Here is a 45,393-nt window from a genome sequence, read left to right on the forward strand (position 1 = left end):
ATGATGGTGGCTGCACTTGGGGCAGACCTGCAGATTGCTCTCCAGGTCGGTGTAATACAAAACTGCTTCACATTCCGGGCACTTGCTCCAAAGCCCCTCGGGTACCGCCGAAGGCTTGTCAGCGCGGTTTTCGCGCTTGATCTTCGGCGGCAGGAGCTTGTTCAACCAGCTCATGCTGACTCCTTGAATCTTGAGTGTCCGGGACATATCCCGGCCACAGGAAGACGGAGGCCTCGCCTCCGTCAGTGTTCTAGCGGATGGCGGCCTTCAGTTCGGCCACCAGATGAGTTAACTGCTCTCTGGCAGTTTCGGGTGTCGCCGCCTCGATTTCCTGCACCAGCCGGCTGCCCACCACCACCGCGTCGGCGGCGGAGGAGATGGCCTTGGCGGTCGCGGCGTCGCGAATCCCAAAGCCCACCCCTATCGGCAACGGCAGTTCTTGTCTGAGGGCAGCAATTTTACGCGCTACGTCATCAATGTCCAGATGTCCGGCGCCGGTCACCCCCTTCAGGGACACATAATAAACGTATCCGCGCGCCAGTTTGGCGATTTCCGCCACACGCGCCGGCGGCGTGGTGGGGGCAATCAGAAATACCGTATCCAGGCCGGCGGCGTCCAGCGCCGCCTGCAATTCTGCCGCTTCTTCCGGCGGACAGTCCACCGTCAGCGCGCCATCCACCCCCGCTTCCTTGGCCCGGCGGGCGAATTCGGCATAGCCCATCGCGCACAGCGGGTTCAGGTAACCCATCAGCACCACCGGCGTGACGGCGTTGGTGCGGCGGAACTCGGCCACCATTTCCAGCACGTGGCGCAAACCCACCTTGTGCTTGAGCGCGCGCTCGGACGCGCGCTGGATCACCGGGCCATCGGCCATCGGGTCGGAAAACGGCACGCCCAGCTCGATGATGTCGGCGCCGCCGTCCACCAGACCGTGCATCAGCGATACCGTCAACCCCGGATGCGGGTCGCCGGCGGTAATAAACGGGATCAGCGCCTTTTTGCCGGCAAGATCGGCGAAACACTTGGCAATACGTGACATACAGCGCCCCCTTACAGCGTGATGCCGGACAGGCCGGCCACGGTATTGATGTCCTTGTCGCCGCGGCCGGACAGATTGACCAGGATCACCTTGTCCTTGCTCATGGTCGGCGCGGTCTTGGCGGCCCAGGCCAGCGCGTGGCTGGATTCCAGCGCGGGGATGATGCCTTCCAGATGGCAGCAGTCGTGGAAAGCCTGCAGCGCCTCCTCGTCGTTGATCGCCACGTATTCGGCGCGGCCGATGTCCTTCAGATGGCTGTGCTCCGGGCCGACGCCCGGGTAATCCAGACCCGCCGACACCGAATGGGTCTCCACCACCTGGCCGTCTTCGTCCTGCATCAGGTAGCTTTTGGCGCCGTGCAGCACGCCCACTTTGGCGCCCGCGGTGATCGGCGCGGCATGGCGGCCGCTATCTATGCCGTGCCCGCCCGCCTCCACGCCCACCATGCGCACGCCGGGAACGTCGATATAGGGATGGAACATGCCTATGGCGTTGGAGCCGCCGCCGACGCAGGCTACCACAAGGTCGGGCTGGCGGCCGATGATTTCCGGCATCTGCATCTTGGATTCCTCGCCGATCACCGACACGAAATCGCGCACCAGCATCGGGTAAGGATGCGGGCCGGCCGCGGTGCCCAGGATGTAGAAGGTGGAGTCGACATTGGTCACCCAGTCGCGCATCGCTTCGTTCAGCGCATCCTTCAGCGTCTTGGAGCCGGACTCCACCGGCACCACGGTGGCGCCCAGCAGCTTCATCCGGAACACATTGGGCGACTGGCGCTTCACGTCTTCCGCGCCCATGTACACCACGCATTCCATGCCGTAGCGCGCCGCCACGGTGGCGGTGGCCACGCCGTGCTGGCCGGCGCCGGTTTCGGCGATCACGCGCTTCTTGCCCATGCGTTTGGCCAGCAGCGCCTGGCCGATGGCGTTGTTGATCTTGTGCGCGCCGGTATGGTTGAGGTCTTCGCGCTTCAGGTAGATCTGCGCGCCGCCCAGCTGCTCGGACCAGCGCTTGGCATGGTAGATCGGGCTGGGGCGGCCGACGTAATGCTTCAATTCGTGATGGAATTCCTGCCAGAACGTCGGATCGGCCTTGACTCGGGCGTATTCCGCCTTCAATTCGTCCAGCGCCACCATTAAGGTTTCCGCGACATAGACGCCACCATAAGGACCGAAATGGCCCTGCGCATCCGGAAAATCATACCGATCCATGTCTTGCTCCTGATATGAATGCCGCCATTCTGGCCGCATCTTTGATTCCTTTGGACGCCTCCACTCCGCTGGAGACATCCACCGCCGCCGGCTTCACCCGGCGCACGGCTTCCACAATATTGCTTTCGTCCAGGCCGCCGGACAGTATCAACGGCAGCGGCAGCGCTTCCGGCAGCAGGGTCCAGTCAAAGGTGGCCCCGGTGCCGCCGTGCGCGCCCTCTACGAAGGCGTCGGTCAACAAGCCGCGCGCGTCCGGATAGCGGCCGGCCCACTCCAGCAAGTCCATGCCGGGCCGTACCCGCACCGCCTTCAGGTAAGGCCGGCGGAAAGAGCGGCAGAACTCGGCCTCTTCCTCGCCATGGAACTGCAGCACATCCACCGCGCACGCGGCCAGCACCTGCTCCACCCACTCGCGCGCCGGATTGACGAACAAGGCCACCACGCTGACGAAGGGCGGCAGAGCGGCGATCACCGCCCGCGCCTGCTCCAGGCTGACATTGCGCGGACTGGGGGGGTAAAACACCAGGCCGACGGCATCCGCGCCCAGCGCCGCCGCCGCCGCGCCATCTTCCGCCCGGGTGATGCCGCATATCTTGATTCTGACCATCGCGCGTTACGCCCTTGTTATGACGATTGAATATTACCGCAAAGCCAATCGTTCCGCCGCAAACTGCGAAGGCAAGGCGAACGGTTCCGGATAGCCCACCCCGGTCAGGTACAGCCCGTCCGGCATGAAGGTGGGCGGGGCGCTGGTGCGGTCGCAGGCCGCCAGCAGCGCCGACATGCCGTCGGCGTCCATCGCGCCCTTGCCGACATACACCAGCGCGCCGACGATATTGCGCACCATATGGTGCAGGAAAGCGTCGGCTTTCAGGTCGAAGCGCAGCAGGCCGCCGTTGTCGTGGATATCCAGCTGCTGCAAATCCTTGACCGGCGATTTGGCCTGGCACTCCGACGCGCGGAAGCTGGAAAAATCATGGCGGCCCAGCAGCCTGCCCGCCGCGGCGCGCATCGCGTCCACATCCAGCGCCTGATGGAACCAGCCTACTTTGCCGGCCAACAGGCAAGGCCGCACCGGGCTGCTCAGCAGGAAATAGCTGTAACTGCGGGAAAAGGCCGAAAAGCGGGCATGGAAGGTTTCATCCACTTCGCGCGCCCACACCACCGCGATTTCCGGCGGCAGCAGCGCATTGACGCCGCGCACCCAGGCGTTCAGCGGCCGGGCGGCCTCGGTATCGAAATGCACCACCTGCATCGCCGCGTGCACGCCCGCATCGGTCCGGCCGGCCGCCACGGTACTTATCGCCTGATTGCCGGCGATCTGGCTCAAAGCCTGATTCAGCCTGTCCTGCACCGTATTGCCATGCGGCTGGGTCTGCCAGCCGGCAAACGCCCGGCCGTCGTATTCAATGCCCAGCGCGATTCTCATGCCCACTCTTTCATTCCATCCCGGCAACCGCCGCGCCTTGCGCGCGGATGCGACAAAACTGCCACTCTACCCTATCCGGCCCGGTTTGCGCCATGTTCCGGGCTGCGCAAAAGCAAATGGCATCGCCTGAATAAGCGATGCCATCTGCCGACTTTCCCCCCGCATGCGCGCGTCTAGCGGCCTTGCTGCGCTTCGCGGATCAGGATTTCGGCGGTTTCCTTGTCGCCCATCTCCATATAAAGCTTGGCCAGCTCCAGCTTCTCCGGATCCGGACGCGGTTCGGCTTCAAGCTCGGGCGCCGCTGGCGCGCCCCGCAGCGGCGCGGGCTCCCGTTCGGCTTCGATCATGGTTTCGGCGACGGCGGGCGCGGCAGTCGGGGGCAAAGGCGTGCGCGCCTCCTCAGGCATGGCGATTTCGGCCGCTGCCGCGGCGGAGGGGACCACAGGCTCCAGTGCGCCCACCGCCGGCATTTCCACCGACTGCGGCGCTTGCGCGGTTTCAAACAAGGGATGGCCCGGCATCGCGGCGCGGCCCAATTCGCACACCCTCATCCACTGGGTGCTGTCCTTGCCGAATATGTCGCGCGAGCGCGCCGCCTCTTCAAGAAACGCCGCCTTGTCCGGCTGCGCCGACAGCACTTCCAGCAGCTTATAGCGCAGATCCTGCCGCGCCGGCTCCTTCTCCAGCCCTTCGCGCAGGATCAGCAAAACCTGATCATCACGGCCATAAGCGAGATACACCTCGGCCTCGGCCATCGGATCGACCGAATCCAGATCGATGCCGTCGCCTTTTTTCAGCGTGCTCATCAGCGAGGTCAGCGGCCCCAGCGTCAGCATAGAGGACGGCACGTCTTTGCCGCCGCCGTACTCGTCCGCGGTCTCCGCCTCCGCTTGCGCCGCGCCCGCCCGCTTTCTGCGCATCAGCAGCAGCGCCACCAGCGCCAGCGCCGCGCCGGCGCCGCCCAAGCGCAATTGCACATCCCTATCGCCCAGCACCGCCAGCGCATCGTCCACCACGCTGCTGGCGGCGGCATGCGGCGCCTTGGCCTGCTCCCGCTTGGATTCGGCTGGCGACATGGCCGGACGCGGCGCCGATGCGGTCACCGCGGTGACGACCACCGCCGGCTTGGGCTTGTCCATCCCGGCCGGCGGCTCGCTCCGGGCCGCGGAGGCCGGCGGCGTCTGAACGGCAGCCGGCGGCGGCACAGCCGGTTTGGCCTGAGGGGGCATCGGCGGCGTCATGGCGGCGGCGGTCTTGTCCTTGTTTTGCTGGATGGTGCGGATTTGCGCTTCCAGCGCGCGCGCGCGCGCCTCGGTCTGCTTCAACGCGCGGTCCTGCATCGCCAGCATGTCGCGCATCCGGCGTTCCGCCGCCAGGGCGGCCGGCGACGACGCGGCCGGTTTGACGGAGGCGACCGATGGCATCGGCTTATGGTCTTCCGCCTTGGCCACGCCGGCCGGCCGGCCGTCGGCCAGCAGTTTCGCCATGCTGCCCGATTTGGCTTCCGCGCCGGCGGCGTCACCCTTCTCCGCCGCATGGCGGGCCGGTTCGCCGCGCAGCGTCCATTGCGCCGGGTAACGCAACTCGGCCCCGGCCAACAAACGGTTGGCGTCGCCGCGGATAAACGCGTCCGGATTATCTTTCAACAGCTTGCCCGCCACGTCCTCGCCGGCGGCATGGCCGCGCATGCGCGCGGCGATCGCCGACAGGCTGTCGCCCTTGCGCACTTGGTAGACGCGGGTTTCCGGCGCGGCGGCGGATGGCGGCTTGGCGTGGTCGGCAGCGGAATCCTGCGCCGTCGGCGCGCCTTCCAGCATCAACGCATAGCGCTTCTCCACCTTGACGCCGGCGGCTCTCACCTCCAGCCGGAACGCCAGCCGCGGCGCCGTGATGGGCAAGCTGGAAGCCAACTGCAGCACATGCCGCCCATCGCTGGAGCGATCCAGCTTGTGCGCGATGGACGCCACCTGCTGCAGTTGCTCCGGCGCCACCTCTCCTTGCGCGGGATCGGCGAAAATGGCCACCTGCACCTGGTCCGTCTTATCGAATACGCCGCCCAGCAGCCGGAGCTCCGCCTGCAAGGGCTCGCCCAAGCGCGAGCTGACCTTGAGTTCGCCCAAACCCGCGCCGTCCAGCCGCGAGCCCTGGTCTGGCGAGGCGACATGGCGCTTGCCATCGTCGCCGCTTGCCGGCGCGGGCTCCTTGCGGCGCGGACCGTCGCGCTTGTAGTCCACTTCAAATTCGCGCACCAACCGCCCATCCGGCCAACGCACCTCCACCGCGAAACGCAGCAAAGGCTCGCTGAAGCTGGCCGGTCCCTTGACCGTCACTTTCTGGATATGCCCGTCGCTGCCGCGAATCAATCCGAACTGCAGCATCGAGGCCGACCCGCTGTAAGGCGACAACAGGGCATAGCGATTTCTATCCGCCAGGTCGGCCTGGGCGAAGTTTTCAATTTCCTCGTTCACCACGGGAATTTCCGCCGAGAACGCCTCGCCGTCGGCGGAAAGCACATGTATCGGCCCCAATCCCGCCCGGACTGCCGATACGCTTCCCAAGCCTGCCAACAGCAAGGCCAAACTCGCCATGCGAAAATTTGCGACCATCGTGGACGTCCCCAACCTATTTGCTTACATGTTTTGCCCCAGGCCCGGCGGATATGCCCGCCATCTCGATCCGCCCTGGCCCCATCTTGAAATCAAACCATTTCAAGACGGCTGACAATGCTGATAATTACCTGCGATTAAACCTCAAGCCGCTGCCGGCTGACAACCCGATGCCGGACCGATTTCCAGCGATCATCTTTATATAAAATAGGCCGGAAACCGCGCATAGCAAATTGTCCCAAACCCGATTCGTCAAATAAAACAAAATGCTAGCCGATTCTTTCACGTATCGAATCCGCCATTGCCCCGCAGGATCGCGGCGCCGCGTCCGCCGCCATGAAAATAATCCGGACAAACAAATGGCCGGGCGTCGTTTCGGAAAACAAACGCCCGGCCATCGGAAGAATCCGGCACACCGGAAAATCAGACGCTGATCTTGTCCAGCAACGCTTTCGCCTCCTCCTTCAACGCGCCCTGAGCTTCGCTCACCAAATCCTGCAATACCTCGCGCGCGCCTTCTCTATCGCCCATGTCCAGATAAACCTTGGCCAGATCCAGTTTGGTCGACAGCGGATCGTCCATCACCGACATGCCCTCCGCCTGGGCGGGAGGCTCTTCGGCCGGGGGCGCTTCGGCGGCCGGCGCTTCGGCCAGCATGTCCTCGTACAACGACTCCAGCCCGCCCCCGCCTTCCGCGGCCGGCTTGGCTTCCTCAGGCGGCGGCGCGTCCAGATTGAAATCGAAATCCAACAGGCTGGCCTCGCCTGCCGGCGCCGGTTCCTCGGCGGCAACGGGCGCGGCTTCCGCCGGCAGCATCGCTTCCAGGTCGAAATCCAGCGTGCCGCCCTGGTCTTCGGCGGCGGGCGCTTGTCCCGCCGGCGTATCGAACAAGGCGGCCAGCGGATCCGCCTCCTCCGCCATCGCCGGCGCGGACTCGGCGGCGGGCGGCGCATCCGGCGCGGCTTCGCCGAACAGCTCCTGATCCAGATCGATGCCGCCGCCAAGGCCCGCGGACAGATCCAGCTCCGCGTCGGGCGCCATCTGGTACAGCGGATTGTCCGGATCGATCGCGCGCCCCAGCGTAACCGTCCTGGCCCACAACCCGCCCTTGCCATCGAAAGCGGCGTTCATTTCCTTGGCCAGGCGCTCGAAAGCGGCTGTGTCCGGACGCGCCGCGTACACCTCCATCAGCTTCATCCTGACTTCATGGCGGGACGGGTCCTTTTGCAGCGCGTCCTTCAAGATTTCCTCGGCCTGCTGGTCGCGGCCATAGGCGATATAAACCTCGGCCTCGGCCACCGGGTCGACTTCGGCCGCGTCGATCGCGCCCGCCGCCTGGGTGAAGTTGCTCATGAAGGAATGGCTGCCGCCCACGGTGCTGGGACCATGCCCGGTGACCGTAGAGCGCGCCAGCGTGGCGCTGGTAGCCGACAGGCTGCCCGCCGCCGCGCGCCTGCGCATGACTACCGCGCCCAGCAGTCCCAGCAAGGCGACCACGCCCACCCCGCCGCCGATCAACGGCAGATGATCCAGCAACTTGTCGAGCAGCGATTTGTTTGGCGGCGGCATCGGCGGCGCCGCGTGCGCAGGGGCTGGCTTCTTGAGCGGATGGGGCGCCGGTTCAGGCTTGGGCATCGGCTTAGGCGCGCTTGCCGCCGGAGCCGCCGCCGGAACGCTGGCGACCGCCATGGGCGCCGACGCCATGACAGGCTTGGCCGGCAGCGGCTGGCCGCCCCGCATCGCCTTCAACTCCTGTTCCAGCGCCGTGATTCTGGCCGACGCCTCTTGCAAGGCCTTTTCGCGGGCGTTGATCTGCTGCTGCAGGTCATTCAGCCGCGCATTGTCGCTCCCGTCGCCCGGCACCAGCTTGAGCACGTCGCCGCCCTTGCCGGCCGGCGCCGCCGACTGGCCACCGGCCGAAGCCGCGGCCGGGGCGGCATCGCCCAGAATGCTGGCGACCTGGGCCGCGCCCAACGCCTTCATCTTGCGCGCCGACGGCACTGTCAGCGACGAGCCCGGTTTCGGATGATTGACATCGCCTTCGGCGAAAGCGTCGGGGTTCGCCTGCACTAGCGCCGCCATGGTCTGCCGCAACGACGCGCCCCAGGGCTTCACCCTCTGCGCCAGCGAACGCAGGGTCGCGCCCGGCCTCACTTTCAGCACTGTGGGTTCGACGACGCGCGGCTTGGCCGGGGCCGCCGCCTGGTAGCGGCCGGCCTGGTCGCTGTCGGCGTAGCTGGGGACATCCTGGACGATGTTCGGGCCGCCGACATTGTAATTGGCCGGATCCAGCAACACCGTGTATTCGCGCACCGAGCGGCCGGACGGCGCCTTGGCCTCCACCACGAAGCGCAGGTAGGGGTCGGTGATCGGCTGGACCGAGCTGACGCGGATCAGCGCGCCGCGCGGATTGGGGCTGAGCGCGAAGCGCAATTGGGACAGCGAGGAGGCGTAATCGACATTCAACGCCTGGAAGGTATCGATGCTGGCCAGCCCCACCCTGACGGCATCCATTTCGCCAGGCTGCACTCCGGTCATTTCGATGTCGGCTTTCAGCAACTCGCCAAGATTGGAGCGGACATGGATCCTGCCCAATCCCGCCCAAGCCGCGGCAGAGCATGCCAAGCCTATCAACAGGACGCCAAGTTTGAGTTTTACCTGATTTCTCACTGTCTACCTTCCGGCATGGTCTCGTTTTATTTTATAGGCACAGACCCGCTGGCGCGCGCATGGGCCATTGCTGCAATCTTAGGCCCTGCCTGGGCGTTTAGCCAGATTTCATGCGGGCTGCAAGCCGGGCGGACCCGGCTGCCCGCTTACATCAGCGCGCTCTGGCCGGCCAGGATTTCGGCGATGCGCACGCAATGGATGGCCGCGCCCGCCTTCACGTTGTCGGCCGACAGCCACATGCTCACCACCTTGCCGTGCGCGCGCAGGCGGCTGACCCAGACCAGCTCGTTGCCGGTGGCTTCCATCGGCGTCACGTAGCCGCCATGCTGATCGCGGCCCACCACTTTCAATCCTGCCGCCTGCAGGCGCTTTTTCACTTGCTCGAGATCAAACTCCTTATGCAGTTCGACTTGAACCGCCCAGGAATGGCCAAAGAACACCGGCACGCGCGCGCAGGTCACCTCCAGAGATTCCGGCGCCAGCCCCAGCAGGCGCGCGGTCTCGTCGCGCACCGAGCGCTCTTCTTCCGAATCGCCGTTCTCGTCCAGCTCGCCGATCTGCGGCAGCACGTTGAAAGCGATGCGCTTATCGTAGGCCTTGACCTCGGCGTCGCGGTGCGAGAACAACGCGGTGGTCTGGTCGGCCATTTCCTCCATCGCCGCCTGGCCGCTGCCGGACACCGCCTGGTAGGTGGCGATGCTGGCGCGCTGGACGCCCAGCGGCAGCAAGGCTGCCAGCGCCAGCGCCAGCGGCGTGGTGGTGCAATTGGGCACGGCCACCAGCGGTGCGCGGCCCAGGTCCTCCAGTTCGGCGGCGTTGATCGCCGGCGCCACCAGCGGCACGCCGGCGTCGGCGCGGAAGGCGGAACTGAAGTCCACCACCGCGGCGCCGGCATCGCGCGCCTGCGGCGCGTATTCGCGGGAAACGGCGCTGCCGGCGGCGAAGATGGCCATGCCGACATTCTCGAAGTTGAATTCGTCCACCATGTGCACGTCCAGCTCCAGGTTGCCGAAGGAGACGGTGCTGCCGTCCTGCTCGGCGACATCCACCGCGAACACGCGGGCAGCCGGGAAGTTGCGCTCGGCCAGCAGTTCCAGAATGGCCTGGCCCACCAGGCTGGTGGCGCCCACTACGGCAAGCTGAAGGGATGTCGACATGATTGGTTTCCTATTCATTACTGCGCCGGACGGACAACTCCGCCGGCGAATCCATGCGAAAAGGGCACCTAAGTGCCCTTATGTTCTTGAGACGGCCGGCAAGCGCCGGCCTCAGGCTGACGCCTATTCTACCCGTCAGCGCTCGATCAGGATACGCAGCATGCGGCGCAGCGGTTCGGCGGCGCCCCACAGCAGCTGATCGCCGACGGTGAACGCCGATAGATACTCGCCGCCCATCGCCATCTTGCGCAGGCGTCCCACCGGGGTGCGCAGCGTGCCGGTGACCGCGGCCGGGGTCAGATCGCGCATCGACGCCTCGCGGGTGTTCGGCACCACGCGGGCCCACGGATTGGCCGCGGCCAGCATCGCCTCGATCTCGTCCAGCGGCACGTCTTGCTTCAATTTGATGGTCAACGCCTGGCTGTGGCAGCGCATCGCGCCCACCCGCACGCACAAGCCGTCCACCGGCACCGGATTCGCGCCGCGCCCCAGGATCTTGTTGGTTTCCGCGCCGCCCTTCCATTCTTCCTTGGACTGGCCATTGCCCAGATCCTTGTCTATCCACGGAATCAGGCTGCCGGCCAGCGGCACGCCGAAATTCTGGCTGGGGAAGCCGTCGCCGCGCAGGAAATCTGACACCTTGCGGTCGATGTCCAGGATGGCGGAGGCCGGGTCGGCCAGCAGATCGCCCACCTGGCCATGGATGGCGCCCATGCCGGTCAGCAGTTCGCGCATGTTCTTGGCGCCGGCCCCGGAAGCCGCCTGGTAGGTCATCGACGTGGCCCACTCCACCAGATCATTCTGGAACAAGCCGCCCAGCGCCATCAGCATCAGCGAAACGGTGCAGTTGCCGCCGATATAGTCTTTCACGCCGCTGGCCAAACCCTGCTCAATCACGTTCTGGTTGACCGGATCGAGAATGATGATGGCGTTGTCCTGCATGCGCAGCGAGGACGCCGCGTCTATCCAATAGCCCTTCCAGCCGGCTTCGCGCAGCTTGCCATAGACTTCGGAGGTGTAGTCGCCGCCCTGGCAGGTGACGATGGCGTCCATCGCCTTCAATTCGTCGATATTGCCGGCATCCTTCAAGGCCGGCACCTCGCGACCGATATCCGGCGCTTTGCCCCCCACATTGGACGTGGTGAAGAACACCGGTTCATCGATGGCGGCGAAGTCGTTTTCCTCGCGCATGCGCTGCATCAGCACCGAACCGACCATGCCGCGCCAACCTACAAAGCCTACTCTCACTGGAAATCTCCCGAGTCTGTCCTAAGTCCGAATCGTGGCCGCGCCGACGGCACGGTTAATTTTTTATTACCTCATTGTGCAGCGCGCAATCGTGCCAGGCAATGGGGTAAATCGTTTTTATTGAGAATGTAATGAGAAGAACAGATTTGAATGACATCAACACTGACCGGACGACTCGCGTTCGCCATTCTTACAGGCTCGCCCAGCCCCGAAACGCGGCAGCCCGAGTGGAGCCGGCCACCGCGCAGACTGACAGCATAAGAAAGTTGACTATGTAAATGACTGTTTCATAACTCATTGCAAGCGCGCATATGCCGAATAATTCATCGCCTCGGGCGCGCCGCAGCAGTCCCTCGCCATCGCGACATGTCATCGGAGAAGCACGGCAATGTCTGACTACGATCTGATCATCATCGGCGGGGGCCTGATCGGGCTATCCACCGCCTACAACGCCGTCAGCCCCTATGGCGGCCATCCGGTTCTGCAAGGCAACAAGGTGCTGGTGCTGGAGCAAAGCACCTTCTTCAACCAGTTCTGCAGTTCGGCCGGCGCATCGCGCCAATTCCGCTTCCAATACAGCGAAACGTACATGACCCAGCTGGTGATGGCTGCGGTTCCGGAGTGGGAGCTGCCGCAAAGCCAGACTGTCACCCAGCCGATTCCTTGCGTCGGCAGCCTGTGGTTTGGCGACCCGAACACCCCCACCACCGAAGGCGGCATCGCCCCGGCGATCGAAACCATGCAGGCCATGGGAGTGCCCTTCCAGTCGCTGACCCGCGCGGAGGTGGAAGAGTGGTACGGCTTCCGCGACCTGCCCGCCAACTACAGCGGTTTTTTCCAGAGAGACGGCGGCGTCATCAATCTGCCGGCCACGCTGCGGGCGATGTACAACCTGGCGCATGACCAGGGGGTGCAGCTGAAGGAAGAACAGAAAGTCATCGATATCGAATCCAGCGGCGGGCAGATCACCGTCACCACCGATGCCGGCGCGTATCGCGGCAAAAAACTGGTCATCACCGCCGGAGCCTTCACCAACGAAGTGATCGCGCCGCTGGGCATCCAGCTGAATCTGACCATCTGGAACATGGTATCCGCCTATTTCCGCAAGACGCGGGCCGACATCGACTACCCCACCTGGTTCGCCTTCCAGCAACCCACAGCCGCCAACGCCAATCTGTACTACGGCTTTCCGGAAACCTCCTGGTCGCATCCCGGCTATATCCGGGTGGCGCCGGACTACCCGTACCAGATCATCAGCGATCCAAGGGAACGCCGCCCTCCCACGCCGCAAGACTACGCCGGCACTTGCGAATGGGTGGCCCAGCACATGAGCGGTCTGTCGCCGGAGCCGGAATACGCATCGGCCTGCATGGTGGCGCTCGCCGACGACGGCAAGGAATTCATTCTGGACACCCTGCCCGGCCACCCCAACATCGTGCTCTACACCGCGGGCTGGGCCGCGAAACTGGTGCCGCTGCTGGGCAAGATCTGCGTGCAGCTGGCGATCAACGGCGCCACCGACTACGACATCAGTCCGTTCAGCATCGGCCGTCCCGGCCTTGTCCGCTAAACACCAGAGGAGCGCTGCAAAATGATCACATTGAATGACATTCCCCACAGCACCGGCAGCCAGGCCGACCTGGCAGTCGATGTCGCCGTGGTCGGCGCGGGCGTGGGCGGCTTGTACACCGGCTACCGTCTGCTAGGCGGCGAGTACAAGCCGGGCGGCAGCCGGCCCACCAGCGTGCATGTGTTCGACCTGGCCGACCGGCTGGGCGGCAGGCTGCTGTCAATCAAGCTGCCGGGCATGAACGTGATTGGAGAGCTGGGCGGCATGCGCTACATGCGCTCGCAGGAAATGGTGACCGCCCTGATCGAAGACGTCTTCAAGCTGCCCAACCAGGAATTTCCCATGGGCGAACCGGACGATCTTTACTTCTACCTGCGCTGCCAGCGCTTCAAGGCCAACGCCTGGACCAGCGCTCAGGCGCAAGGGGAGAAATTCCACGTCCGCTATACCTTCAAACTGGGCGAAGAAGGCTATAGCCCGGACCAGTTGTTCAACAAGATAGTCTACGACGTGCTGATGGCCGACCCCTGGTTCGTCGCCGAATTCGGCGACAAGGTCAAAAAGATCGACCAATACACCTACACGTTCCAGCTCACCAGCCGCGAATGGAACATCGTCAAGCCAGCCCTGACATACGTTTTCCCCGACAGCCCCTTCCGCGGCATGAAGGTCAACGATATCGGCTTCTGGAACCTGATCAAGGACCAGGTAGGCCAGGACGCCTACAGCTTCCTGGCCGATGGCGGCGGCTACTATTCCAACACCATCAACTGGAACGCCGCCGAAGCCTTCCCCTATATGGTGGGTGACTTTTCCAGCGCCGACTCCAGCTACCGCACCATCAGCGACGGCTATGATCAGATCGCCTACGCGCTGGCGCAGTCCTTCACCGACATGTCAGGCGCCAAGCTGTGGCTGGGCAACCGCCTGGAAACCTTCAGCCGCGCGCAGGACGGCAGCGGCTACCGCTACCTGCTGACCTTCTGGAATGCCGCTGGCCAATACCGCTGGACCGTCAAGGCCAATAACATCGTGCTGGCGATGCCGCGTCGTTCGCTGGAGCTGCTCGACCAGCAGAATTTTTTCTTCAACCGCGAAGGCGCGCAGCAGCTGCAGAAGAACATCGCCTCCGTCATCATGGAGCCTTCGTTCAAACTGCTGATGGGCTTTGAGGAGCCATGGTGGACAGAAGACTTCGGCGCGGAGTCCGGCCATTCCATCACCGACCTGCCGATGCGCCAGTGCTACTACTTCGGCACCGATCCGGCCAACAACCATTCGCTGTTCCTGTCCAGCTACAACGACATGCGCACCGTGCCGTTCTGGCAGGTGCTGATGCAAGGCCGCGACAAACTGCCCCGCTACCTGGGCCACACCACCCGGCTGGTCCGCCAGGAGCATCTGGAAGCGCTGGCCAAAGAGCCAGGCGAGCCAGCGCCCATCGCGATGGTGGAAGAAGCGATGAACCAGGTGCGCGAACTCCACGGCAAGGGCAACGAGATTCCGCCGCCCTATGTCGCCCGCCTGCAGGACTGGACCCAAGACCCGTACGGCGGCGGCTACCACGCCTGGTGCGCCGACGTGTCGGTGCAGAACATCATGCCCTATATGCGTCGGCCCGATCACGGCGAGAACATCCACATCACCGGCGAGGCCTATTCCGACGACCAAGGCTGGGTGGAAGGCGCGCTTTGCGTGACCGAGCTGATGCTGCAGGAGTGGTTCGACATGGCCTGGCCGGCCTGGCTGAACCGAGACTACTACCTGGGCTGGTGAAGCGCGGCCGCCTCCGCCTAGCCGGACGCGGCGGCGTCATCTTTCGGGAAAGGACGCGGCCGGGCCAAGACATGCTTGCGCCAGGCCGCGGCCTCGCGTCAATTCGCGGCTTGAATCAACACGCGCGTTTGCCCGGCATTGTCCCGACCATAGTCGTCGCTGACATAGGCATCATCGTCGACGCGGTGGACGATCAGCGGCTCGTGAAAGCGCAATGCCTCTGATCGACATGCGGCCTCGTCTCAAAAAACAGCGCGCACCCTCAGGATGCGCGCCGTTGCACTTTCTTCCCCGACTCAAACCAGGGACGCGTCCTTACATCGCCGCCACCACCGCGTCGCCCATGCCGGAGCAGCTGACCTTCTCGCAACCGGCCTCGTAGATGTCGCCAGTGCGGTAACCCTGGGCCAACACCTTCTTCACTGCGGTTTCCACGCGCTGCGCGGCGGTCTCCTGGCCGAAGCTGTAGCGCAGCATCATGGCGGCGGACAGGATGGTGGCCAGCGGATTGGCCAGGTTCTGCCCGGCGATGTCCGGCGCCGAGCCGTGGCTGGGCTCGTACAGGCCCTTGTTGTTCTGATCCAGCGACGCCGACGGCAGCATGCCGATGGAGCCGGTCAGCATCGAGGCCTCGTCGGACAGGATGTCGCCGAAGATATTGCCGGTGACCATCACGTCGAATTGCTTCGGGTTGCGCACCAGCTGCATCGCGGCGTTGTCGACATACATGTGCGACAGCTCCACCTGCGGATACTCGCGCGCCACGTCTATCATGATCTCCTTCCAGAACTCGGTGGTCTCCAGCACATTGGCCTTGTCCACCGAACACAGCTTCTTGCCCCGCTTCATCGCGATGCCGAAGGCGACATGGGCGATGCGGCGCACTTCGCTCTCGCTGTAGCGCATGGTGTTGTAAGCCTCGCGCTCGCCCAGCTCGTTGACGGCGATGCCGCGCGGCTGGCCGAAGTAGATGTCGCCGGTCAGTTCGCGCACGATCATGATGTCCAGCCCCGCCACCACCTCGGGCTTCAGCGTGGACGCGTTGGCCAGCTCCGGATACAGGATGGCCGGGCGCAGGTTGGCGAACAGGCCCAGATCCTTGCGGATGGCCAACAGGCCGCGTTCCGGCCGCAGCGGACGCTCCAGCTTGTCGTATTGCGGGCCGCCCACCGCGCCCAAAAGCACCGCGTCGGCCTCGCGCGCCAGTTTCTGCGTGGCTTCCGGATACGGCGCGCCGTACTGGTCGTAAGCGGCGCCGCCCAAGGGCGCGTGCTCGGTTTCGATCTTCAGCCCGTCGCGGCGCAATACGTCCAGCACGCGCTCGGCCTGCGCGATGATTTCCGGCCCGATGCCGTCACCCGGCAGAATGGCGATTTTCATGGTTTCTTCCTTATTTCCGTTTGTCTTCTTCGCGCCAGGTCAAACGTTCCACCAGCGCCTTTTCGCAACACTTGAACACGATGTAGGCCGCCATCGCGGCGTAGCCGGACAGCAGCAGCTCTCCCAACTGGCGCAGCGCGCCATCCATTGCCGCCTGCCAGCCCGCGTCCAGCCATAATTTCAAATTCAGCTGCAGCAGCAGGGCCAGGTTGATGGTGCCCACGCCGAACAGCAAAAAACTCAGGCCCAGCAGCAGGAAAGCCGCCAGCGGATGGCGATGCAGCCAGGCCATCCCTCCCCGTCGCGCTGCGGCTTCCTTCCCGCCGCCATCTTCACTGCTGACGGGTTTCATCGGCGCTTGCCAGTCCGCTCTTTTCCACAATGCCGGTCGGCAGCCCATCCAGGCTCGACACATTCCGGCTGCGCCAGTAGTCTTGCACCCCCGCCTCGCCTTTGGTCCGGGCCCAGTCGTTCAACTGCTCCCGCTCGCCCTGGTATTGGTAGTAAGGAACCGACATGCCGCAAGAGGACTGCGCCAGCCCCACGTCCAGCAAAAAGATCTGCCGCGCACCGGGCAAGGGTTCGAACAGGCCGTAATAATCGGCCCATTCCGGGTCGCCCTGATGAATCGCCCGCGCCTGCCCATACAGGCGCAAAATCAGCGGCTTGCCTTCGAACGCGCAGAACATCAAAGTCATGCGCGGGCTGTGTTCGACATGGCAGGCCGTCTCGTTGCCGCTGCCGGTGACGTTCAGCCAGGCCACTTGATTCGGCCCCAGCACCCGCAGCGAATCCATTCCCTTGGGCGACATGTTGACGCGCCCATCCTGCATGGCGGTAGCGACGAAAAACAGTTTCTGCCCGGCAATAAACTCGCGATGCGAATCCTTAAGCTCCAGATAACGCTGTCCCATCTCGCTACCTCCTATGCGTTGAACAATCCTCTCAGGCGAACAACCAGGGCTGCTCGGCGCGGCGCTTGGCTTCGAAAGCCTTGATTTCGTCCGCGTGCCGCAAGGTCAGGCCGATTTCGTCCAGCCCGCCCAACAGGCAGTGCTTGCGGTGCTCGGTGATGTCGAACGGGAAGGCCTGGCCGGACGGGGTGGACACGGTTTGCGCCGCCAGGTCCACCGTCAGGCTGTAGCCCGGCGCCGCCTCGCACTCGCGGAACAGCTGGTCGACGGTGCCGGCGTCCAGCACGATGGGCAACAGGCCGTTCTTGTAGCAGTTGTTGAAGAAGATGTCGGCAAAGCTGGGCGCGATCACCACCCGAAAACCCTGGTCATCCAGCGCCCATGGCGCGTGCTCGCGGCTGGAGCCGCAGCCGAAGTTTTCCCGCGCCAACAGCACCTGCGCGCCCTGATAGCGCGGCTGGTTCAGCACGAAGTCCGGATTGAGCGGCCGCTTGCTGTTGTCCATGCCGGGTTCGCCATGGTCGAGGTAGCGCCATTCGTCGAACAGATTGGGACCAAAGCCCGACCGCTTGATCGACTTCAGGAACTGCTTGGGAATGATGGCGTCGGTATCGACGTTGGCGCGGTCCAGCGGACAGGCCAGGCCCTGCAAAGTGGTGAATGCTTTCATTTTCTACGCTCCGTTGCGCGGCAGCGGCGGTTTACTCGGCGGTGCGCTTGATCGCCTCGCCGCCTTTTTCCACCGCGTTGCCGATTGCCTGGCCCGCCTTCTGCAGGCCGTGGCCCACCGCCTGGCCGCCTTCCTTGGCGTCGGTCTTGATGCCCTGCACGGTGTTGCACGCCGCCAGCAGCAAGGCCAGGCCGATCCAGACAATCTCTTTTTTCATGATGCGAAACTCCATTCGATAAACAGCCAGGCTGTCGGATAAGTAAACAGGGTGGGATTCTACCCAAGCCGGCATCGCCGGTCTGCCCCATCCTTAGGACACGACGCCTGGCGTTTTGCTCCCGGCGGGCCGGGACAAAACGCTGCTTATCGGACGGACCACTGGCGCACGTCGACGAAATGCCCCGCCACCGCCGCCGCCGCCGCCATCGCCGGGCTCACCAGATGGGTGCGCCCGCCCTGGCCCTGCCGGCCTTCGAAATTGCGGTTGGAAGTGGAGGCGCAGCGCTCGCCCGGCAGCAGGCGGTCGGCGTTCATCGCCAGGCACATCGAGCAACCCGGCTCGCGCCATTCGAAGCCGGCGGCGGCGAACACCTTATCCAAGCCCTCGGCTTCGGCCTGCGCCTTCACCAGGCCGGATCCCGGCACCACCAGCACCTGCTTGACGTTGGCGGCCTTGCTGCGGCCCTTGGCCACCGCGGCGGCCTCGCGCAGGTCCTCGATGCGGCTGTTGGTACAGGAGCCGATGAACACCACGTCCACCGGAATCTGATCAATCGGGGTGTCGGCCTGCAAGCCCATATAGGCCAGCGCGCGCTCGATGCCGGCTTTCTTCACCGGGTCGCTCTCGCGGGCCGGGTTCGGCACCTTGCCCCCCACCTCCACCACCATTTCCGGCGAAGTGCCCCAGGTCACTTGCGGCTGGATAGCCGCGCCGTCCAGCTCCACCACCGCGTCGAAATGCGCGCCGGCGTCGGAATGCAGGGTGCGCCAGTAGGCCACCGCCGGTTCCCACTGTTCACCCTTGGGCGCGTACGGCCGGCCTTTGACGTATTCGATGGTCTTGTCGTCCACCGCCACCAGGCCGGAGCGCGCGCCGCCCTCGATCGCCATATTGCACAGCGTCATGCGGCCTTCCATGCTCAGGCCGCGGATCGCCTCGCCGCCGAACTCTATCGCGTAGCCGGTGCCGCCGGCGGTGCCGATCTTGCCGATGATCGCCAGCGCCACGTCCTTGGCGGTGACGCCCGCGCCCAGCTTGCCGTCCACCCGCACCAGCATGTTCTTGGACTTCTTGGCGACCAGGCACTGCGTGGCCATCACGTGCTCCACCTCGGAAGTGCCGATGCCGTGCGCCAGCGCGCCGAAAGCGCCGTGAGTGGAGGTGTGGCTGTCGCCGCACACCACGGTCATCCCCGGCAGCGTGGCGCCTTGCTCCGGCCCCATCACGTGGACGATGCCCTGGCCCTTGTCCTTGAACGGGAAGTAGGCCAGCGCGCCAAAGGCCTGGATGTTGGCGTCCAGAGTTTCCACCTGCTGGCGCGAGATCGGGTCCTGGATGCCCTGATCCCAATGGTCGGTCGGGGTATTGTGATCGGCGGTGGAAACCACCGAATCCACCCGCCACAGCTGGCGGCCAGCCAGTTTCAGGCCTTCGAAGGCCTGCGGGCTGGTCACTTCGTGCACCAGGTGGCGGTCGATATACAGCAGCGCGGTGCCGTCGGCCTCCTGGCGCACCAGGTGGCTGTTCCACAGTTTGTCGTACAAGGTTTGCGCGGTCATATGGCGTGTCCTCGGGTCGTCGTTGCAGACATCTTTGACCAGCTTTGATCCTGTTACAAGATAAGCCGTTATACTGGTATAAAAACCAACAGGATCAGACTATGGAATCCCCGTCCGCCACCCCGCTCGGCGCCTTCCTGCGCGCCCACCGCGAACGGCTGACGCCGCAGCAGGCCGGCCTGCCGACGGGAACGCGCCGCCGCGCCAAGGGCCTGCGCCGCGAAGAGGTGGCGCAATTGGCCGGCATCAGCCCCACCTGGCTGACCTGGCTGGAGCAAGGGCGCACCGAGTCGGTATCAGCCCATACCCTCACCCGGCTGGCGGCCGCATTGCAGCTGTCCGGCGCGGAAACCGACTATCTGTTTGATCTGGCCGGGCTGAAAAACCCCAAGGACAAGCGCGCCGAAGACAATCCGCAGGCGCGGGACATTCTGGCCGAAATGCTGCCGCACATCGCCATCCCGGCTTATGTGTTGGACCGCCACTGGCGGGCGGCGGCCTGGAACCCCGCGGCCGCGGAGCTGTTTTGCGGCTGGCTGGGCAAGCCGGAGGCCAGCCGCAGCCAGCTCGACTTCATTTTCCTGGCGCCCGAAGCGCGGACCTTCCTCGACAACTGGCCGGAGAGGGCGCGGCGCATCGTGGCGGAATTGCGGGCCGACCTGGGCCAGCAGCTGGATGACGCGGAAACCGCGGACATGCTGGAGCGGCTGCGCCGCGACAGCGCGGAGTTCGACCGCCTATGGCAACAGCAGGATGTATTGGAGCGCGAAGGCGGCGAGCGCGCCTTCCATCACCCCACGCTGGGCCAGCTCAACAAGCGGCAGATCACGCTCAGGCCGGCCAACGCGCCGGAGTTCAAGCTGGTGATGCTGCTATGACTCGGCTGGCGGCCCCAGATGCTCCTGCAGCAGCCGCCAGCCCTGCCCATCCTTGATCAGCGCGCAGCTGCCGCGGCCTCGCCCCTCCGCGGGCTGCCCATCGACCAGCCCGCGCCAGGAAAACGCATAGACGCAGGCGGCGAAATTCTCTCCCGCATGAGTCCAGTGCAGATCCGCGATGCGGTAATCCTCGCCGCGTATCCAGTCAAAAGTTTGACGGATGGCCTCGCACACGGCCGCCTTGCCCTTGAAGGTGCCATCGGAAAACACGAAGCAAGCGTCTTCATGCAGCCACGGCGCCACCTGGCGCCAGTCATGCGTCGCCAAAGCCTGCTGGTAGCTGTCCAGCGCCTGCTGCGGCGTCATGGCCATCGTCATTGGCATGCCTGTCGCTTGGGCCTGAGCCAGCGCAGGCAGACGAAAACGCCGGCCAGCGCCGCGCCGGCGGACATGGCGAAGGTGGGCAGCACGCCGCCGTGCGGCCACACCAGCCCGCCCACCAGCCCGCCGCCGCTGCCGCCCAGGCCGAACGAGGCGATGATGTACAGCCCTTGCGCGCGGCCATGGTGCTGCTCGTCGAACATGCGATTGATCAGGCCTATCGCCGACGCGTGGTGCAAGGCATAGGTGAGCGCGTGCAGCGCTTGCGCCGCCGCAGCCAAGGCCGGCAGCGACAGGCCGGCGGCGATCAGGCCGAAGCGCAGCACCGCCGCCAGCAGCGATGCCAGCATCAAAGCCTCCAGGCTGAAGCGGCGCATGATGCGCGGCATCAGCATGAACACGCCCACCTCGAACACCACCCCCAGCGCCCACAGCACGCCGACCGCGGCCTTGTCATAGCCAAACTGCTTCAGGCCCAAAGAATAGAAAGTGTAATACGGGCCATGGGCGAAGGCCTGCAGGAAACAGCAGGCGAACAGCGCGATCACCGCCGGCTTTTTCAGCGTGTCCCAGATCGGCCCGGCTGGCTTGCCGCGGCTGGCCAGCTTCACCTCCGGCACCTTGAGCGCCGTCAGCGCCACGCCTATCAGCAAGGCGGAGACAATCCACGGCGTCGCCGCGATGCCCAGCCAGTCCAGCAGATAGCCGCCGGTCAGCGCCAAACAGACGAAGCCTATCGACCCCCACACCCGCACCCGGCTGTAGCGGCCGGGCTGCGCCCGCGTCAGGTAGGCGGTGCTGGCCTCCACCAGCGGCAGCGCCGCCGCCCAAAAGAAATGCGACACCGCCATGCTGACGAAAATCCACCAGAAGCCGTTGTGCAGCCCCACCAGGCAAAAGCTGGCGGCGGACAGGATGGAAGTGGTGACGATGATGTTGCGGCGTTGTCCGCTCTTGTCGGCCAGCCAGCCCCAGAAGCCCGGGGCGATGATGCGCGCCAGCGTGGATAGCGCCATCAGCACCGAAATCTGCAGCGCGCTGAACGACAGCGACTCCAGATACAGGCCCCAGAACGGGCTGAACATGCCCTGGAAGGTGAAATAGGTGAAGTAGAACCCGGCGAACGGCAACAACGACTGCATTGATTGTCTTTCTATTCGAATCAGCCCGGCACCAGGCCGGGCTGGCGCCGCGGCGGCGGCTAAAACGACGACTTGAAGCGGGAGATGTCGCGCCGCGCTTTCTTGGTGGGGCGGCCGTCGCCATGCGGAAAGCTGGCATGCTCGGCCTTCAGCAGCAGCATGCGCGCTTCGCGGGCAGCCACCGACTCCGCATCTTCGCGGTACATCAACACCGCCTCCTTCGCCGGCCGGCGCTGGGTGGCGAGCTGCAGCACTTCCACGTTGTACTCCAGCTGGTTGATCCGCAAAAACAGCCGGTCGCCTTCCTTAACTACACGCGACGCCTTGACCCGGTCGCCGTTCACCAGCACCCGGCCCAGCTCCAGCGCCTCGTGCGCCAGCTGGCGCGTCTTGAAGAAGCGCGCCGCCCACAGCCATTTGTCCAGGCGGACCTTGCCGTCGTCCTGCTCTTCCGGCCGCGCCATCACGCCACCTTCCAGTGCGCGGACACCTGGCCGTGCAGGCTGAGATCCAGCTCGTCGCCGGAGCGGATGCGCGCCACGCCTTCCGGCGTGCCGGTGTAGATCAGGTCGCCTGCGCTCAGGCCATACGTGCGCGACAGGTAGCTGATCTGCTGCGCCACAGTGAACAGCATCATGCCGGTGTCGCCCGCCTGACGCAGCTGGCCGTTCACCCGCAGTTCGAATTGCAGCCGCTGCGGATCGGCCACCCGCTCCGCCGGCACCAGCGCCGACAAGCAGGCCGCGCCGCGAAAGCCCTTTGCCTTGGTCCACGGGTGGCCCTTGCTCTTGGCCGCGCTTTGCGCGTCGCGGGCGGTCAGGTCCAGCCCGACGCCGTAGCCGGCGACATGGCTCAGCGCCTGTTCGGGCGCGATGTCGCCGCCGCCCTTGCCTATCAGCACCACCAGTTCGCACTCGTGATGCACGTCGTCGGAATATTCCGGCAAATGAATGGGAGAGGATTCGTCCAGCAAGGCCGAAGTCGGTTTGAGGAACACCAGCGGCTCGCTTTCCACCGGGTTTCCCAATTCGGCCGCGTGGGCGGCGTAATTGCGGCCGATGCAAAAGATGTTTTCAACGCGGATGGTATGTAAAGCCAGTTTTACACTCGCCATTGCAATTCCTCATAACTAATCCGGTCAATTATCCCACAAGCGATGCGAAAGCCATAATGCGGCGCGATTTGGCCGCCGCCATTTTTTGCGCATTGCAGCAACAGTCACCGGCATTTGCCAGCCCTTGCCGCCGGGAGGGCGTGAAAATGTCATGCAACCCTGTTACAGTCTGCAGGTACATTCGCTTGACCATGCATTCCAAACAGATTGATTCAGACAGGCTTCGATAACGCTATATCAGTACGTATCAGGAGATTCATCTTGTCCCAGAATAATACCGCTACGCTGGAAGATTTCTTCACCGGCCTCTCCGAAGCCAACCAGCAATGGATGCAGCAGTTCGTCAATTCCCTGTCGCTGGGCGCGAGCCCGGACAGCGCCGCCCACCCGCTGGCCGGCGCCTGGTCGCAGCTGATGAATCAGACCAATCAGCTGTTCAGCCTGCAGTCCGCCCTGTACCAGCAACAGCTGAACCTGTGGTCGCAGTTTCTGGGCAAGGCGGCGGACACCGCGCCGGAGGCCAAGGCCGGCGACCGCCGCTTCGCCTCGCCGGAATGGAACGAACACCCGTTCTACAGCTTTCTCAAGCAAAGCTACCTGCTGACCTCCAAGTGGATGACCGAGCTGGTCGACCAGACCCAGATCGACGAAAACGCCAAGGACAAGCTGGCCTTCGCCACCCGCCAGTACCTGGACGCGATGGCGCCCAGCAACTTCATGCTGACCAACCCCGACGTGGTCAAGCGCGCCATCGAAACCAAGGGCGAAAGCCTGGTGGAAGGCATGAAGAACATGATGGAGGACATCCAGAAGGGCCACATCTCGATGTCCGACGAGAGCAAGTTCGAGATCGGCGAAAACCTGGTGATCACCCCCGGCCAGGTCGTGTTCCGCAATGAGCTGATCGAGCTGATCCAGTACACCCCCACCACCGAAAAAGTCTACGAGAAGCCACTGCTGTTCATCCCGCCCTGCATCAACAAGTTCTACCTGATGGACCTGCAGCCGGACAACTCCATGGTGCGCCACTTCGTCGCCCAGGGCTACCGCGTCTTCCTGGTGAGCTGGCGCTCGGCCGTGGCCGAGATGAAGCATTTCACCTGGGAAACCTATGTCGAGAAAGGCGTGATCGCCGCGGCGGAAGCGGTGCGCAAAATCACCAAGCAGCCGACGATGAACGCGCTGGGCTTCTGCGTCGGCGGCGTCATCCTCAGCACCGCGCTGTGCGTGATGCAGGCCAAGGGGCTCGACTACATCGACTCCGCCACCTTCATGACCTCGCTGATCGACCACGCCGAGCCGGGCGAGATCGCGTACTACATCGATGAAAGCCTGGTGGCCAGCCGCGAGGCCAAGCTGGCCGCCGGCGGCATCATCAGCGGCAAGGAAATCGGCCGCACCTTCGCCTCGCTGCGCGCCAACGACCTGGTGTGGAACTACGTGGTCAACAACTACCTGCTGGGCAAGACGCCCACGCCGTTCGACCTCTTGTACTGGAACAACGACGCGGTGGACCTGCCGCTGCCGATGCACACTTTCATGCTGCGCCAGTTCTATCTGAACAACGCGCTGGTGAAGCCGGGCGCCATCACCCTGTGCGGCGTGCCGATCGACATCTCGAAAATCAATATCCCGGTCTACATGTTCGCCGCGCGCGAAGACCACATCGTGCTGTGGAGCTCGGCCTACTCCGGCCTGAAATACCTGAGCGGCGCGCCGAGCCGCCGCTTCGTGCTGGGCGCGTCCGGCCACATCGCCGGCTCGATCAACCCTGTCACCAAGGACAAACGCAACTACTGGGTCAACGAACAATTGCCCATCAGCTCCGACGAATGGCTGGAAGGCGCGCAAAGCCAGCCGGGCAGTTGGTGGAAAGATTGGGATGCCTGGCTGGCGCCGCAGTCCGGCAAGCAAGTCGCCGCGCCCAAGGCTCTGGGCAACAAGGAATTGCCGCCGCTCTTGGCCGCGCCGGGCAGCTATGTGCTGGCCAAGGCGATGCCGAGCGTGACCGCCAGCCTGCAATAAACGCCCGCAACCGGATCATCGGTCCCTATCAGGACACATGGCCCGCCGCCACGGCGGGCCCCAAGCCAAGGAGAAAGACATGGAAGTCGCAATCGTAGCAGCGCAACGCACCGCGGTCGGCAGTTTCGGCGGCTCGCTGGCCAAGATCCCGGCCCCGGAACTGGGCGCAACCGTGATCAAAGCGCTGCTGGAGAAAACCGGCGTCAAACCGGAAGACGTCAGCGAAGTGATCCTGGGCCAGGTGCTGACCGCCGGCAGCGGCCAGAACCCGGCGCGCCAGGCGCTGATCAAGGCCGGCCTGCCGGTCACCACCCCGGCCACCACGCTGAACGTGGTATGCGGCTCCGGCCTGCGCGCCGTGCACCTGGCGGCCCAGGCCATCCTGGCCGGCGACGCCGAAATCGTCATCGCCGGCGGCCAGGAAAGCATGTCGCTGTCGCCGCACATCCTGCCGGGCTCCCGCGACGGTTTCCGCATGGGCAACGCCCAGCTGGTGGACACCATGGTCAACGACGGCCTGACCGACGCCTACAACGCCTACCATATGGGCATCACCGCCGAGAACGTGGCCGCCAAGTACGGCATCGGCCGCGAAGAGCAGGACGCCTTCGCGCTGCAATCGCAGCAGCGCGCCGCCGCCGCGCAGAAAGCCGGCAAGTTCCAGAACGAGATCGTCCCGGTGCTGGTGCCGCAGCGCAAGGGCGACCCGCTGGCCTTCGACGCCGACGAGTTCATCAAGCATGACGCCAGCGCGGAAGGCCTGGCCAAGCTGCGCGCCGCCTTCAAGAAAGACGGCACCGTCACCGCCGGCAACGCCTCCGGCATCAACGACGGCGCCGCGGCCGTGCTCTTGATGTCCACCCAAAAGGCCGACCAGCTGGGCCTGAAGCCGCTGGCCATCGTCAAGGGCTACGCGCTGACCGGCTGCGAACCGGAAATCATGGGCATCGGCCCGGTATCTGCCACCCGCAAGGCGCTGGCCAAGGCGGGCTGGACCGTCGAGCAACTGGACCTGGTGGAAGCCAACGAAGCCTTCGCCGCCCAGGCGCTGGGCGTGGCCAAAGAGCTGGGCTGGGGTTCGGACAAGGTCAACGTCAACGGCGGCGCCATCGCGCTGGGCCACCCGATCGGCGCCTCCGGCTGCCGCGTGCTGGTGACCCTGCTGCACGAAATGCAGCGCCGCGGCGCCAAGAAGGGCCTGGCCACGCTGTGCATAGGCGGCGGCATGGGCGTGGCGCTGGCGGTAGAGCGTCCGTAAGCCGCTCAGTCGCGCCAAAAAAACCGCCTGGCAACCCAGGCGGTTTTATTTTTCCCGGGCTGCGCTCAGGACAGGAACACTTCCGCCGCGCCTAGCAGAGGCTGGGCCTTGTCCTTGGCCGACAGGTTAAGCTCTCCCGCCGCGGGCCAGTCGATGCCGAGCGACGCGTCGGACCACAAGATGCCGCGGTCGTATTGCGGCATGTAGTAGTTGGTGGCCTTGTACACGAACTCCGCCTCGTCGCTAAGCGTCAGGAAACCGTGGGCGAAGCCTTCGGGAATCCAGAACTGCCGCTTGTTCTCGGCGCTCAGCACCACGCCCACCCACTGGCCGAAGGTGGGAGAGGACTTGCGGATGTCCACCGCCACGTCGTAAACCTCGCCCGCCACCACCCGCACCAGCTTGCCTTGGGCGTAAGGCGGCAATTGATAATGCAGGCCGCGCAGCACGCCCTTGGCGGACTTGCTGTGGTTGTCCTGCACGAAATCCACCGCGCGGCCTATGCCTTCCTCAAACCGCTTCAGATTGAAGCTTTCGAAAAAAAAGCCCCGCTCATCGCCGAAGACCGTCGGCTCGATGATTTTCACATCCGGAATGCTCGTATCGATTACTTTCATCGGCCCCTGGCCTCGCAAATGACTGGCGACGGTCCCCGCTCCGCGGGCGAAACCTTCGCGCTGGGATTCAAGAATTTTTCGCGCCTATCATGGCCAGCAGGTACTGGCCGTAGCCATTCTTTTTCAGCGGCGTGGCCAGGCGCACGATCTGTTCGTCGTCTATCCAGCCCGAACGGTAGGCGATCTCCTCCAGACAGGCCACTTTCAGGCCCTGCCGCCGCTCGATGGTGGCGATGTACTGGCTGGCATCCAGCAAGGATTCGTGCGTTCCGGTATCCAGCCAGGCGTAGCCGCGGCCCATGGTTTGCACGTTCAGCAAGCCTTGCTGCAGGTAAACATTGTTGACGTCGGTGATTTCCAATTCGCCGCGCGCCGAGGGCTGGATGGACTTGGCGATCTCCACCACCTGCGAATCGTAAAAATACAGGCCGGTCACCGCATAATTCGACTTGGGCAGCGCAGGCTTTTCCTCGATGGAACGCGCCACGCCGGCGGCGTCGAACTCCACCACCCCGTAGCGCTCCGGGTCCTGCACATGGTAGGCGAACACCGACGCGCCCGCGGTCTGGCTGCTGGCCTCGGTCAGCAATTTGGCGAAATCATGGCCGTAGAAGATGTTGTCGCCCAGCACCAGCGCCGACGGCGCGCCCGCCAGGAACGCCTCGCCGATGATGAAGGCCTGCGCCAGGCCATCCGGACTGGGCTGCACCTCATATTGCAGATTGAGCCCCCAGCGGCTGCCGTCGCCCAGCAGCAATTGGAAGCGCGGCGTGTCCTGCGGCGTCGAGATGATGAGGATGTCGCGGATGCCGGCCAGCATCAGGGTGGACAAGGGATAGTAGATCATCGGCTTGTCGTAGATAGGCAGCAATTGCTTGCTGACCGCCAGGGTGGCCGGATACAGGCGGGTGCCGGAACCGCCTGCCAGAATGATGCCTTTACGTGCTTGGGTCATTGTTCGAATGATGTCCTGTCATGCCGCGAGATAGATTCAATCACACAAGCCCACCCCTCAAAGGCAGGGCCCGCGCCCCCATTCCAAGATCAGACGGCCCCTTCGGCTTGCGACAACGCGTAAAGCTGATCGACCACGCCATCCACGCCATCCTCCCACCTGGGCAGCCCCAGGGAGAAGGCGCGCATCAGTTTGCCGCAATCCAACCGGGAATTAGCCGGCCGTTTGGCCGGCAACGGGTATTGGTCGCTGCCTATCGCCTGGATAGCGTCCGCCGTCAGCCGCAGCGGGAATCCCCGCTCCCCGGCCCGGCGGATCACGCGCTGGGCATAGCCGTGCCAGCTGGTTTCGCCCTGCGCCGCCAGGTGGTAAGTGCCATCCGCGAAATTTTCGGGCCGCGCATGATAACGGGCAATCAGCTGCGCCGTCACGTCGGCGATCAAGGCGGCGCAGGTCGGCGCGCCGAACTGGTCGCCCACCACCTTCAGCGCATCGCGCTCTTGCGCCAGCCGCAGCATGGTTTTCAGAAAGTTGCCGCCATGCGCGCCGAACACCCACGAGGTGCGCAGGATCAAATGGCGCGCCCCGGCGGCGCGCACCGCCTGCTCTCCAGCCAATTTGCTGGCGCCGTACACCGACTGCGGGCCGGTTTCGTCGTCTTCGCGGTACGGCGCCGGCTTGTCCCCGGCAAACACGTAGTCGGTAGAATAATGGATCAGCAGCGCGCCATTGGCGGCGGCCCAGCGCGCCAGCACCCCAGGCGCGGCGGCATTGACGGCGAAGGCGGCATCCCGATCGGTTTCCGCCTTGTCCACCGCGGTATAGGCGGCGGGATTGACGATGATATCGGGCTTGGCGGCGTCCAGGACGGCGAGAATGGCGGCCTCGTCGGCCAGATCCATCCGCGCGCGACCGCAGGCCGTCACCTCGCCAAGCGGAGCCAGCGCCCGGCGCAATTCAAATCCCACCTGGCCATCCGCCCCAGTCAGCAACACGCGCGTCATGCTTGAGCCTCGTATTGCTTGGCCAACCATTCGCGATAAGCGCCGCTGCTTACGTTTGCCACCCAGTCCTGATTATCCAGATACCAGCGCACAGTTTTACGGATGCCGGTCTCAAACGTCTCCGCCGGTTTCCAGCCCAGCTCCTTTTCCAGTTTGCGCGCATCGATCGCGTAGCGGCGGTCATGGCCGGGACGATCCTGCACATGGCTGATCTGATCGGCATAGGAGCCGCCGCCGACTTTGGGCCGCATTTCATCCAGGATCGCGCAGATGGTCCGCACCACGTCGATATTGGGTTTTTCGTTCCAGCCGCCGACATTGTAGGTTTCGCCGGGCCTGCCGGCCTCCAGCACCCGGCGGATCGCGCTGCAATGGTCTTTCACGTACAGCCAGTCCCGCACCTGCAAGCCATCGCCATAGATCGGCAGCGCCTTGCCCGCCAACGCATTGAGGATGACCAGCGGGATCAGTTTTTCGGGGAAATGATAGGGGCCGTAATTATTGCTGCAATTGGTGGTCAGCACCGGCAAGCCATACGTATGGTGCCAGGCGCGCACCAGGTGGTCGCTGGCGGCCTTGCTCGCCGAATACGGGCTGTTGGGTTCGTAGCGCCGGGTTTCCGCAAACGGCGGCTCCTGTTCGGACAACGTGCCATAGACTTCGTCGGTGGAGACGTGCAAGAAGCGGAAGGCCTTGGCGGCAGCTTCCGGCAGGCCGTTCCAGTAGCCGCGCACGCTCTCCAGCAGATTGAAAGTGCCGACCACATTGGTATGGATGAAATCGCCAGGGCCATGGATGGAACGATCGACATGGCTTTCCGCGGCGAAATTGATCACCGCGCGCGGCTGATGCTCGCTCAGCAACCGGTCCACCAACGCCCGATCGCCGATATCGCCGTGCGCAAACACATGCCGGCGGTCATGCTTCAGCGATGCCAGAGTTTCGAGATTGCCCGCGTAGGTCAGCGCATCCAGATTGACAACCTGCTCATCGCTGCCGGCCAACCAGTCGAGAACAAAGTTGGCGCCGATGAAGCCCGCGCCGCCCGTCACAATAATTGTCATTATGGCATTCCGTTTTTAATCAAGTTTCCAGGCCCGCGATTGCCCGCGAACCGCATTATCCATGCAAGCGCGCCGCTTGACTCCGCCCAGTCGGGGAATGGCCGGCGCCCGACGAGCCTCGTCGAATGCGCGGTTTGGCGCGCGCGCCCCAAGTATGCCATTTCCTGACGACGCCGTGAGGCCTTGCGTAAGGAACAAGGCGCTCAAGCCGTGTCAACAGGCGCATCGCCCAGCAGGAAACGGGGGCCATCGCCCAAACGGGCCGCGTGGTCGGCGGGATTATTCAATTTGCACTTTCGCAGCGATAGGCAGCCGCAGCCTATGCAACTGTCCAATTGATCACGCAATTGGCACAACGTATCGATGCGGGCTTGCAGCATAGGCCGCCAGGCCGAGGACAAACGCGCCCAGTCTTCCGCGGTGGGCGTCCGCTGCCGCGGCAGCCCCGCCAGCGCCTCGCCGATGTCCTGCAGGCTCAAACCCAGCGTCTGGGCAATGCGGATGAAGGAGACCCGACGCAGGACATCCTTGTGGAAACGCCTGGGCTGCCCCGCCTCTCCCACACTTTGAATCAAGCCTTTCGCCTCGTAAAAGCGCAAGGCGCTGGCCGCCACGCCCGAACGTTTCGCCAGCGCGCCTATCCCTATCCAATTCGCAGACATGCCCGCTCCTTGACTTAAAGTTAACTTTAACTTTTATGCTGAATGCGCATCATACCACTCAAGAATCGATCGGACATGGCCCACACTTTGATTGTCTATTTCTCAGCCGAAGGCAGCACCCACCAACTGGCATGCGCGATACGCGACGGCGCCGCGGCATACGGCGGCGCCAGCCTGCTGCGGCTGGAGCCGCGGCACATCGTCGACGGCCGCTACGCGCCGCCCGCGATGGCCGCATCGGCCGAATCGCTGCGGCGAGCGGATGCCGTCATCTTCGGCAGCCCCACCTATATGGGCGGCCCCGCCGCTCAGTTCAAGGCGTTCGCCGACGCTGGCAGCGCATATTGGCGCGGCCAGCCCTGGACCGACAAGGTCGCGGCCGGCTTCACCATCGGCAGCAGCCTGAACGGCGACCAACAAGGCACGCTGTCCTATTTCGCAACGCTGGCCGCCCAACACGGCATGCTATGGTGTGGCTTGGACCTTCCCGGCGGCAAACATATAGACGATCTCAACCGCCTGGGCTGCCAACTGGGCCTGTGCGCCCACTCCGCGGATGGTTCGCTGCACCCCGCCGACCTGGCCACCGCCCGCCATCTTGGCGCGCGGGCGGCCCGCGTCGCCGATCGCCTCCGCCGCAACGCCTTGCTTGAAGAGAACGCGCCATGACGCCTGCCATCCAACGGATAGACCACATCCATGTCCATGTGAGCGACCGCGAGCAGGCGGAAGCCTGGTATCGACGCGTGCTCGGTTTCGAGCGCATTCCGGAACTGGCGTTCTGGGACGCCGACGGCGGCCCGCTCACCCTGGCCAACCGCGAGCGCACAGTGAAGATCGCGCTGTTCGAGCGCGGCGGCGCCGGCAAACAGCCCGCCGTGGCGCTTGAGGTCGAAGCCGACGCCTTCCAGGCCTGGCGCCGCCACTTGAAGCAGGCGCTGGGTCATGCGCCGGAGCTGGCCGACCACGCCGTTTCCTGGTCGATCTACTTTGCCGACCCCGATGGCAACGGCTACGAAATCACCTGCAACGACTACGCCGCGCTGGCGCAAAGATTGCGGGCCTGCCCCTGACATCCGGCCGGCCGCGCATGAAAAAACCTCCCGCCGCATGGACCAGGAGGTTTGTTTCTCATGCCGGCCATGAACCGGACGATTCGGCTCGACAGAGAGCCAGAGGAAAAGCGGCGCTTATCGCGCTTCAAGCCAGGCGGCAACGCCAGCCGGACGGGCCGGACGCGCCCCGGCTAGTGGGGAACAATGATGGGGGTGCCATCCGGCGCGTGCTTTTTCTGATGCTTGGCCGCGCGTTTCTCCTTCGGCGACATCAGGGGTTGTTTCTTGGCTTCCTTGGTGCTGTGTCTTGATTTGCTCATGATCCGCTCCAATTGGTGAGCATCGGGAACGCCCGATACCAGCCACAGTATAGTCCGATTGCCGATGGATGGCGGGACGCATTCCAGCATCCGCGCGGCATGGCCGTTGACGGAAATCAAACAGCGCTCAAAACGCAAAACCTCCCAAACCGACAAAATGCCTTTATCATTATCCGCGCAAATCGATGAACCGCCGCCGCCCCTCCGTCAAGGCGGCATGTCTAGCCCTGGAGCCGCCAGCATGAAACATTTCCTGTCCCACTTCGTCCACCTGTGCAATCTCGCCGGCCGCCCCGGGCTGCGCCGTCTGAAACCGCGCTGATCCGGCGCCGGATTCGCCCCGGCCGCGCCGATGGACTGGACATGGCAGCCATGAGCCATTCTCATCCACTTGCGCGGCCTTTCCATTGCTAACAGAATGCATGCAATCTTTCTTCCGGAGCTGGCATGAACACCCTCGCAACCCCGCAGCTGGACACCGTTCCGCAACGCATCGCCTCCTTGCGCGCCGCCATGCGCAACGCCGGCGTCGACGCCTGCCTGGTGCCCTCGTCCGACCCCCATCTTTCTGAATACCTGCCCAAGCGCTGGCAGGCGCGCCGCTGGCTGTCGGGCTTCACTGGTTCGATGGGCACGCTGATCGTCACCGCCGACTTAGCCGGGGTCTGGGCCGACGGCCGCTACTGGGTGCAGGCGGAACAGGAGCTGGCCGGCAGCGGCGTGCAACTGATGAAGATAGACACGGCCGCCAGCAGCCAGCATCTGCAATGGCTGGCCGACACGCTGCAAGCCGGCCAGACGCTGGCGGTGGACGGCGACGTGCTGGGCCTGGCCGCCGCCAAGGCGCTGCAAGCCGCGCTGGCGCCGCGCGGCATCCAGCTGCGCACCGATATCGACCTGATCGACGCCGTCGATCCGCAGCGCGCGCCGCTGCCGGACGCCGCCGTCTACCAGCATGAGGCCGCCTTCGCGCCGCAAAGCCGCGCCGACAAGCTGGCCCGCGTCCGCGAAGCCATGCGCCAGGCCGGCGCCGAGCGCCACTTCATTTCCACGCTGGACGACATCGCCTGGCTGTTCAACCTGCGCGGCGCCGACGTCAATTACAACCCGGTGTTCATCAGCCACGCGCTGATCGAAGCCGACCGCGCCACGCTGTTCGTCGCGCCGGGCAAGGTAGACGCAGCCCTCGCCGCCCAGTTGGCGGCCGACGGCGTCCGCGTCGCCGATTACGCCGCAGCCAAACCAGCGCTCGCCGCGCTGGCCGGCGGCGCGCTGCTGATCGACCCCCGCCGCGTCACGCTGGGCCTGCGCCAGGCGGTGGCGGACGGCGTCAAGGTGATCGAGGCGATCAACCCCAGCACGCTGATGAAATCGCAGAAAACCGCCGCCGAAGCCGCCCATGTGCGCAAAGCCATGGAGCAGGACGGCGCCGCGCTGTGCGAGTTCTTCGCCTGGTTCGAAGCCAACGTCAACCAGAGCCGCATCACCGAGCTGACCATAGACGAAGAGATCACCGCCGCGCGCGCGCGCCGGCCCGGCTTCGTTTCGCCCAGCTTCGGCACCATCGCCGGCTTCAACGCCAATGGCGCGCTGCCGCACTACCACGCCACCCCGGAAGCGCACAGCGAGATCAAAGGCGACGGCCTGCTGCTGATCGACTCCGGAGGCCAGTACCTGGGCGGCACCACCGACATCACCCGCGTAGTGGCAGTCGGCGCGCCGTCCGCCGCGCAGAAGCGCGACTTCACCCTGGTGCTGAAGGGCACGATGGCGCTGTCGATGGCCCACTTCCCGCGCGGCACGCTGTCGCCGATGCTGGACGCGCTGGCGCGCGCGCCGCTGTGGCAGCACGATATCGACTTCGGCCACGGCACCGGCCACGGCGTCGGCTATTTCCTCAATGTGCACGAAGGCCCTCAGAGCATTTCGCGCGCGGTGCCGGAGCCGCATATGGCGATGTGGGAAGGCATGATCACCTCGATCGAGCCGGGCGTGTACCGCGATGGCCAGTGGGGCGTGCGCATCGAAAACCTGGTGCTGAACGTGGCGTCGGAAAAGAACCAGTTCGGCGACTTCCTGAAATTCGAAACGCTGACGCTGTGCCCGATAGACCGCCGCTGCATCGAGCGCTCGCTGCTGACCCAGCCGGAAATCGACTGGCTGAACGGCTACCACGCCGAAGTGCGCGCGCGGCTGCTGCCGCTGGTGGACGGCGCGGCGCGCGACTGGCTGCTGGCCAACACCGAAGCGCTGTAAACTGCGGGTTGACCCGCGCAGGCCATGCCCCCCGTGGGCATGGCCTGTTTTGTTTTCCAGAAAGCCCCTATGCCGTTTGACCGACTCAACGACCTGCGCCTGTTTCTCGACGCTGCCCAGCTGGGCAGCTTTTCCGCCGCCGGCCGCAAGCACGGCCTGTCTCCGGCCGCCGCCAGCGCCTGCATCCAGCGGATGGAAGCCGCGCTGAACGTCCGGCTGTTCCAGCGCACCACCCGGCAGCTGAAACTGACCGAAGCCGGCGACACCTACCGCGCCTATTGCCGGCAGGCGCTGGAGCTGCTGGAAGAAGGGGAAAGCCGGCTGCAGCAGGAACAGCAGGCGCTGAGCGGCGCGATCCGGCTGTCGGCGCCGTCCGACCTGGGCCGCAATCGGCTGCTGGATTGCCTGGACCGCTTCGGCGCGGAACATCCGGGCGTGTATTTTTCGCTGTCGCTCGACGACACCCCGGTAGACCTGATAGGCGAAGACGTGGACCTGGCGATACGCTACGGCAAGCCGGCCGACAGCAGCCTGGTGGCGCGCGAGCTGGCCGCCAGCCGCCGCGTGGTCTGCGCCGCGCCAGGCCTGCTCGCGCGACTGGGCGCGCCGGCCCATCCGCGGCAACTGGCTGGCCTCCCCACCCTCACCCTCGCCACCGGGCACGGGCCGATGAACGAATGGCGCTACCGCGAGCGCGGCGAAGCCCGCTCCCTGCGGCTGGAGCGCGCGCGCCAGAGCAACGATGGCGAGGTCATCCGCCGCTGGGCGGTGCAAGGCCACGGCTTCGCCTACAAGTCGCAGCTGGACATCGAGCCGGACCTGCGCGCCGGCCGGCTGGCGACTGTGCTGGACGACTACTTCACCGAACAGGCGCCGCTGCACCTGCTCTACCCAGGCCAGCGGCTGCAGCCGGCGCGCATCCGCCGGCTGATAGACCATCTGCTGGAAACATTTGCCGGCACCACGCAAAAATGACAAAATCATTTACATGACGCCATCGTTTCTCGCTACGGGCAATCTGCTGCCGCTGCTGCAGCAGATGGAACAGACCTTGCACCAGCCCGCCGCCCGCGCCGACGCCGCGCTGCTGGAACGCTGGCTGGACGACGACTTCCGCGAAATCGGCCGCTCCGGCCGCCAATACGACAAAGCCGCCATCATCGCCGCGCTGCTGCGCGAAAATCCCGATGCCTCCGCCGCGACCCACTCGTCCGATTACCGGCTGACCCTGCTGGCCGAAGACATCGCATTGCTCACCTACCACTCGGCCCATGCCGGGCCGGACGGCGCGCTGAGCGGGCACGCGCTGCGCAGTTCGATCTGGAAACGGGTGAACGGCGCCTGGCGGCTGGCCTTCCATCAGGGCACCCCGGCGCCCTCAAGTTATTGACACTCGAAGCACCCGTGCCAACCACCTTAGCCGCCTCTCTCCTCAATACGCTTTTCATGACCGTCTGGATCGCCATGGCGATCGGCGGCCTCGCCTTCTCCGCGCTATGCCGCGACGCGAGACTGAAAAGAAAAGTCTCGCGGATCGTGATGATCGCCGCGCCATTGCTGTTCTGCCTGTTCGCTTGGCATCAGGGCGCGCAAGCGAGCGAATTCGCCATCTTCCTCCCGTTTCTGGCGCTGATCACCTTCCTCAATCTGCGCAACACCCGCTTCTGCGACGCCTGCGGCGCCACCCAACACAACCGCGGCTTCTCCCGTCCGCGCCATTGCTCGCAATGCGGCGCCTCCTTGCCCTGAGCGCCGCGGCCGGGCTTCACGACATTTCCACCGGCAGGCCGGCCGCCTTCCAGTCGGGAAAACCATCCGCCAAACGCCTCGCGGCCAGCCCGCCTGCCCGCAAGGCCGCCACCGCCTGGACGGAAAGCGCGCAAAACGGCCCGCGGCAATAGGCGATGACTTCCAGCCCGGCCGGCAGTTCGGCCAAGCGCTGCGGCAGCATCTCCAGCGGGATGTTCAGCGCGCCGGGCAGATGGCCTTGCGCGTATTCGTCGGCCGGCCGCACGTCCAGCAGCAGCGCGTCGCCATCGCGCAGCCTCTCCAGCAACGCCTCGCGCGATACTGCCTCCGCGCCATCCGCTCCGGCGGACAAGCGGCCCATTTCGCGGCGCCGATGTTCCGCGCACTGCCGCAAGGCATCCAGCAGATTGACCACCGGGCCGTCGCCCAGCCGGTAAAGCACATGCTTGCCATCGCGCCGCGACGCCACCAGGCCTGCCCGCTTCAGCTGCTGCAAGTGCTGCGAAGCATTGGCCACCGTCAATCCCGCCAGTTGCGCCAGCCGCTCCACCGGCCGCTCGCCCTGGGCTGCATGCTCCAGCAGCAGCAGGCGGTGGGCATTGCCGACCGTGCGCGCCAGCTCGGCGAATTCATCGAACATCCGGCCCTGGATATCGCCATCGCTCATTGACATCACTCCATTGGAATATCATCATTCAATTTTTCAATTGAATGTTATCCAATTTTCCCCTACCCCGCCATCAAACCGCCTCAAGGAGCTCATCTCATGGATATCGGACTGGAATCGCTGCGTTGGGCCGTGCCGATCGGCATCGGCGCCACTTTGCTGATGGATGGCTGGGCCTGGCTGCAAAACCGCCTGCTGGCCACGCCCTCGCTAGACTACGCGCTGGTCGGCCGCTGGATTGGCCATCTGGCACGCGGCAAGCTCAGCCATCCCAGCATCGCCAAGGCGGCGCCGATACGCGGCGAAGCCTGGCTGGGCTGGAGCGCGCACTACCTGATAGGCATCCTCTTCGCCGCGCTGCTGCTGGCCGTTGCCGGCCCGGAGTGGGCGCGCCGCCCCACCCTGGCGCCCGCCTTGCTGACCGGCGCGCTGACGCTGGCCGCCCCCTTCCTCATCCTGCAGCCAGGCATGGGCGCCGGGCTGGCCGCCCGCAACACGCCGCAGCCGAATGCCGCCCGTCTGCGCAGCCTGTCGGCCCACATGTCCTTCGGCATCGGCCTGTACGCGTCGGCCGGCATGCTCTGCGCGCTGGCGCCGTTTTGAGACTTCTGGCGGTCGACGAATCGGTAGTCCGGGCGGCGTCTTTCGCCGCCCTGTCAACCAGATCCGCCCTCTTGGATTAAACAGTGTACTAGGCGGGCGCAAACTGAATAAAATGCATGCCAATCGTCGATTCCGAGCAGACTGCTTCTCAATACAGCCAGGACAGAACAAGAATGAAAAACATGTTTTTGCTGGGACTGAGCCTAGCCTCAGCCCCAATCGCCAGCCTCGCCGCCGCGCAAGCCGAACCGCAAACCGCCGAACAGCAGGTTGACCGCTACGGCAGCCAGATATTCCGCGACAGCCGGGCCGTCGGCATGGTGATGGTGGTGGTCGACAAGAAACAAACCCTGCAGCGCTTCTACGGCCAGACCCGTCCCGGCAGCCGCCAGAAACCCGATGCCGATTCGCTGCTGCGCATCGCCAGCATCAGCAAAACCATGACCGGTGAAGTGCTGTCGTCATTGGCGCTGGAAAACCGCGTCAAGCTGGACGACCCGCTGCAAAAATACGCTCCCCAAGGCATGGCGCTGCCGCAAGCCGGCCAATCCATCACCCTGCTCAACCTGGCCACCCATACCAGCGGCTTTCCGCGCGAGATGCCGGGCAGCAAGCCGCAGGACACGCCGGTATTCGTCTGGCCCGACCAGCAGCAGCGCTGGAGCTGGCTGAGCGCCAGCAAGGCCCGCTTCGCCGCCGGCGAGAAAGCGCAGTATTCCAATCTGGCGTTCGATTTCCTGGCCGACGCGCTGGCCGTGGCCACCGGCCGGCCTTACGCGGCGCTGCTGCGCGACAAGATCACCGCGCCGCTGGGCATGAAGGACACCACGCTGAACCCGACCGCCGCCCAATGCGCGCGGCTGCTGGAAGGCTTCGGCGCCAGCCCCTGCGTCAACACCACCGCGGCCAGCGGCAGCGGCGGCATCTACTCCACCCCGCGCGACATGCAACGCTGGCTGCAAGACCTGGTCTACCCGCAGGACGCCGCGCGCAAGCAACTGCGCGACCAGATGTTCCGCATGTACTTCAAACGCGACGACCTGCGCAGCTTGCGCGGCATGGATGTGGCGGGCCAGGCTGACGAACTGGGCCTGGGCTGGATCCGGATGCAGGAAAAGCCGGACGCGCCGGAAATCATCCAGAAGACGGCGGGCGGCGGCGGCTTCATCGGCTACGTCGCCATCGCGCCCAAGCATGACGTGGCGGTATGGGTGGCGCTCACCCGCAGCGGCGGCACCCACTACCACAATATGAGCGGCGGCGCGAACAAGCTGGTGGCGGAATTAAGCGGCTACCAGCCCGCCGCGCTGGTTGCGCCCAAGCCGGTCGCCGCCCGCAAAACCGCAGCTCACAAGGCGGTGGTTAGCAAGCCGGCCGCCCGCAAAACCGCTGCCCACGCAAAACCGGCCGCGCGCAAGGCGGCGGCCGGCAAAAAGACTCACAAGAAACACAAACCGGCCAATAGCTAGAACGCCGGCACTCCAGAGGCCCGCTGCGCGAAGCGGGCGATCTCGTCCTTGCGCATGAAGCGAACGCCGTCATGCCCCTGCGCGTAGCGGATGAAGTCCTCCAGCACCTTGACCCGCGCCGGGCTGCCGGAAATGCGGTCATGCGTGCTGATCGACATCATCCGGCGACGCTGGCCGGCCTCGCGGTACAGCAGGTCGAATTCGGCCTTCAGGTCCGCCAGGTAGGCCTCGTTGCTCAGCGCCGGCGAATCGTAGCGGACGATGTCGTTGTTGCGCAGCGTGTACGGCACCACCACGAAGGGCTTGCCGTTCACCGGCACCGTGAACGGCTCGTCGCGGCTGACGTTGTCGATGTGATAAACGAAGCCCAGTTCCTGCAGGATGCCCAGCGTATTGGGCGTGCCGCGCAGCCAGAAGGCGTTGAAGCCTGTCGGACGGGTGCCGGTGGCGCGTTCGATGCTGGCGATGCTGGCGCGATAGGCGTCGCGCTCCTGCTGCGGCGTCATCGAATACTGCGGCTCCCAGGTCTGGCCATGGCCGGCGGCCTCGTGGCCTCGCGCCACGATCTCCTTTGCCAGCTGCGGATTGCGGTCCACCGCCTGTCCCACCATGTGCGAAGTCACCTTCACCCCGGTGCGGTCCCACAGGTCCAGCAGGCGCGGGATGCCCTCCTTCACGCCGTAGTCGTACCAGCTTTGCATCGGCAAATCGGCGTATTTCGGGTCCAGCGGCGGGAACGGCCCGCTGGCGCCGCGCTCCGGCTGCGCGCCGGCTTCGAACTGCATGGAAATGGAAATCACCAGTCTGGCGTCTCCGGGCCAGAAACCCGTTTTGCCGCTTTCAAGTTGCGTCATGTTCTTGCTCGCTCCATTTGCCGCCAGCGCGTCGCCGTGCGCCAGCAACAGGCCGACGCTGCCGGCCGACGCGCTGGCCAGGAACTGGCGGCGGTTGATTGAAAAATCGTTGCTCATCGCCGGCTCCGCCTATAGCAAGCCGCCGCCGTCCACATCCAGCACCGCGCCGGTGAGAAAGGCGTTGCCCATCGCGAACAGATAGGCCTGAGCCAGATCCTGCGGCCGCCCCACCCTCCCCAGCGGCAGGCCCGCGCCGATGCGCGCCATCGCCGCCTGGCGGCTTTCCGCGCCGTCCGGCCCCCACAGCTCGGTGTCCACCACGCCGGGGCTCACCACGTTGACGCGGCGCGGCGCCAGTTCCTTGGCCAGATTCTTCGCCGCCGCCTCTAGCGCGGCGTTGACCGTGCTTTTCAGCAAGCCGCCGGCGCCGTATTTGCGCGACAGCAGCCCAGAGGTGAAGGTCACCGAGGCATCGGCCGCCAGGTAGGGCAGCGCCTGGCGCACCGCCAGCACGGCGCCGAACAGCTTCACATTGAAAGTCCGCTCGAAATCCGCCCACTCCACCGCCGCCAGCGTGGGCGACCCCACCCGCGCGCCGGCGGTCAGCACCAGGTGGTCGATGCGGCCGATTTCGGCGAAGGCCGCGTCCAGGCTGGCGCTGTCGGTGACATCAGCCCGCAGCGACTGCCATGGGCCGCTGACCGTCGGCGAACGCCCCAGCACATACACCTGGGCGCCGGCGTCGGCCGCCTCCTGCGCCACCGCCCGGCCTATGCCGGAGCCGCCGCCCACCACCACCACACTGCGTTGCCGCAGAAAATCCGCGTTCAGGCTCATGGCTTCACCACTCCCAGTTGCTTGAGCAGGGTCAGGTTGTCTTCCAGATGCCAGTTTTCCGCGATGCGGCCGTTCTTCACCCGGTACAGGTCGAAGGCCTGGAAATCCACCGCCTGTCCGGCCCCTTGCGCGTCGCCGAACTTGCCGGTGAAGTGCCCGGTGAAATGCAGACGCAGCGATACCCGGTCGCCGGCCAGGATCATGTCTGTGACCTCAACCTTCAAATCCGGCACCGCCGCGCGGAAAGCGTTCGACGCCTGCAGGGGGCCGGCCACGCCCTGGCGGCGTCCGGCGGGCAAGGTGCGGTCGATGAAGTCGGGGTCCAGCGCCAGCTCGGCATAGCTCGGATCGCCGGTGTTCCAGAACGCCGCATAGCGCATGGCGGCCAGCTTCACCGCCGCCGCGGCGCCGCCGTTGCGTTCGGAAAACACCCGCTGCGGCTGCGGCAAGGCCTCGCCGGCGGCCGCGTGGCCAGCCAGCAGCGCCAGCAGGCCTGCGGTCAGAATATGGGGCAAACGGTTCATAGCGATTCCTCGTGTCAGACAGCGCCGGCCAATCGCCGGCACTTGGGAATCGATTATTGAACCATCAGTTTGAATTGATAATTGGTGTGGAAATTAAAGGATTTTATTGCCAAATTTTAAAATGCCGAGCAAACGCGCCGCCGGCCAGCCGGGGAGTGGCTGAGGAAGAACGGCCGCGACGCCGGCAAAGAAGCGAGCAAACCGGCCAGGACCGGTACGGCAGCCATGAAAAAGCGGCCCACAGGCCGCCTTAATTATCGCCCGCGCGCCAAGCGCGGCTCACTGGCTGCGCGCCGCTCAGGCCCGCACGTCCACGTTATTGCCCAGATGCGCCGGATTGGACGCCTGGATCTGCGCCGACGACTCGGCCGCGCCCTGCAGCAGGGTCATCGCGGTTTGCGAATCGGCCTGCATCGCCTTTTTCAGCACCAGCGCCTGCGCATTGGTGCTGACGTTCGCGCTCACTTGACTTACTGCGTCCATAACCCCACCTCCCGGATAGTATGCGTCACTGCCTGCAGTTTAGCCGCAAGCCGGCCTCTCGGCATAGCAAAACTGCTAGAATGTGCGCCACCCCCCACCTTTTGACGACAGGAAACACACATCATGAGCGCAACCCGTCACAACCCTCTGCTGATTCTCGGCTCCGGCCCGGCCGGCTACACCGCCGCCGTCTACGCCGCGCGCGCCAATCTGAAGCCGGTCCTGATCACCGGCATGGCCCAGGGCGGCCAGCTGATGACCACCACCGACGTGGACAACTGGCCGGCCGACGCCGAGGGTGTGCAGGGTCCGGAACTGATGCAGCGCTTCCAGCAGCACGCCGAACGCTTCGGCACCGAAATCCTGTTCGACCACATCCACACCACCCACCTGAGCGAGAAGCCGATCCGCCTGGTCGGCGACGCCGGCGAATACACCTGCGACGCGCTGATCATCGCCACCGGCGCTTCCGCCCAGTACCTAGGCCTGCCGTCGGAAGAGGCCTTCTCCGGCAAGGGCGTGTCCGCCTGCGCCACCTGCGACGGCTTCTTCTACCGCAACCAGGACGTGGCGGTGGTAGGCGGCGGCAACACCGCCGTGGAAGAAGCGCTGTACCTGGCCAACATCGCCAAGCACGTCACCCTGATCCATCGCCGCGACACCTTCCGCGCCGAAAAGATCCTGGTCGACAAGCTGATGAGCCGCGTCGCCGAAGGCAAGATCAGCCTGAAGCTGAACGCCACCCTCGACGAAGTGCTGGGCGACAACACCGGCGTGACCGGCGTGCGCGTCAAGCTGAACGACGGCGGCAGCGAAGAGCTGGCGCTGACCGGCGTCTTCATCGCCATCGGCCACAAGCCCAACACCGACATCTTCAAGGGCCAGCTGGAGATGGACGCCACCGGCTACCTGATCACCAAGGGCGGACGCGACGGCAACGCCACCCTGACCAGCATCGACGGCGTATTCGCCGCCGGCGACGTGCAGGACCATATCTACCGCCAGGCCGTGACCAGCGCCGCCTCCGGCTGCCAGGCCGCCCTGGATGCCGAGCGCTACCTCGACAGCCTGAAGTAAGCCGCCGTGAAGACCTTCAAGGACTCTTTGAAGGGTCTTCGCCAGACGCTGCGCCAGGCCGCCCCTCCCCCGGCGGCCCCGGCGCGGCCCGCAGCGCCCGAAGAGCCGGATTTCAAGCAACTGTTCCGCGACGTCAAGCCGCTGAAGCCCGACGGCCGCCATCATCCCAAACCCGCGAAACCCAGTCCGCGCCCGCGCAAGCCCAGCCAGGGCCCCGCGCTGCACGCCGCCGCCTGCCAGGAAATCCTGCAGCACCAGATAGGCTGGTTCGAGCCGGCGGCCCAACTGCACCAATACGCCCGTCCCGGCATGCCGGCCGCCACCCTCAAGCGGCTGCGCCAGGGCTATTGGCCGCAGGCCGCCCAGCTCGACCTGCACGGACTCGACCGCTACCAGGCGCAGGACGCGCTGGCGTTGTTCCTGCACCGCGCCCGACAGCGCGGCCAATGCGTGCGGGTGATACATGGCAAGGGCTTCGGCTCGCAAGGCGCGCCGGTGCTGAAAAAAATGGTGCGCAGCTGGCTGCAGCACCATCCGGACGTGCTGGCGTTTTGCGAGGCGGAAAGCGGCATGGGCGGCAGCGGCTCGCTGCTGGTGCTGCTGCGCCGGCCCAGCCATGCGGACGGCCATGGCGACGATTGAAGGATGACGTGACAATCCCAACTGGAATCCGCTAAGCTCAAAGCACGGCGGACCCCTGCACACCACCAGGAGTTATGCATGACAGGCACACCCTGCCCCGACTTCACCCTGCCCGGCACCGCCGGCGCCGAGTTTCAGCTTGCCTCCAGCGACAAACCGCTGGTGATCTACTTCTACCCCAAGGACAACACCCCAGGCTGCACCAACGAGAGCATGGATTTCCGCGACCTGCACGGCGAGTTCGCCGCCGCCGGCGCGCAGATCGTCGGCATCTCGCGCGACAGCCTGAAGTCCCACCATAACTTCAAGGCCAAGCTGGAACTGCCGTTCGAACTGCTGTCGGATGCGGAAGAAACCGCCTGCAGCCTGTTCGGCGTCATCAAAATGAAAAACATGTACGGCAAACAAGTAAGAGGCATCGAGCGCAGCACCTTCGTGATAGACGCCCATGGCAATGTGGCGCGCGAATGGCGCGGCGTGAAGGTGCCCGGCCACGCTTCGGAGGTGCTGGCCTTCGTCAAGACGCTGTAAACGGTTGTACCCGCCCGGCCAGCCGGCCGGGCAACAACATGAACAAGGGGACCACATCATGGCCGGCCGCAAAAAGACCACCGCGTGCAAGCTGTTTGTTTTGGACACCAACGTCCTGTTGCACGACCCCACCTGTCTGTACCGCTTCGAAGAACACGATGTGTTCATCCCCATCATCACGTTGGAAGAGCTCGACACCCACAAGAAGGGCATGTCCGAAGTGGCGCGCAACGCCCGCCAGGCCAGCCGCTTCCTCGACGACATCATCAGCGGCCAGGAGCTGAAGATCACCGAAGGCATCCCGCTCAAGCACGCCAGCCGCGACGCCGCCAGCGGCAGGCTGATCCTGCAGACCCAGGCCATCAACGGCACCCTGCCCTCGTCGCTGCCCATGGGCAAGGCCGACAACCAGATCCTCGGCATCGTGATGGCGCTGAAGAGCCACTACCAGGGCCGCTCCGTCATCCTGGTGTCCAAGGACATCAATATGCGCATCAAGGCCCGCGCGCTGGGCCTGGAGGCGGAAGACTACTTCAACGACAAGGTGCTGGAAGACACCGACGTGCTGTACACCGGCACCCGCGAGATCGACCAGAACTTCTGGGAACGCAACAGCAAGGACATCAAGTCGTGGCAGGACCACGGCCGCAGCTACTACCAGCTGTCCGGATCGGACTGCGCCAACCTCTACGTCAACCAGCTGCTGTGGCAGGAAGGCGAAAAGCCGTTCCAGGCGCGGGTGATCAAGGTGGAAGGCAAGACCGCGGTGCTGGAAACGCTGAAGGACTACAGCCACAACAAGAACAACGTCTGGGGCATCACCGCCCGCAACCGCGAGCAGAACTTCGCGCTCAACATGCTGATGGACCCCAATGTCGACTTCGTCACGCTGCTGGGCCAGGCCGGCACCGGCAAGACACTGTTGACGCTGGCGGCCGGCTTGGCGATGACGCTGGAGCAGAAGATCTACAGCGAAATCATCATGACCCGCGTCACCGTGCCGGTGGGAGAGGACATCGGCTTTCTGCCCGGCACCGAGGAAGAAAAGATGGCGCCGTGGATGGGCGCGCTGGAAGACAACCTCGACGTGCTGAACAAGAGCGACGACGACGGCGGCGACTGGGGCCGCGCGGCGACGCGCGACCTGATCCGCAGCCGCATCAAGGTGAAAAGCCTCAACTTCATGCGCGGCCGCACCTTCCTCAACAAGTACCTGATCATCGACGAGGCGCAGAACCTGACGCCGAAGCAGATGAAGACGCTGATCACCCGCGCCGGCCCTGGCACCAAGGTGGTGTGCCTGGGCAACGTCAGCCAGATCGACACCCCTTACCTGACCGAGGGCAGTTCCGGCCTGACCTATGTGGTGGACCGCTTCAAGGGCTGGGACCACTCCGCCCACATCACGCTGCAGCGCGGCGAGCGCTCGCGGCTGGCCGACCACGCCGGCGAAGTCCTGTAAACCCTCCGATTCCGGAAAAAGCCCCCGCTTGGGGGCTTTTCCATTGCCGCGCCTGTAACCGCGGCCATTCGCCGGAAAAGCCCCCGAACATGAAAAAGCCCCGCAGGCGCGGCCGGCGGGGCTGACGTTCACCTCACGACAAGCTTATTTCCAGCCGGATGCCGCCAAGGTCGGCGCTTCGGACGCATAGTCGGCCGACAGCGACATCTGGCCCGCCGCCGGCGGGTTGAACGCCGCCATCGCGCCGACCAGCGCCTGCGCCTGCGAAGCCATCGGCACCCCAGCTGCCGCATTCATCGCCATCTGGTCCAG

47 protein-coding genes (1 of these 47 cut by a window edge) are annotated in these 45,393 nt (G+C 65.0%); 17 read left to right on the forward strand and 30 right to left on the reverse strand.

All coding sequences use genetic code 11. From position 1 onward, the window contains the following. The 9 genes from accD to asd all read right to left on the reverse strand — a co-directional run. A protein-coding gene (gene accD / locus MY55_RS13250; protein WP_043579102.1) for an acetyl-CoA carboxylase, carboxyltransferase subunit beta crosses the window boundary here: on the reverse strand, positions 1-174 show its start. 696 nt of this gene lie to the left of the window's left edge; the window shows 174 of its 870 coding nt (coding positions 1-174); its start codon is at positions 172-174; its stop codon lies beyond the left edge, outside the window. A 76-nt stretch (positions 175-250) separates the two neighbouring features. Further along, positions 251-1,039, reverse strand: a complete 789-nt coding sequence (gene trpA / locus MY55_RS13255; RefSeq protein WP_047236593.1) for a tryptophan synthase subunit alpha — start codon at positions 1,037-1,039, stop codon at positions 251-253. An 11-nt stretch (positions 1,040-1,050) separates the two neighbouring features. Continuing rightward, positions 1,051-2,253: a tryptophan synthase subunit beta gene (gene trpB / locus MY55_RS13260; RefSeq protein ID WP_043579099.1), complete on the reverse strand. Its 1,203-nt coding sequence runs from the start codon at positions 2,251-2,253 to the stop codon at positions 1,051-1,053. Further along, positions 2,240-2,860 carry a phosphoribosylanthranilate isomerase gene (locus tag MY55_RS13265; RefSeq protein WP_043579097.1) on the reverse strand — a complete coding sequence of 207 codons (621 nt, stop codon included), beginning with the start codon at positions 2,858-2,860 and terminating at the stop codon, positions 2,240-2,242. Before MY55_RS13265 ends, trpB begins: the two co-directional genes overlap by 14 nt. 33 nt (positions 2,861-2,893) lie before the next feature. Beyond that, positions 2,894-3,682: a tRNA pseudouridine(38-40) synthase TruA gene (truA, locus tag MY55_RS13270; protein WP_065202491.1), complete on the reverse strand. Its 789-nt coding sequence runs from the start codon at positions 3,680-3,682 to the stop codon at positions 2,894-2,896. Positions 3,683-3,855: 173 nt separating this feature from the next. Beyond that, a complete protein-coding gene (locus tag MY55_RS13275) occupies positions 3,856-6,288 on the reverse strand; it encodes a FimV/HubP-related protein (RefSeq protein ID WP_482764014.1) in 2,433 nt (810 codons plus the stop codon). 423 nt (positions 6,289-6,711) lie between these two features. After that, on the reverse strand, positions 6,712-8,883 hold the full coding sequence (locus MY55_RS13280) for a motility hub landmark protein FimV (protein WP_244270684.1): 2,172 nt from the start codon (positions 8,881-8,883) through the stop codon (positions 6,712-6,714). Positions 8,884-9,104: 221 nt separating this feature from the next. Beyond that, positions 9,105-10,115, reverse strand: a complete 1,011-nt coding sequence (locus MY55_RS13285; protein ID WP_065202494.1) for an aspartate-semialdehyde dehydrogenase — start codon at positions 10,113-10,115, stop codon at positions 9,105-9,107. A gap of 135 nt (positions 10,116-10,250) precedes the next feature. Beyond that, positions 10,251-11,363: an aspartate-semialdehyde dehydrogenase gene (gene asd, locus MY55_RS13290; RefSeq protein ID WP_047236588.1), complete on the reverse strand. Its 1,113-nt coding sequence runs from the start codon at positions 11,361-11,363 to the stop codon at positions 10,251-10,253. Between the two features lie 388 nt (positions 11,364-11,751). On the opposite strand from asd, the gene MY55_RS13295 reads away from it, so the two are divergent. Next, entirely contained in the window at positions 11,752-12,933 is a 1,182-nt protein-coding gene (locus MY55_RS13295; RefSeq protein WP_047236587.1) for an FAD-dependent oxidoreductase, read from the forward strand. A gap of 21 nt (positions 12,934-12,954) precedes the next feature. Continuing rightward, the gene (locus MY55_RS13300) at positions 12,955-14,709 is read left to right on the forward strand and encodes a flavin monoamine oxidase family protein (protein WP_099049649.1); all 1,755 of its coding nucleotides are present in this window, start codon (positions 12,955-12,957) and stop codon (positions 14,707-14,709) included. Between the two features lie 315 nt (positions 14,710-15,024). Here the strand turns inward: MY55_RS13300 and leuB are convergent, their stop codons facing one another. The 6 genes from leuB to leuC all read right to left on the reverse strand — a co-directional run bounded on the left by leuB (position 15,025) and on the right by leuC (position 19,452). Further along, entirely contained in the window at positions 15,025-16,089 is a 1,065-nt protein-coding gene (gene leuB, locus MY55_RS13305) for a 3-isopropylmalate dehydrogenase (protein WP_047236586.1), read from the reverse strand. 10 nt (positions 16,090-16,099) lie between these two features. Then, complete coding sequence (locus MY55_RS13310) at positions 16,100-16,381, reverse strand: hypothetical protein (protein ID WP_065202495.1); 282 nt, start codon at positions 16,379-16,381, stop codon at positions 16,100-16,102. 40 nt (positions 16,382-16,421) lie between these two features. After that, positions 16,422-17,003: a pyridoxamine 5'-phosphate oxidase family protein gene (locus MY55_RS13315; protein WP_043579087.1), complete on the reverse strand. Its 582-nt coding sequence runs from the start codon at positions 17,001-17,003 to the stop codon at positions 16,422-16,424. Positions 17,004-17,034: 31 nt separating this feature from the next. After that, positions 17,035-17,673: a 3-isopropylmalate dehydratase small subunit gene (leuD, locus tag MY55_RS13320; RefSeq protein WP_043579086.1), complete on the reverse strand. Its 639-nt coding sequence runs from the start codon at positions 17,671-17,673 to the stop codon at positions 17,035-17,037. Positions 17,674-17,704: 31 nt separating this feature from the next. After that, positions 17,705-17,890, reverse strand: a complete 186-nt coding sequence (locus tag MY55_RS13325; protein WP_052878044.1) for a lipoprotein — start codon at positions 17,888-17,890, stop codon at positions 17,705-17,707. A gap of 146 nt (positions 17,891-18,036) precedes the next feature. After that, a complete protein-coding gene (gene leuC, locus MY55_RS13330) occupies positions 18,037-19,452 on the reverse strand; it encodes a 3-isopropylmalate dehydratase large subunit (protein ID WP_043579084.1) in 1,416 nt (471 codons plus the stop codon). 101 nt (positions 19,453-19,553) lie between these two features. On the opposite strand from leuC, the gene MY55_RS13335 reads away from it, so the two are divergent. Beyond that, positions 19,554-20,330, forward strand: coding sequence for a helix-turn-helix transcriptional regulator (locus MY55_RS13335; RefSeq protein ID WP_043579081.1), 777 nt, complete (start codon positions 19,554-19,556; stop codon positions 20,328-20,330). On the opposite strand, the gene MY55_RS13340 is transcribed toward MY55_RS13335, so the two are convergent. Genes MY55_RS13340 through MY55_RS13355 form a run of 4 tightly spaced genes read right to left on the reverse strand, consistent with a single transcriptional unit; the run spans position 20,325 to position 22,967 of the window. Then, positions 20,325-20,708, reverse strand: a complete 384-nt coding sequence (locus MY55_RS13340; RefSeq protein WP_157889307.1) for a nuclear transport factor 2 family protein — start codon at positions 20,706-20,708, stop codon at positions 20,325-20,327. The two genes, MY55_RS13335 and MY55_RS13340, sit on opposite strands and share 6 nt — an antisense overlap. Further along, the gene (locus MY55_RS13345) at positions 20,705-21,853 is read right to left on the reverse strand and encodes an MFS transporter (protein ID WP_043579080.1); all 1,149 of its coding nucleotides are present in this window, start codon (positions 21,851-21,853) and stop codon (positions 20,705-20,707) included. The genes MY55_RS13340 and MY55_RS13345 overlap by 4 nt, the downstream gene beginning before the upstream one ends. Before the next feature lie 59 nt (positions 21,854-21,912). Continuing rightward, a complete protein-coding gene (locus MY55_RS13350) occupies positions 21,913-22,317 on the reverse strand; it encodes an RNA-binding S4 domain-containing protein (protein WP_043579079.1) in 405 nt (134 codons plus the stop codon). After that, positions 22,317-22,967: a fumarylacetoacetate hydrolase family protein gene (locus tag MY55_RS13355; protein WP_043579078.1), complete on the reverse strand. Its 651-nt coding sequence runs from the start codon at positions 22,965-22,967 to the stop codon at positions 22,317-22,319. The genes MY55_RS13350 and MY55_RS13355 overlap by 1 nt, the downstream gene beginning before the upstream one ends. A 330-nt stretch (positions 22,968-23,297) precedes the next feature. Here MY55_RS13355 and MY55_RS13360 point away from each other — a divergent pair, with 330 nt between their 5' ends. Beyond that, complete coding sequence (locus tag MY55_RS13360; RefSeq protein ID WP_099049651.1) at positions 23,298-24,992, forward strand: PHA/PHB synthase family protein; 1,695 nt, start codon at positions 23,298-23,300, stop codon at positions 24,990-24,992. 79 nt (positions 24,993-25,071) lie between these two features. Continuing rightward, positions 25,072-26,250 (forward strand): acetyl-CoA C-acetyltransferase, encoded by a 1,179-nt coding sequence (locus MY55_RS13365; protein WP_065202496.1) that lies wholly within the window; start codon positions 25,072-25,074, stop codon positions 26,248-26,250. 65 nt (positions 26,251-26,315) lie between these two features. Here the strand turns inward: MY55_RS13365 and rfbC are convergent, their stop codons facing one another. The 5 genes from rfbC to soxR form a co-directional block, all read right to left on the reverse strand. Beyond that, on the reverse strand, positions 26,316-26,867 hold the full coding sequence (gene rfbC / locus MY55_RS13370) for a dTDP-4-dehydrorhamnose 3,5-epimerase (protein WP_047236582.1): 552 nt from the start codon (positions 26,865-26,867) through the stop codon (positions 26,316-26,318). 67 nt (positions 26,868-26,934) lie between these two features. Next, a complete protein-coding gene (gene rfbA / locus MY55_RS13375; RefSeq protein WP_043579069.1) occupies positions 26,935-27,822 on the reverse strand; it encodes a glucose-1-phosphate thymidylyltransferase RfbA in 888 nt (295 codons plus the stop codon). Between the two features lie 89 nt (positions 27,823-27,911). After that, complete coding sequence (gene rfbD / locus MY55_RS13380) at positions 27,912-28,826, reverse strand: dTDP-4-dehydrorhamnose reductase (RefSeq protein ID WP_047236581.1); 915 nt, start codon at positions 28,824-28,826, stop codon at positions 27,912-27,914. Next, on the reverse strand, positions 28,823-29,890 hold the full coding sequence (rfbB, locus tag MY55_RS13385; protein WP_043579064.1) for a dTDP-glucose 4,6-dehydratase: 1,068 nt from the start codon (positions 29,888-29,890) through the stop codon (positions 28,823-28,825). Before rfbB ends, rfbD begins: the two co-directional genes overlap by 4 nt. 203 nt (positions 29,891-30,093) lie before the next feature. Then, entirely contained in the window at positions 30,094-30,552 is a 459-nt protein-coding gene (gene soxR, locus MY55_RS13390) for a redox-sensitive transcriptional activator SoxR (protein ID WP_043579059.1), read from the reverse strand. Between the two features lie 75 nt (positions 30,553-30,627). Between soxR and MY55_RS13395 the strand changes: the two genes are divergently transcribed. Continuing rightward, positions 30,628-31,221 (forward strand): flavodoxin family protein, encoded by a 594-nt coding sequence (locus MY55_RS13395; protein WP_043579056.1) that lies wholly within the window; start codon positions 30,628-30,630, stop codon positions 31,219-31,221. After that, positions 31,218-31,625, forward strand: coding sequence for a VOC family protein (locus MY55_RS13400; RefSeq protein WP_043579054.1), 408 nt, complete (start codon positions 31,218-31,220; stop codon positions 31,623-31,625). The genes MY55_RS13395 and MY55_RS13400 overlap by 4 nt, the downstream gene beginning before the upstream one ends. 173 nt (positions 31,626-31,798) lie before the next feature. Here MY55_RS13400 and MY55_RS24460 read toward each other — a convergent pair whose 3' ends face one another. After that, positions 31,799-31,927: a hypothetical protein gene (locus tag MY55_RS24460; protein ID WP_255361899.1), complete on the reverse strand. Its 129-nt coding sequence runs from the start codon at positions 31,925-31,927 to the stop codon at positions 31,799-31,801. Positions 31,928-32,398: 471 nt separating this feature from the next. On the opposite strand from MY55_RS24460, the gene MY55_RS13410 reads away from it, so the two are divergent. From MY55_RS13410 to MY55_RS13425, 4 genes are all read left to right on the forward strand, one after another. Further along, positions 32,399-34,183: an aminopeptidase P family protein gene (locus MY55_RS13410; RefSeq protein ID WP_208856044.1), complete on the forward strand. Its 1,785-nt coding sequence runs from the start codon at positions 32,399-32,401 to the stop codon at positions 34,181-34,183. Between the two features lie 69 nt (positions 34,184-34,252). After that, positions 34,253-35,158, forward strand: coding sequence for a LysR family transcriptional regulator (locus MY55_RS13415; protein ID WP_047238136.1), 906 nt, complete (start codon positions 34,253-34,255; stop codon positions 35,156-35,158). A 13-nt stretch (positions 35,159-35,171) separates the two neighbouring features. Next, positions 35,172-35,573: a nuclear transport factor 2 family protein gene (locus MY55_RS13420; RefSeq protein ID WP_065202498.1), complete on the forward strand. Its 402-nt coding sequence runs from the start codon at positions 35,172-35,174 to the stop codon at positions 35,571-35,573. Between the two features lie 56 nt (positions 35,574-35,629). After that, positions 35,630-35,932 (forward strand): hypothetical protein, encoded by a 303-nt coding sequence (locus MY55_RS13425; protein ID WP_065202499.1) that lies wholly within the window; start codon positions 35,630-35,632, stop codon positions 35,930-35,932. 16 nt (positions 35,933-35,948) lie between these two features. Here the strand turns inward: MY55_RS13425 and MY55_RS13430 are convergent, their stop codons facing one another. After that, the gene (locus tag MY55_RS13430; protein ID WP_065202500.1) at positions 35,949-36,599 is read right to left on the reverse strand and encodes an ArsR/SmtB family transcription factor; all 651 of its coding nucleotides are present in this window, start codon (positions 36,597-36,599) and stop codon (positions 35,949-35,951) included. A 99-nt stretch (positions 36,600-36,698) separates the two neighbouring features. Here MY55_RS13430 and MY55_RS13435 point away from each other — a divergent pair, with 99 nt between their 5' ends. Beyond that, entirely contained in the window at positions 36,699-37,202 is a 504-nt protein-coding gene (locus MY55_RS13435) for a DUF2938 domain-containing protein (RefSeq protein WP_065202501.1), read from the forward strand. 173 nt (positions 37,203-37,375) lie between these two features. Beyond that, positions 37,376-38,671, forward strand: coding sequence for a D-alanyl-D-alanine-carboxypeptidase/endopeptidase AmpH (gene ampH, locus MY55_RS13440; RefSeq protein WP_065202502.1), 1,296 nt, complete (start codon positions 37,376-37,378; stop codon positions 38,669-38,671). On the opposite strand, the gene MY55_RS13445 is transcribed toward ampH, so the two are convergent. The 4 genes from MY55_RS13445 to MY55_RS13460 form a co-directional block, all read right to left on the reverse strand. After that, entirely contained in the window at positions 38,668-39,642 is a 975-nt protein-coding gene (locus tag MY55_RS13445) for a polysaccharide deacetylase family protein (protein ID WP_043579037.1), read from the reverse strand. The two genes, ampH and MY55_RS13445, sit on opposite strands and share 4 nt — an antisense overlap. 12 nt (positions 39,643-39,654) lie before the next feature. Further along, on the reverse strand, positions 39,655-40,362 hold the full coding sequence (locus MY55_RS13450; RefSeq protein ID WP_047243908.1) for an SDR family oxidoreductase: 708 nt from the start codon (positions 40,360-40,362) through the stop codon (positions 39,655-39,657). Beyond that, entirely contained in the window at positions 40,359-40,886 is a 528-nt protein-coding gene (locus MY55_RS13455) for an ester cyclase (protein ID WP_043579032.1), read from the reverse strand. The genes MY55_RS13450 and MY55_RS13455 overlap by 4 nt, the downstream gene beginning before the upstream one ends. Before the next feature lie 297 nt (positions 40,887-41,183). Beyond that, complete coding sequence (locus MY55_RS13460; RefSeq protein WP_043579030.1) at positions 41,184-41,369, reverse strand: putative motility protein; 186 nt, start codon at positions 41,367-41,369, stop codon at positions 41,184-41,186. A 123-nt stretch (positions 41,370-41,492) separates the two neighbouring features. Here MY55_RS13460 and trxB point away from each other — a divergent pair, with 123 nt between their 5' ends. The 4 genes from trxB (at position 41,493) to MY55_RS13480 (ending at position 45,081) form a co-directional block, all read left to right on the forward strand. Further along, positions 41,493-42,446, forward strand: a complete 954-nt coding sequence (gene trxB, locus MY55_RS13465; protein WP_043579028.1) for a thioredoxin-disulfide reductase — start codon at positions 41,493-41,495, stop codon at positions 42,444-42,446. A gap of 6 nt (positions 42,447-42,452) precedes the next feature. Continuing rightward, positions 42,453-43,088, forward strand: coding sequence for a Smr/MutS family protein (locus tag MY55_RS13470; RefSeq protein ID WP_043579026.1), 636 nt, complete (start codon positions 42,453-42,455; stop codon positions 43,086-43,088). A gap of 78 nt (positions 43,089-43,166) precedes the next feature. Further along, a complete protein-coding gene (locus MY55_RS13475) occupies positions 43,167-43,619 on the forward strand; it encodes a peroxiredoxin (protein WP_047238142.1) in 453 nt (150 codons plus the stop codon). A 58-nt stretch (positions 43,620-43,677) separates the two neighbouring features. After that, complete coding sequence (locus tag MY55_RS13480; RefSeq protein WP_043579021.1) at positions 43,678-45,081, forward strand: PhoH family protein; 1,404 nt, start codon at positions 43,678-43,680, stop codon at positions 45,079-45,081. The last annotated feature ends 312 nt before the right edge of the window (positions 45,082-45,393 follow it).

The organism is Chromobacterium subtsugae (assembly GCF_001676875.1).
Lineage (GTDB): Bacteria > Pseudomonadota > Gammaproteobacteria > Burkholderiales > Chromobacteriaceae > Chromobacterium > Chromobacterium subtsugae.

What these genes read in the sequence shown, in the direction of transcription:
- MY55_RS13475 (WP_047238142.1), top strand. Translation starts at nt 43,167, where the DNA reads ATGACAGGCACACCCTGCCCCGACTTCACCCTGCCCGGCACCGCCGGC.
- MY55_RS13480 (WP_043579021.1), top strand. Translation starts at nt 43,678, where the DNA reads ATGGCCGGCCGCAAAAAGACCACCGCGTGCAAGCTGTTTGTTTTGGAC.
- rfbA (WP_043579069.1), bottom strand. Translation starts at nt 27,822, where the DNA reads ATGACCCAAGCACGTAAAGGCATCATTCTGGCAGGCGGTTCCGGCACC.
- MY55_RS13355 (WP_043579078.1), bottom strand. Translation starts at nt 22,967, where the DNA reads ATGGCGAGTGTAAAACTGGCTTTACATACCATCCGCGTTGAAAACATC.
- rfbD (WP_047236581.1), bottom strand. Translation starts at nt 28,826, where the DNA reads ATGACGCGCGTGTTGCTGACTGGGGCGGATGGCCAGGTGGGATTTGAA.
- MY55_RS13430 (WP_065202500.1), bottom strand. Translation starts at nt 36,599, where the DNA reads ATGAGCGATGGCGATATCCAGGGCCGGATGTTCGATGAATTCGCCGAG.
- rfbC (WP_047236582.1), bottom strand. Translation starts at nt 26,867, where the DNA reads ATGAAAGTAATCGATACGAGCATTCCGGATGTGAAAATCATCGAGCCG.
- MY55_RS13435 (WP_065202501.1), top strand. Translation starts at nt 36,699, where the DNA reads ATGGATATCGGACTGGAATCGCTGCGTTGGGCCGTGCCGATCGGCATC.
- MY55_RS13400 (WP_043579054.1), top strand. Translation starts at nt 31,218, where the DNA reads ATGACGCCTGCCATCCAACGGATAGACCACATCCATGTCCATGTGAGC.
- MY55_RS13300 (WP_099049649.1), top strand. Translation starts at nt 12,955, where the DNA reads ATGATCACATTGAATGACATTCCCCACAGCACCGGCAGCCAGGCCGAC.
- MY55_RS13345 (WP_043579080.1), bottom strand. Translation starts at nt 21,853, where the DNA reads ATGCAGTCGTTGTTGCCGTTCGCCGGGTTCTACTTCACCTATTTCACC.
- MY55_RS13275 (WP_482764014.1), bottom strand. Translation starts at nt 6,288, where the DNA reads ATGGTCGCAAATTTTCGCATGGCGAGTTTGGCCTTGCTGTTGGCAGGC.
- ampH (WP_065202502.1), top strand. Translation starts at nt 37,376, where the DNA reads ATGAAAAACATGTTTTTGCTGGGACTGAGCCTAGCCTCAGCCCCAATC.
- trpB (WP_043579099.1), bottom strand. Translation starts at nt 2,253, where the DNA reads ATGGATCGGTATGATTTTCCGGATGCGCAGGGCCATTTCGGTCCTTAT.
- trpA (WP_047236593.1), bottom strand. Translation starts at nt 1,039, where the DNA reads ATGTCACGTATTGCCAAGTGTTTCGCCGATCTTGCCGGCAAAAAGGCG.
- MY55_RS13445 (WP_043579037.1), bottom strand. Translation starts at nt 39,642, where the DNA reads ATGAGCAACGATTTTTCAATCAACCGCCGCCAGTTCCTGGCCAGCGCG.
- MY55_RS13265 (WP_043579097.1), bottom strand. Translation starts at nt 2,860, where the DNA reads ATGGTCAGAATCAAGATATGCGGCATCACCCGGGCGGAAGATGGCGCG.
- MY55_RS13425 (WP_065202499.1), top strand. Translation starts at nt 35,630, where the DNA reads ATGACCGTCTGGATCGCCATGGCGATCGGCGGCCTCGCCTTCTCCGCG.
- MY55_RS13315 (WP_043579087.1), bottom strand. Translation starts at nt 17,003, where the DNA reads ATGGGACAGCGTTATCTGGAGCTTAAGGATTCGCATCGCGAGTTTATT.
- MY55_RS13420 (WP_065202498.1), top strand. Translation starts at nt 35,172, where the DNA reads ATGACGCCATCGTTTCTCGCTACGGGCAATCTGCTGCCGCTGCTGCAG.
- leuB (WP_047236586.1), bottom strand. Translation starts at nt 16,089, where the DNA reads ATGAAAATCGCCATTCTGCCGGGTGACGGCATCGGGCCGGAAATCATC.
- leuC (WP_043579084.1), bottom strand. Translation starts at nt 19,452, where the DNA reads ATGACCGCGCAAACCTTGTACGACAAACTGTGGAACAGCCACCTGGTG.
- MY55_RS13455 (WP_043579032.1), bottom strand. Translation starts at nt 40,886, where the DNA reads ATGAACCGTTTGCCCCATATTCTGACCGCAGGCCTGCTGGCGCTGCTG.
- MY55_RS13460 (WP_043579030.1), bottom strand. Translation starts at nt 41,369, where the DNA reads ATGGACGCAGTAAGTCAAGTGAGCGCGAACGTCAGCACCAATGCGCAG.
- trxB (WP_043579028.1), top strand. Translation starts at nt 41,493, where the DNA reads ATGAGCGCAACCCGTCACAACCCTCTGCTGATTCTCGGCTCCGGCCCG.
- MY55_RS24460 (WP_255361899.1), bottom strand. Translation starts at nt 31,927, where the DNA reads ATGAGCAAATCAAGACACAGCACCAAGGAAGCCAAGAAACAACCCCTG.
- MY55_RS13295 (WP_047236587.1), top strand. Translation starts at nt 11,752, where the DNA reads ATGTCTGACTACGATCTGATCATCATCGGCGGGGGCCTGATCGGGCTA.
- MY55_RS13365 (WP_065202496.1), top strand. Translation starts at nt 25,072, where the DNA reads ATGGAAGTCGCAATCGTAGCAGCGCAACGCACCGCGGTCGGCAGTTTC.
- leuD (WP_043579086.1), bottom strand. Translation starts at nt 17,673, where the DNA reads ATGAAAGCATTCACCACTTTGCAGGGCCTGGCCTGTCCGCTGGACCGC.
- soxR (WP_043579059.1), bottom strand. Translation starts at nt 30,552, where the DNA reads ATGTCTGCGAATTGGATAGGGATAGGCGCGCTGGCGAAACGTTCGGGC.
- MY55_RS13350 (WP_043579079.1), bottom strand. Translation starts at nt 22,317, where the DNA reads ATGGCGCGGCCGGAAGAGCAGGACGACGGCAAGGTCCGCCTGGACAAA.
- MY55_RS13360 (WP_099049651.1), top strand. Translation starts at nt 23,298, where the DNA reads ATGCAGCAGTTCGTCAATTCCCTGTCGCTGGGCGCGAGCCCGGACAGC.
- MY55_RS13415 (WP_047238136.1), top strand. Translation starts at nt 34,253, where the DNA reads ATGCCGTTTGACCGACTCAACGACCTGCGCCTGTTTCTCGACGCTGCC.
- truA (WP_065202491.1), bottom strand. Translation starts at nt 3,682, where the DNA reads ATGAGAATCGCGCTGGGCATTGAATACGACGGCCGGGCGTTTGCCGGC.
- MY55_RS13310 (WP_065202495.1), bottom strand. Translation starts at nt 16,381, where the DNA reads ATGGCCTGGCTGCATCGCCATCCGCTGGCGGCTTTCCTGCTGCTGGGC.
- MY55_RS13325 (WP_052878044.1), bottom strand. Translation starts at nt 17,890, where the DNA reads ATGAAAAAAGAGATTGTCTGGATCGGCCTGGCCTTGCTGCTGGCGGCG.
- rfbB (WP_043579064.1), bottom strand. Translation starts at nt 29,890, where the DNA reads ATGACAATTATTGTGACGGGCGGCGCGGGCTTCATCGGCGCCAACTTT.
- MY55_RS13335 (WP_043579081.1), top strand. Translation starts at nt 19,554, where the DNA reads ATGGAATCCCCGTCCGCCACCCCGCTCGGCGCCTTCCTGCGCGCCCAC.
- MY55_RS13340 (WP_157889307.1), bottom strand. Translation starts at nt 20,708, where the DNA reads ATGACGATGGCCATGACGCCGCAGCAGGCGCTGGACAGCTACCAGCAG.
- MY55_RS13395 (WP_043579056.1), top strand. Translation starts at nt 30,628, where the DNA reads ATGGCCCACACTTTGATTGTCTATTTCTCAGCCGAAGGCAGCACCCAC.
- MY55_RS13450 (WP_047243908.1), bottom strand. Translation starts at nt 40,362, where the DNA reads ATGAGCCTGAACGCGGATTTTCTGCGGCAACGCAGTGTGGTGGTGGTG.
- MY55_RS13285 (WP_065202494.1), bottom strand. Translation starts at nt 10,115, where the DNA reads ATGTCGACATCCCTTCAGCTTGCCGTAGTGGGCGCCACCAGCCTGGTG.